General features: G+C 71.1%; 47 protein-coding genes. 28 read left to right on the plus strand and 19 right to left on the minus strand.

Features of this window, described 5'->3' with window-relative positions; translation table 11 throughout:
- Positions 1–142: 142 nt before the first annotated feature.
- Positions 143–826, minus strand: a complete 684-nt coding sequence (locus tag ACIO6U_RS30155) for a TrkA family potassium uptake protein (RefSeq protein WP_355338506.1) — start codon at positions 824–826, stop codon at positions 143–145.
- A complete protein-coding gene (locus ACIO6U_RS30160) occupies positions 826–1,491 on the minus strand; it encodes a TrkA family potassium uptake protein (protein ID WP_355338509.1) in 666 nt (221 codons plus the stop codon). Before ACIO6U_RS30160 ends, ACIO6U_RS30155 begins: the two co-directional genes overlap by 1 nt.
- 245 nt (positions 1,492–1,736) lie before the next feature.
- On the opposite strand from ACIO6U_RS30160, the gene ACIO6U_RS30165 reads away from it, so the two are divergent.
- Entirely contained in the window at positions 1,737–3,800 is a 2,064-nt protein-coding gene (locus tag ACIO6U_RS30165) for an APC family permease (RefSeq protein ID WP_355338512.1), read from the plus strand.
- Positions 3,801–3,968: 168 nt separating this feature from the next.
- A complete protein-coding gene (locus ACIO6U_RS30170) occupies positions 3,969–5,324 on the plus strand; it encodes a class I SAM-dependent RNA methyltransferase (protein ID WP_401723902.1) in 1,356 nt (451 codons plus the stop codon).
- 174 nt (positions 5,325–5,498) lie between these two features.
- On the opposite strand, the gene ACIO6U_RS30175 is transcribed toward ACIO6U_RS30170, so the two are convergent.
- The 5 genes from ACIO6U_RS30175 to ACIO6U_RS30195 form a co-directional block, all read right to left on the minus strand.
- Positions 5,499–6,215, minus strand: coding sequence for an FCD domain-containing protein (locus ACIO6U_RS30175; protein ID WP_391048870.1), 717 nt, complete (start codon positions 6,213–6,215; stop codon positions 5,499–5,501).
- Between the two features lie 148 nt (positions 6,216–6,363).
- The gene (locus ACIO6U_RS30180; RefSeq protein ID WP_401723905.1) at positions 6,364–9,132 is read right to left on the minus strand and encodes a fibronectin type III domain-containing protein; all 2,769 of its coding nucleotides are present in this window, start codon (positions 9,130–9,132) and stop codon (positions 6,364–6,366) included.
- Between the two features lie 52 nt (positions 9,133–9,184).
- A complete protein-coding gene (locus ACIO6U_RS30185; protein WP_355338524.1) occupies positions 9,185–10,111 on the minus strand; it encodes a carbohydrate ABC transporter permease in 927 nt (308 codons plus the stop codon).
- Positions 10,111–11,004: a sugar ABC transporter permease gene (locus ACIO6U_RS30190; protein ID WP_355338527.1), complete on the minus strand. Its 894-nt coding sequence runs from the start codon at positions 11,002–11,004 to the stop codon at positions 10,111–10,113. The genes ACIO6U_RS30185 and ACIO6U_RS30190 overlap by 1 nt, the downstream gene beginning before the upstream one ends.
- Before the next feature lie 164 nt (positions 11,005–11,168).
- Positions 11,169–12,473, minus strand: coding sequence for an extracellular solute-binding protein (locus tag ACIO6U_RS30195; protein WP_401723909.1), 1,305 nt, complete (start codon positions 12,471–12,473; stop codon positions 11,169–11,171).
- A gap of 183 nt (positions 12,474–12,656) precedes the next feature.
- Between ACIO6U_RS30195 and ACIO6U_RS30200 the strand changes: the two genes are divergently transcribed.
- The 4 genes from ACIO6U_RS30200 (at position 12,657) to ACIO6U_RS30215 (ending at position 16,279) form a co-directional block, all read left to right on the plus strand.
- Positions 12,657–13,397 carry a GntR family transcriptional regulator gene (locus tag ACIO6U_RS30200; protein ID WP_355338533.1) on the plus strand — a complete coding sequence of 247 codons (741 nt, stop codon included), beginning with the start codon at positions 12,657–12,659 and terminating at the stop codon, positions 13,395–13,397.
- 178 nt (positions 13,398–13,575) lie between these two features.
- Positions 13,576–14,310: an SDR family NAD(P)-dependent oxidoreductase gene (locus ACIO6U_RS30205; protein ID WP_401723912.1), complete on the plus strand. Its 735-nt coding sequence runs from the start codon at positions 13,576–13,578 to the stop codon at positions 14,308–14,310.
- 26 nt (positions 14,311–14,336) lie between these two features.
- Positions 14,337–15,188 carry a fumarylacetoacetate hydrolase family protein gene (locus ACIO6U_RS30210; protein ID WP_401723914.1) on the plus strand — a complete coding sequence of 284 codons (852 nt, stop codon included), beginning with the start codon at positions 14,337–14,339 and terminating at the stop codon, positions 15,186–15,188.
- On the plus strand, positions 15,185–16,279 hold the full coding sequence (locus tag ACIO6U_RS30215) for a mannonate dehydratase (RefSeq protein ID WP_401723917.1): 1,095 nt from the start codon (positions 15,185–15,187) through the stop codon (positions 16,277–16,279). The genes ACIO6U_RS30210 and ACIO6U_RS30215 overlap by 4 nt, the downstream gene beginning before the upstream one ends.
- Here ACIO6U_RS30215 and ACIO6U_RS30220 read toward each other — a convergent pair.
- Both ACIO6U_RS30220 and ACIO6U_RS30225 read right to left on the minus strand, forming a co-directional pair.
- A complete protein-coding gene (locus ACIO6U_RS30220; protein ID WP_401723920.1) occupies positions 16,264–17,082 on the minus strand; it encodes a DUF2785 domain-containing protein in 819 nt (272 codons plus the stop codon). The genes ACIO6U_RS30215 and ACIO6U_RS30220 overlap by 16 nt on opposite strands.
- A gap of 9 nt (positions 17,083–17,091) precedes the next feature.
- Positions 17,092–17,721 (minus strand): DUF1697 domain-containing protein, encoded by a 630-nt coding sequence (locus ACIO6U_RS30225; protein ID WP_391048857.1) that lies wholly within the window; start codon positions 17,719–17,721, stop codon positions 17,092–17,094.
- Between the two features lie 158 nt (positions 17,722–17,879).
- Here ACIO6U_RS30225 and ACIO6U_RS30230 point away from each other — a divergent pair, with 158 nt between their 5' ends.
- The 7 genes from ACIO6U_RS30230 (at position 17,880) to ACIO6U_RS30260 (ending at position 26,036) form a co-directional block, all read left to right on the plus strand.
- Positions 17,880–19,175, plus strand: coding sequence for an ATP-binding protein (locus ACIO6U_RS30230; protein ID WP_401723921.1), 1,296 nt, complete (start codon positions 17,880–17,882; stop codon positions 19,173–19,175).
- Positions 19,172–19,522 (plus strand): MazG-like family protein, encoded by a 351-nt coding sequence (locus tag ACIO6U_RS30235; protein ID WP_391048853.1) that lies wholly within the window; start codon positions 19,172–19,174, stop codon positions 19,520–19,522. Before ACIO6U_RS30230 ends, ACIO6U_RS30235 begins: the two co-directional genes overlap by 4 nt.
- Before the next feature lie 123 nt (positions 19,523–19,645).
- A complete protein-coding gene (locus tag ACIO6U_RS30240) occupies positions 19,646–20,050 on the plus strand; it encodes a DUF6099 family protein (RefSeq protein ID WP_391048850.1) in 405 nt (134 codons plus the stop codon).
- A 33-nt stretch (positions 20,051–20,083) separates the two neighbouring features.
- Positions 20,084–21,007 carry a TIGR03560 family F420-dependent LLM class oxidoreductase gene (locus ACIO6U_RS30245; protein ID WP_391048848.1) on the plus strand — a complete coding sequence of 308 codons (924 nt, stop codon included), beginning with the start codon at positions 20,084–20,086 and terminating at the stop codon, positions 21,005–21,007.
- A gap of 7 nt (positions 21,008–21,014) precedes the next feature.
- A complete protein-coding gene (gene mmuM, locus ACIO6U_RS30250) occupies positions 21,015–21,923 on the plus strand; it encodes a homocysteine S-methyltransferase (protein WP_401723924.1) in 909 nt (302 codons plus the stop codon).
- A 52-nt stretch (positions 21,924–21,975) separates the two neighbouring features.
- Entirely contained in the window at positions 21,976–23,496 is a 1,521-nt protein-coding gene (locus tag ACIO6U_RS30255; RefSeq protein ID WP_355338562.1) for a 3' terminal RNA ribose 2'-O-methyltransferase Hen1, read from the plus strand.
- Positions 23,493–26,036, plus strand: a complete 2,544-nt coding sequence (locus ACIO6U_RS30260; RefSeq protein ID WP_401723926.1) for a polynucleotide kinase-phosphatase — start codon at positions 23,493–23,495, stop codon at positions 26,034–26,036. Before ACIO6U_RS30255 ends, ACIO6U_RS30260 begins: the two co-directional genes overlap by 4 nt.
- 92 nt (positions 26,037–26,128) lie before the next feature.
- Here the strand turns inward: ACIO6U_RS30260 and ACIO6U_RS30265 are convergent, their stop codons facing one another.
- Positions 26,129–27,025: a hypothetical protein gene (locus ACIO6U_RS30265; RefSeq protein WP_391048839.1), complete on the minus strand. Its 897-nt coding sequence runs from the start codon at positions 27,023–27,025 to the stop codon at positions 26,129–26,131.
- Positions 27,022–28,059 carry an SPFH domain-containing protein gene (locus tag ACIO6U_RS30270; protein WP_401723929.1) on the minus strand — a complete coding sequence of 346 codons (1,038 nt, stop codon included), beginning with the start codon at positions 28,057–28,059 and terminating at the stop codon, positions 27,022–27,024. The genes ACIO6U_RS30265 and ACIO6U_RS30270 overlap by 4 nt, the downstream gene beginning before the upstream one ends.
- Positions 28,060–28,237: 178 nt before the next feature.
- On the opposite strand from ACIO6U_RS30270, the gene ACIO6U_RS30275 reads away from it, so the two are divergent.
- Complete coding sequence (locus ACIO6U_RS30275; protein WP_355338574.1) at positions 28,238–29,461, plus strand: arginine deiminase; 1,224 nt, start codon at positions 28,238–28,240, stop codon at positions 29,459–29,461.
- Between the two features lie 175 nt (positions 29,462–29,636).
- Complete coding sequence (gene argF / locus ACIO6U_RS30280; protein WP_401723932.1) at positions 29,637–30,635, plus strand: ornithine carbamoyltransferase; 999 nt, start codon at positions 29,637–29,639, stop codon at positions 30,633–30,635.
- A gap of 62 nt (positions 30,636–30,697) precedes the next feature.
- Here the strand turns inward: argF and ACIO6U_RS30285 are convergent, their stop codons facing one another.
- Entirely contained in the window at positions 30,698–31,147 is a 450-nt protein-coding gene (locus tag ACIO6U_RS30285; protein WP_355338580.1) for an ATP-binding protein, read from the minus strand.
- A 256-nt stretch (positions 31,148–31,403) separates the two neighbouring features.
- Between ACIO6U_RS30285 and ACIO6U_RS30290 the strand changes: the two genes are divergently transcribed.
- A complete protein-coding gene (locus ACIO6U_RS30290; RefSeq protein ID WP_401723936.1) occupies positions 31,404–32,231 on the plus strand; it encodes an enoyl-CoA hydratase family protein in 828 nt (275 codons plus the stop codon).
- Between the two features lie 2 nt (positions 32,232–32,233).
- Complete coding sequence (locus ACIO6U_RS30295; RefSeq protein WP_401723939.1) at positions 32,234–34,705, plus strand: FAD-dependent monooxygenase; 2,472 nt, start codon at positions 32,234–32,236, stop codon at positions 34,703–34,705.
- A gap of 15 nt (positions 34,706–34,720) precedes the next feature.
- On the opposite strand, the gene ACIO6U_RS30300 is transcribed toward ACIO6U_RS30295, so the two are convergent.
- Positions 34,721–35,587 (minus strand): PaaX family transcriptional regulator C-terminal domain-containing protein, encoded by an 867-nt coding sequence (locus tag ACIO6U_RS30300; protein ID WP_401723941.1) that lies wholly within the window; start codon positions 35,585–35,587, stop codon positions 34,721–34,723.
- Between the two features lie 19 nt (positions 35,588–35,606).
- Complete coding sequence (locus tag ACIO6U_RS30305) at positions 35,607–37,259, minus strand: AMP-binding protein (protein WP_401723944.1); 1,653 nt, start codon at positions 37,257–37,259, stop codon at positions 35,607–35,609.
- A gap of 249 nt (positions 37,260–37,508) precedes the next feature.
- Here ACIO6U_RS30305 and ACIO6U_RS30310 point away from each other — a divergent pair, with 249 nt between their 5' ends.
- Positions 37,509–38,642, plus strand: a complete 1,134-nt coding sequence (locus tag ACIO6U_RS30310; protein WP_401723946.1) for an acyl-CoA dehydrogenase family protein — start codon at positions 37,509–37,511, stop codon at positions 38,640–38,642.
- A complete protein-coding gene (locus ACIO6U_RS30315; RefSeq protein ID WP_391048820.1) occupies positions 38,639–39,037 on the plus strand; it encodes a Rid family hydrolase in 399 nt (132 codons plus the stop codon). The genes ACIO6U_RS30310 and ACIO6U_RS30315 overlap by 4 nt, the downstream gene beginning before the upstream one ends.
- A gap of 64 nt (positions 39,038–39,101) precedes the next feature.
- On the opposite strand, the gene ACIO6U_RS30320 is transcribed toward ACIO6U_RS30315, so the two are convergent.
- Together ACIO6U_RS30320 and ACIO6U_RS30325 are read right to left on the minus strand one after the other, a co-directional pair.
- Positions 39,102–40,244, minus strand: coding sequence for a mandelate racemase/muconate lactonizing enzyme family protein (locus ACIO6U_RS30320; protein ID WP_401723950.1), 1,143 nt, complete (start codon positions 40,242–40,244; stop codon positions 39,102–39,104).
- Between the two features lie 132 nt (positions 40,245–40,376).
- The gene (locus tag ACIO6U_RS30325; RefSeq protein WP_355338602.1) at positions 40,377–41,906 is read right to left on the minus strand and encodes a UDP-N-acetylglucosamine 1-carboxyvinyltransferase; all 1,530 of its coding nucleotides are present in this window, start codon (positions 41,904–41,906) and stop codon (positions 40,377–40,379) included.
- Between the two features lie 293 nt (positions 41,907–42,199).
- Here ACIO6U_RS30325 and ACIO6U_RS30330 point away from each other — a divergent pair, with 293 nt between their 5' ends.
- A complete protein-coding gene (locus ACIO6U_RS30330; RefSeq protein ID WP_401723953.1) occupies positions 42,200–42,718 on the plus strand; it encodes a hypothetical protein in 519 nt (172 codons plus the stop codon).
- A 15-nt stretch (positions 42,719–42,733) separates the two neighbouring features.
- Here the strand turns inward: ACIO6U_RS30330 and ACIO6U_RS30335 are convergent, their stop codons facing one another.
- From ACIO6U_RS30335 to ACIO6U_RS30345, 3 genes are all read right to left on the minus strand, one after another.
- On the minus strand, positions 42,734–43,963 hold the full coding sequence (locus tag ACIO6U_RS30335; protein WP_401723956.1) for a hypothetical protein: 1,230 nt from the start codon (positions 43,961–43,963) through the stop codon (positions 42,734–42,736).
- A gap of 92 nt (positions 43,964–44,055) precedes the next feature.
- Positions 44,056–44,913 (minus strand): class I SAM-dependent methyltransferase, encoded by an 858-nt coding sequence (locus ACIO6U_RS30340; protein ID WP_391048788.1) that lies wholly within the window; start codon positions 44,911–44,913, stop codon positions 44,056–44,058.
- 103 nt (positions 44,914–45,016) lie between these two features.
- Entirely contained in the window at positions 45,017–45,655 is a 639-nt protein-coding gene (locus ACIO6U_RS30345) for a hypothetical protein (RefSeq protein ID WP_401723959.1), read from the minus strand.
- A 371-nt stretch (positions 45,656–46,026) separates the two neighbouring features.
- On the opposite strand from ACIO6U_RS30345, the gene acnA reads away from it, so the two are divergent.
- From acnA to ACIO6U_RS30385, 8 genes are all read left to right on the plus strand, one after another.
- Positions 46,027–48,741, plus strand: a complete 2,715-nt coding sequence (gene acnA / locus ACIO6U_RS30350) for an aconitate hydratase AcnA (RefSeq protein WP_355338617.1) — start codon at positions 46,027–46,029, stop codon at positions 48,739–48,741.
- Between the two features lie 485 nt (positions 48,742–49,226).
- The gene (ngcE, locus tag ACIO6U_RS30355) at positions 49,227–50,624 is read left to right on the plus strand and encodes an N-acetylglucosamine/diacetylchitobiose ABC transporter substrate-binding protein (protein ID WP_355338620.1); all 1,398 of its coding nucleotides are present in this window, start codon (positions 49,227–49,229) and stop codon (positions 50,622–50,624) included.
- Between the two features lie 81 nt (positions 50,625–50,705).
- A complete protein-coding gene (locus tag ACIO6U_RS30360) occupies positions 50,706–51,638 on the plus strand; it encodes a sugar ABC transporter permease (RefSeq protein WP_355338623.1) in 933 nt (310 codons plus the stop codon).
- Between the two features lie 13 nt (positions 51,639–51,651).
- Positions 51,652–52,608, plus strand: coding sequence for a carbohydrate ABC transporter permease (locus tag ACIO6U_RS30365; protein WP_355338626.1), 957 nt, complete (start codon positions 51,652–51,654; stop codon positions 52,606–52,608).
- Positions 52,609–52,869: 261 nt separating this feature from the next.
- Entirely contained in the window at positions 52,870–54,084 is a 1,215-nt protein-coding gene (locus ACIO6U_RS30370) for an ROK family transcriptional regulator (protein ID WP_355338629.1), read from the plus strand.
- Between the two features lie 139 nt (positions 54,085–54,223).
- Positions 54,224–55,306 (plus strand): substrate-binding domain-containing protein, encoded by a 1,083-nt coding sequence (locus ACIO6U_RS30375; RefSeq protein ID WP_355338632.1) that lies wholly within the window; start codon positions 54,224–54,226, stop codon positions 55,304–55,306.
- Positions 55,307–55,536: 230 nt separating this feature from the next.
- Positions 55,537–56,325 carry an ATP-binding cassette domain-containing protein gene (locus tag ACIO6U_RS30380; protein ID WP_188282659.1) on the plus strand — a complete coding sequence of 263 codons (789 nt, stop codon included), beginning with the start codon at positions 55,537–55,539 and terminating at the stop codon, positions 56,323–56,325.
- A complete protein-coding gene (locus tag ACIO6U_RS30385) occupies positions 56,322–57,629 on the plus strand; it encodes an ABC transporter permease subunit (RefSeq protein ID WP_355338636.1) in 1,308 nt (435 codons plus the stop codon). The genes ACIO6U_RS30380 and ACIO6U_RS30385 overlap by 4 nt, the downstream gene beginning before the upstream one ends.
- Positions 57,630–57,671: the final 42 nt, after the last annotated feature.

The following is a 57,671-nucleotide window of genomic DNA, read 5'->3' on the forward strand; positions in this document are numbered from 1 at the left end:
GCGGGGCAGCGGGCCAGGCGGGTTAGGCCCGCCACGCCCGCCCGGCCCTTACCGGGGGGCCGTTCGGGCTGGGTAATGGGGGCGGCCCCGTACCTGGGTGTGGTCGGGGGCCGCCCCCTTTTCGCGGGTCGTCAAGGAGCGACTACTCCGTGGCGGTGCCGCCGTCGCCCTGGAGCGACAGCAGATCCTCCAACTGCTCCTCCCGGTGCGGCGCGGCCACGAACAGCAGCTCGTCACCGGCCTCCAACGCGTCGTCCTTGGACGGCGTCAGCACCCGGTTGCCGCGGATGATCGTGACCAGTGAGGTGTCCTGCGGCCACTCCACGTCGCCGACCCTGGTGCCGACCAGCGCGGCCTCCTCCGGCAGCGTCAGCTCCACCAGATTCGCGTCACCCTGGCTGAAGCGCAGCAGCCGTACGAGATCGCCGACGCTCACGGCCTCCTCGACCAGCGCCGACATCAGCCGCGGGGTGGAGACGGCGACGTCCACGCCCCACGACTCGTTGAACAGCCATTCGTTCTTGGGGTTGTTGACCCGGGCGACCACCCGGGGGACCCCGTACTCGGTCTTCGCCAGCAGCGAGACCACCAGATTGACCTTGTCGTCACCGGTGGCGGCGATGACCACGTTGCAGCGCTGGAGCGCGGCCTCGTCCAGCGAGGTGATCTCGCAGGCGTCGGCCAGCAGCCACTCCGCCTGCGGGACCCGCTCCACGGAGATGGAGGTGGGGTTCTTGTCGACGAGCAGCACCTCGTGCCCGTTCTCCAGCAGCTCGCCGGCGATGGACCGGCCGACGGCCCCCGCCCCGGCAATGGCGACCCTCATCAGCGCGCCTCCTCGGGACCCTTGGCGAATGCCGCCTCGACCTCGGCGACCCCGTCGGTCCGCATCATCACGTGCACCAGGTCGCCCTCCTGGAGGACGGTCTGGGACGTCGGCACCATCGCCTCGCCCAGCCTGGTGAGGAACGCCACACGGACGCCGGTCTCCTCCTGGAGCGTGCTGATCTTGTGCCCGATCCACGCGACCGACGTGTGCACCTCGGCGAGCTGTACGCCGCCGCTCGGGTCGCGCCACAGCGGCTCGGCACCGGACGGCAGCAGCCGTCGCATCATCTGGTCGGACGTCCACCGCACGGTGGCCACGGTGGGGATGCCCAGGCGCTGGTACACCTCGGCACGGCGCGGGTCGTAGATCCGGGCCGCCACGTTCTCGATGCCGAACATCTCACGGGCCACCCGGGCCGCGATGATGTTGGAGTTGTCGCCGCTGCTGACCGCCGCGAAGGCTCCCGCCTCCTCGATTCCGGCTTCGCGCAGCGTGTCCTGGTCGAACCCGACTCCGGTCACCCGGCGCCCGCCGAACCCGGAGCCCAGGCGGCGGAAGGCCGTCGGGTCCTGGTCGATCACCGCGACCGTATGACCTTGCTGTTCGAGGGAGTGCGCGAGAGTGGAGCCCACTCGCCCGCATCCCATAATCACGACGTGCACGACCGTCCTTCCGGCTGTCAAACGTTTGTGGCCGGGCCCTTGTGGAGCCCCGCGGAGCACTGTTGGTCAGCACAAGCGTCTCAGACCGCGGCCAAAGCTACACACGCGTGCGGCGGGCGAGAAGGTTGCGCCGACCGGACGCACAACTTCCCCACCGAAGCCGTACCCCGCCCGTCACCAAGTCCCCCACAGTCCTTAGGGCAGTGGGGGGAGCGCCCGTATTGACGATCCCTTAACATCGCGGGGTGTCCAAACTGACCGACCTGCCGAAACGGATCCTGATCGGCCGGGCGCTACGCAGCGACAAGCTGGGGGAAACGCTCCTCCCCAAGCGGCTCGCGCTACCCGTCTTCGCCTCCGACCCGTTGTCCTCCGTCGCGTACGCGCCGGGCGAGGTCCTGCTCGTCCTGTCCATCGCGGGGGCCTCGGCCTACCACTTCAGCCCGTGGATCGCCGTCGCGGTCGTCGTGCTCATGTTCACAGTGGTGGCCTCCTACCGGCAGAACGTCCACGCCTACCCCTCCGGCGGCGGCGACTACGAGGTCGCCACCACCAACCTGGGGCCCAAGGCCGGACTCACCGTCGCCAGCGCGCTGCTCGTCGACTACGTCCTGACCGTCGCCGTCTCCGTCGCCTCCGGAATCGAGAACCTCGGTTCCGCCGTCCCCTTCTTCGCCGACCACAAGGTGCTCGGCGCGGTCGGCATGATCTTCCTGCTGATGGTCATGAACCTTCGCGGGGTGCGCGAGTCCGGGAGCATCTTCGCCATCCCGACCTACGCGTTCGTCGTCGGCGTCTTCTGCATGATCGCCTGGGGCACCTTCAAGATCGCCACCGGACACGACATGCAGGCGCCCACCGCGCACTACACCATCCACGCCGAGACCTCGGGCATCGGCGGCTTCGCGCTGATCTTCCTGCTGCTGCGCGCCTTCTCCTCCGGCTGCGCCGCGCTCACCGGCGTCGAGGCGATCAGCAACGGCGTCCCGGCGTTCAAGAAGCCCAAGTCCAAGAACGCCGCGACCACGCTCGCCGCGATGGGCCTGCTGGCCGTCACCATGTTCTGCGGCATCATCGCGCTGGCCATGAACACCAAGGTGCACATGGCCTCCAACCCGGCGACCGACCTGCTGAACAACGGCGTCCCGGTCGGCTCCGGCTATACGCAGGACCCGGTGATCGCGCAGGTCGCCGAGGCGGTCTTCGGCCACAATTCGATCCCGTTCATCTTCCTGGCCGCCGTCACCGCGCTCGTGCTCTTCCTCGCGGCGAACACCGCGTACAACGGCTTCCCGGTCCTCGGCTCGATCCTCGCCCAGGACCGCTACCTGCCGCGCCAGCTCCACACCCGCGGCGACCGGCTCGCCTTCTCCAACGGCATCGTGCTGCTCGCGGGCTTCGCCGCCGTCCTCGTCTACATCTACGGCGCGGACTCCACCCGGCTGATCCAGCTCTACATCGTCGGCGTCTTCGTCTCCTTCACGCTCAGCCAGACCGGCATGGTCCGGCACTGGAACCGGCACCTGCGCACCGAGACCGACCCGGCCAAGCGCCGCCACATGCACCGCTCCCGCGCCATCAACACCTTCGGCGCCTTCCTCACCGGCCTGGTGCTCGTCATCGTGCTGCTGACGAAGTTCACCCACGGCGCCTGGGTCGCGGTGCTCGGCATGATCGCCTTCTACGCGCTGATGACCGCGATCCGCGGCCACTACACGCGGGTCGCGGACGAGATCGCCGCCGAGGACGAGCCGGGCGACGACTACGTGCGCCCGTCGCGCGTGCATTCCATCGTGCTGGTCTCCAAGCTGCACAAGCCCACCCTGCGGGCCCTGTCCTACGCCAAGCTGATGCGCTCCGACACCCTGGAGGCGCTCAGCATCAACGTCGACCCCGACGACACCAAGGCGCTCCAGACCGAATGGCAGCGCCGCGGCATCGACGTACCGCTGAAGGTCCTCGACTCGCCGTACCGCGAGATCACCCGGCCGATCATCGAGTACGTACGGGGCCTGCGCCGCAGCAGTCCGCGCGATGTGGTCAGCATCTACATCCCGGAGTACGTGGTCGGCCACTGGTACGAGCACGTGCTGCACAACCAGAGCGCGCTGCGGCTCAAGGGGCGGCTGCTGTTCACCCCCGGTGTGATGGTCACCTCGGTGCCCTGGCAACTGGAGTCCTCCGAGGTCGCCAAGGCCCGTGCCAGGCGCCGCGCGGACTGGAACGCGCCCGGTGCGATCCGCCGCGGTCCGGTCGGTCCGCCGCGCCGCGACAGGGAGCACACCGGCAACGGCGGACGCCAGAAGTGACGCCCGGCCCGCGGCCCCGGTCCCGGCCGGGACCGGGGCCGCGGGCCGGGACCGGGATTCCGGCCGGGCGCGGGCACGTAGACTGGAGGGCTTGTCCCCTCGGACACCCCGGCACGCGCGGGGCCCGTCCCCGCGCACCCCACCTTGAAGCTCAGGAGCACCGCCCCCATGCAGACCGAATCCGCACCGTCACTGGTCGGCCAGGAGTACGAGGTCGAGGTCGGCCAGGTGGCGCACGGCGGCCACTGCGTCGCGCGCACCGACGCCGGGCAGGTGCTCTTCGTCCGGCACGCGCTGCCCGGCGAGCGGGTCGTCGCGCGGGTCACGGAGGGCGAGGAGGGCGCGCGGTTCATCCGGGCCGACGCCGTGAAGGTGCTGACCGCGTCCAAGGACCGGGTCGAGCCGCCGTGCCCCTTCTCCGGGCCCGGCCGCTGCGGCGGGTGCGACTGGCAGCACGCGGCGCCGGGCGCGCAGCGCCGCCTCAAGGCGACGGTCGTCGCGGAACAGCTCGAACGGCTCGCCGGGCTCACCCCGGAGCAGGCCGGCTGGGACGGCACCGTGATGCCCGCCCCCGGCGACAAGGTCGCCAAGGGCGAGGTGCCCGCGTGGCGGACCCGCGTGCAGTACGCGGTGGACGCCGAGGGCCGCGCCGGACTGCGCAAGCACCGCTCCCACGAGGTCGAGGTGGTCGACCACTGCCTGATCGCCGCCCCCGGCGTCAGCGACCTCGGCGTCGAGGACCGTACGTGGCCGCAGATCGCCACCGTCGAGGCCATCGCCGCCACCGGTTCGAACGACCGTCAGGTGATCCTCACCCCGCGCCCCGGCGGGCGGCTGCCGATCGTCGAGCTGGACCAGCCGGTGTCGGTGCAGCGGATCGGCGAACGCGACCACGCCGTGCACCGCGTCCACGGCCGCCCCTTCGTCCGTGAGCGGGCCGCGGGCCGCACCTGGCGCGTCGGCGACGGCGGCTTCTGGCAGGTCCACCCGAAAGCCGCCGACCTGCTGGTGGAGGCCGTCATGCAGGGCCTGATGCCGCGCAAGGGCGACATGGCGCTCGACCTCTACTGCGGTGTCGGCCTCTTCGCGGGCGCGCTGGCCGAACGCGTCGGCGACCAGGGCGCCGTCCTCGGCATCGAGTCGGGCAAGCGCGCCGTCGAGGACGCCCGGCACAATCTCCAGGACTTCGACCGCGTCCGCATCGAGCACGGCAAGGTCGAGCAGGTCCTGCCCAAGACGCGGATCGACGAGGCCGACCTCATCGTCCTCGACCCGCCGCGCGCGGGCGCGGGCAAGCAGACCGTCCGCCGGCTCGCCGCCCTCGGCGCCCGCCGCATCGCCTACGTGGCCTGCGACCCCGCCGCCCTCGCCCGCGACCTCTCCTACTTCGCCGAAGCCGGCTACCGCCCCACCACCCTGCGGGCCTTCGACCTCTTCCCGGTCACCCACCACGTGGAGTGCGTCGCCATCCTCGTGCCGGAGAAGCCGGAGAAGCCGGAGAAGCCGGAGAAGAAGGACGCCTGACGCCGGAATGACGCGCGGGGCGTCCGGCTCGCCCTGGTCGCCACGGCCGCCGAACACGAGCGGCTGATGGACCGGCTGTCCGAAGCGCTCTGCCCCGACCCGGACCACGAGGGCCCCTGCCCGGTCCCCTGGACGATGCACAGCAGCAACGAGGACTCCCTCCCGCTCCGACAGTCAGTCCGTGAAGTAGTCGGGGTACTGCTCGCGCAGGGCGACGCCGTAGCGGCGGACGCGGCTCACGTGGTCGCTGAGCAGGCGACGGCCGCCGGTGACGTCGGCGGCTTCGAGGGCGTCGACGATGGCCGTGTGCTCGGCGACCAGGGCGCGGACGGTGTCGGGGTCGGGGAGGCTGAGGCGGCGCAGCCGGTCGAGCTGGAGCTTCATCGGCTGCATGACGGTCCAGACGCCGTGGTAGCCGCTGATCACGAAGATCTGCTCGTGCAGGGCCTCGTCGGCGTCGAAGAATCCGGCGAGGTCCTGTTCCGCCTCGCAGCGGACCTGTTCCGCCAGCAGGGCGCGGCATACGCCCAGGCGGCGGTCCGGCGCGGCGCACGCGACGGCGAAGGCGGAGATCTCCAGGCTTTCGCGGACGAACCGCGCTTCCTCGACGTCGCGCAGGCTGATCTTCGCCACGGTGGTGCCCACTTGGGGGATGACGGTCACCAGTCCGTTGTCCACCAGGCGGGCGATGGCCTCGCGCACCGGGGTCCTGCTCACCTGGAGCCTGGCCGACAGGTCGGTCTCGGACAGCGAGGCGCCGGGCGCGATGCGCAACGTCCTGATCGCCGAGACCAGCTCTTCGTAGACGCGGTCGGAGGTGCGGGCGCGACCGCGGACGACCGGACGCAGCGGGGAGCCGCCGCCGCGCGCTTCCGCTGGGGGGCTGTTCAACGATCGTTCCACCCTCGCAAGATTTTCGGGCCAAACTCCTCGTCAGGATATCGGGATTCGTCCGTCGGGCAGCGGGTCCCGCGCACACCGCGGCCGGCCGGGTCCCGCGACCCGGCCGGCCGTGTGTCTCATCGACGCGACGCGGCGGTCAGCGCTTCGCGCTCTGCGTGCCGGGCGTCACCGTCCACTGGTCGAAGTCGTACGCGACCGACTCGTCGCCGACGGTCGCGGTGAACGTCGAGCCGAGCTTGTCCTGCTGGAGCCACGGCGTGTCGAACAGCTTGAAGCTGTCGTAACCGATCGCCTGGCCGTTGACCAGGTGGGTCGCGCCGGGCGCCTGGGACGCCTTGTCGTAGGTGAGGTCGAGGTCGTCCCCGGTCAGGCTGTGGTAGACGACGCGCGGGGTGGCGTCGTTGACGTGGCTGGTGTCCAGGCCGGTCTGCGTGGTCAGCGCCGTCGCGAAGGCGTCGAGGCCGGCGTACGCGGAGGCGTCGGCCGTCTCCAGCACCCACGCGTTGGTGTCGGCCTGGCTGCGCAGGATGTCGTAGGTGTAGCCGAGCGTCGCGGTCGGGTGGATCTGCGTCGTCGTCTTCACCTTGTTCGACGGGTCGTTGGGCGTCTGGTGGTACCAGGTGCCGGGCTTCGCCAGCTTGAACGCGAAGTACATCGGCCCGGTGCTGACGACCGTCCAGCCGTCCACCTGCTCGCGCTCCACGATCGAACCGTTGTCGGGGAACATCGCGTTGATGTAGTTCGACGTCTGGTCACCCGACGACTTGTAGATGCCCAGCGCCGTCGGACCGTCCTGCATCACCCGGTGGTTGTCGGGCTGGTCGTACGACCCGATCTGCGCGGTGCCCTGGTCGAGCGAGATCCGGAACAGCGGATTCGCCGCGTTGGACTGCCAGCGCAGCACCATCGGCATGTCCTCGATCCAGTTGTCGACCCTGCGGTACTGCGTCTCGGTGGCCAGTCCCCAGGTGGGCCGCACATAGCTGGTGCGGTAGACGTCCATCGCGTTGCCGCTGGAGTTCTGCAGATTCGACTTGTACGCGCTGTACGACTTGTCGGTCATCTGACCGATCTTCACCGCGAGCGCCGGCGGCGTGTAGGACGTGCCGGACCAGGCCAGCATGCCCACGTACTCCAGGTCGGGCCGGTACGCCGACGGCGCGGTGTTGTCCGACTCGCCCACGCCCTGCTGCGCCCGGTGCTCCCCGAAGTACGTCCAGGCGAGCGTCGTGTGGTCCGCGGACCGCCAGGTCGGGTCGTTGGCGGAGGCCAGGTCGCCCTTGGCGCGGCTCTCCGACGAGATCAGGTAGCCGTTGTCCCAGTCGTTCGCCCACTCGAACCACATGACATCCATGGCCATCTTGACCTCGGAGCGCAACTGCTGGTCGTCGGACCACTGGTAGATCGCGTTCAGACCGACATACGTCATGATCGTGTACTCGGGGCTCTCGTACTCGGCCCAGCCGCGCCGCACCCCGGCCTTGACCATCTCCTCGATGTTGGCCTTGCTGCTCGCCTTGAGCGCCGCCCCGGAGCTGCCGTTGAGGTCGGCCACGTCCGGGAAGTACTGCCCGACCAGATAGCCGGTGACGTACGTGCTCATCCGCAGGTTCTCGGTCTGCGGGAGCTTCTGGTAGCCGTACTTGGCGAAGTACGCGCGCACGTCCTGGAGCATCGCGGGGCTGAACTGGTCACCCGCCATCAGGTACGTGTACATCTTCGCCATGATCTTGTACTGCTCGTAGTCGTAACCCTGGTAGAGCTTGTCCAGCTTGCCGAGGTTGGCCGCCACGTTCTGGTGGTCCACCAACTGCGCGGTGTACTGCGCCACGTTGATGGGGCCGTCCTCCTCCTTCATGGCCTTCGTCCGGTCCCACAGCCACTGCGTCCGGGTCTGCTGGGTGCCGGGGAACGGGGCGGGAGCCGCGGGTACGTACGTGGCGGTCGTGACGTGCACGGGGGCGCTCAGCGCGCTGACGTGGCCGAACGCGTCCTTCGCGCGCACCGCGAAGTCGTAACCCGTGCTCGGCATCAGGCCGGTGACGACCGCGGAGGTGCTGGAGCCGCTGACCGAGGAGGCCAGGTAGCCGTCGCGGTAGATGTCGTAGCCGCTGACCCCGGTGTCGTCGGTCGAGGCGTTCCACAGCAGCGGGACGCTGTCCGAGGAGGCCGTCCCGGCGTGCAGGGACGTCGGCGTGGTGGGCGGCGCGCTGTCGGACACCGCGCCGGCGTCGTACACACCGACGTTGTCGACGTCGATCGCCTCGTCGGTGCCGCCGGTGTCGACGCGTACCTGGAAGCCGAGTTCGACGGTCGTCACGAGCCGCTGGCCGCCGTTGGGCACCACGGTGAAGCGGTACTCGGGGATGTCGCTGTCGTCGACCGTCGCCAGGGCGCCCGACGTGCTCTTGTACGCGGCGGTGCCGGTCAGGCTCACGGCCGGTACGGCGAACCGCGGCACCAGGACGTTGTCGGCGTTGCCGAACTGGATCTCCGCGTAGATGTCCTTGGCGACGGGCTTGCTGCTGGCCGCGGCGCGCTTGAGGTCGAACTTCAGGACGAACTGCTCGGCCGGGCTGCCGACCGGCGCCCCGTAGACGGCGTTGACGCGGCTCACCAGCGAGCCGGTGGAGAACCGGTGGTAGAAGTAGCTGGCGAGGTTGGTCCCCTGGGAGGCGTCGCGCAGTTCGAGCGCGTTGTTCCCGCCGACGCTCACGATCTGCTGGCTGCCCCCGCCCGAGGCGGTGGACATGGTCAGCGGACTGGTGCCGCTGTCCATCGTGGTGTCCATGTCCGCCGCGAGCAGGTTGACCTGTGGGTCGTCGGCGGCGACGGCACCTTGGGACGGTGCCGCGAGGAGCACGATGACGCACGCGGACGCCACGGCTCCGTACAGGACTCTCATTGATCATCCTTTCGTTGGCACTGGCTGACTTGCCGACCGTTGAACCGACCGGCTACTTGACCGACCCCGCGACCAGGCCCTTGCTCCAGAAGGACTGCAAGGACACGAACATGGCGACGACGGGCACGACCGAGAGGAGCGCGCCCGTGACGACGGTCGCGTAGCCGATCGGATAGCCCTGCATCTCACGCCAGCCGACGAGCCCCACGGTCACGGGCTGGAGCGATCTGTCGGCGAGCATGAGTGAGGGGAGCAGGAAGTTCGTCCAGATCGCGACGAACTGGAACAGGAAGATCGTCACCATCGCGGGCGCCATGATCCGCATCCCCATCACGAAGATGCGGAACTCGCCCGCCCCGTCGATCCGTCCGGCCTCGATCAGCGCGTCCGGGATCGACGACGCGGCGTAGATCCGGCTCAGATACACGCCGAAGGGGCTGACGATGCTGGGGATGAACACCGACCAGAAGGTGTTGATCACGCCGGTGTGGCTGAAGAGCAGATACAGCGGGACGGCGAGTACGGGGGCGGGCAGCAGGACGGCGGCGAGCACCGTGCCGAAGACCGCCTCACGGCCGGGGAAGGGGAACTTCGCCAGCGCGTAGCCGCACATCGTGGCCAGCAGCGTGGAGACGACGCCGCCGCCGACCGCGTACAGCAGCGAGTTCAGCAACCAGCGGGAGTAGATGCCGCCTTGGGCCTCGAACAGCGTCTGGACGTTGTCCCAGAGGGCGAAGTGCGCGCCGAACCAGAAGCCGTTGCCGGAGAAGAGCTCCCCGCTGCCCTTGGTGGCGGAGACGATCAGCCACCACACCGGGAGCAGGAAGTAGAGGGCGAACAGGCCCATGACGGCCAGCACGAACATCCGCGAGGCCGGGTTCACGGTCGTCAGCGGGCTGCCCGAGGCGCGCTTGGGCCCCGGTCGCGGCTTCGGGGGAGCCGGCGTGGCGGGCGCGGGTGATTCCACGGTGGCGGTCATCAGTCGGTCCTCTTGGCCGACGCGCGGAAGACGGCGACGGAGAGCACACAGATCAGCGCACCGAGCACCACCGACTGCGTGGCCGCGTAGTTGAAGTTGTTGGAGGAGACCGACCGCAGCGTGGCCATGATCGGCGTGTAGGTGGAGGACAGGTTCGGCGCCACGGACTTCATGGTCGCGGGCTCGTTGTAGAGCTGGAACGTGCCGATGATCGAGAAGACCAGGGTCATCAGCAGGGCGGGACGGATCTGCGGGACCTTGATCAGCCACGCGGCCCGCCACCCCGTGCAGCCGTCCATCGCGGCGGCCTCCATGGTCTCCTCGGGGATCGCCTGGAGCGCCGCGTACAGCAGGATCGTGTTGTAGCCGGTCCACGCCCAGGTGAGGATGTTCGCGATCGAGAACGGGAGCGCGGCGTCGGTGACGAAGCTGGCGTGGACGCCGATCGAGTCGAGCGCGCGGGTGATCGGGCTCAGCGACGGCGCGTACAGGAACGACCAGACCAGTCCCGCGATCACACCGGGCAGCCCGTAGGGGACGAAGTAGGCGAGCCGGAAGAACCGGCCGCCCTTGATCGCCGCGGAGTCCAGGAGAAGGGCGAGTACGAGCGCGATGCCGAGCATCACCGGCACCTGGATCACGCCGATGAACGCCACCCGTCCCAGCGAGGCGAGGAAGTCCGCGTCGTGGAACACCTCGACGTAGTTGTCGAAGCCCGCGAAGACGGTCTTCGAGCCGCCGAGCCCGAGGCCGGAGCGCTTCACCGAGAACAGGCTCTGCTCCAGTGAGTACGCGGTGGGGATCAGGTAGACGACGACGAAGAGCAGGAGGAAGGGCAGGACGAACGGCGCGGCCCGGCGGAGCTCGCGTAGTCGGCGCCGTTGAGTCGTCACGGAGGACACGGTCACCTTCTCTCTGAAGGAACGTGGGTGCTGGGGGACTTGTCGGGGCGAGGGCGAGGGCGAGTCGGGGGCGGGGGCGAGGGCAGGGCAGGGGCGGGGCGGCGGCGGGGGCGGCGGATTCGCGGCCCCCGCGCGGCCCTTCTTCCTGGCCCCGGCTAATTGACCGAGAAGCCCTGGGACTTCAGCGCCTTGAGCGTGTCTTTCTGGGCGTTGCCGAGCGCGTTCTCGTACGTGGCCTTCTTCGTGTGCACCTTGCCGAGGCCGTCACCGAGCGTCGTGGCCGAGATCGACATGATCGGCCCCCACATCCAGCCGGAGTTGACCTTGGCCGACTCGGTGCGGAACAACTGGTAGACGGGCTGGCCGCCGTAGTAGCTCTGCGGGGCGTCCAGCGCGGGGTTGGTGAGCCCGGACTTGGACGCGGGCAGGATGGCCGCGGAGGCGATGAGGTTCGACACCGACTCCTTGTCCGTCGACATCCAGGTGGCGAATTCGGTCGCCTCCTTCGGGTGCGAGCAGTCCTTCATCACGGCCGTGGCCGATCCGCCGGAGTTCCCGACCGTGTCCGTACCGGCCCATCGGGGCATCGGCGCGACGGCCCACTTGCCCGCGGAGCCCGAGGCGTTGTCGCGGATCAGGGACGCCGACCAGACGGGACCGACCTCGGCCCAGACCGTGCCCTTGCTCCACGCGGAGTACAGCGCCGCGTCGAAGGCGGGGTACGAGGCGAGCAGCCCCTTGTCGTACAGGCCCTGCCAGTAGTCGCCGACCTTGCGGTTGGCGGCGCTGTCGAACGACACGGACCACGCGTCGTTCTTCACCCCGAACCAGGGGGCGCCGCCCTGCCACGCGAACCCGGCGTAGAGGTAGGGGTCGGTGGGCAGGTTCATGATCCGCGACGCCGGGTCCGCGGCCTTCACCGCGGCGGCGGCGGCCGTGAACTCGTCCCAGGTCTTGGGCAGTGCGATGTGCGCCTTCTTGAACAGGTCGGCCCGGTAGAACATCGCCATCGGCGCGGTGTCCACCGGTACGCCGTACGCCTTGCCGTCGACGCCGACGTTGCCCCACACCCAATCGGGGAACTCGCTCCTGCCGTCCTTGACGTACGTGCTGACGTCCTGGAGCACGCCCGCCGCGAGGAAGCTGGAGAACGTCTCGTACCCGACCTGGGCCAGACAGGGCGCCTTGCCCGCCTTGGCGGCGGTGAGCATCTTGTCGTAGCCGCCGGCGCCGCCGTTGGTGATGGCCTCGTACTTCACGTGGACGTCGGGGTGCGTCTTGTTCCAGAGCGCGACGGACTTCTCGTAGCCCGCGGCCCAGCCCCAGAAAGTGATGTCCGCCGGGCCGCCGGTGTCCGCCTTGGCGCTGCCGCTGCCGCTGCCGTTGCCGCCGCCGCATCCGGTCAGCGCGAGGCTGAGCGCGGCGAGGACCGCGGCGGTGGTGAGTCTTGCCCTGCGCATGATCATGGCGACCTCTCGGTTTGCTGCTGTACAGCGCGGTTCGTGTCTTCGTGCCGTGGTGATGGGGGGCGTTGGCGGGGGCGATGAGGGGGCGAGGGGGGAGCGGACACACCGCCGCGGACGACACCGGGTAGGCGACCGGGATACTTGCATACAAGAATACTGGCATGCAAGGATTCGGACGTGAATCCTCCCCGACCAGCACGCATCCAGGAGCAGGCACCCCCCGGCCCCGCCGGAGGGCTGTCGCCGATCACCCGGGACCGCACGCGGAACCGCGCCTCCGACCACGTCTACGACGAGTTGGTCTCCGCGATCCGCAGACTGCGGCTCGCCCCCGGCTCCTCCCTGTCGGAGACGGACATCGCGGAACGGCTGCACGTCAGCCGTACGCCCGTCCGGGAGGCCATCGCCCGGCTCGCCGACACCGGCCTCGTCCACGTCGTGCCGCAGGTCGGCACGCAGGTCGGGTTGATCCGGCTACGCGACGTCGAGGAAGCGCGCTTCGTCCGCGAGAGCCTGGAGGTCTCGGCCTTCGAGGCGGCCTGCGGCAATCCGGCACTGGACGTCGGCATCCTCCGCGACCTGCTCGAACAGCAGGAGCACGCTTACCGCACCGCCGACTACGACACGTTCTTCCAGGCCGACGAGGCCCTGCACAGTGCGATCTTCACCCTCAGCGGCCACCCCGGCGCCTGGCAGGTCGTCCAGCGGATGAAGCTGCAACTCGACAGAGTGCGCCGGCTCGCCCAACCCGACACTGCCACGATGCGTGACCTGATCGACGAACACCGGCTGATCGTCGACGCGTTGGAGTCCCGCGACATCGCGGGCGGGCGCGCCCTGATCAGCCGTCACGCCAGACGCGCGCTCGAACGCGTGCCAGGGCTGCGCGCGCAGTATCCGCACTACTTCACGGCATGACCGCGCGCGGCGGCGTACGACCGGGCGCGGGGCGTATGACCGCGCGCGGCAGCGTCGTACGACCGGGCGGGGCAGCGTCGTACGACCGCCCCATAACGTGCACGACCGTGCACGACCACGCACGACCGCGCATGACAGCCAGGTGCACCGAATCACCGCGACGAAAGGACAACCCCACGTGAACAGGTTCGCCGGACGGACGGTTCTCGTCACAGGCGCCGGTTCCGGCATCGGCCGCGAGATGACGCGCCAGTTCGTGGCGGAGGGGGCGACCGTCTACGCGGCGGACCTCGACCCCGCCGACGTGCCCGACGGCGGCATCCCGCTCACCGCCGACGTCACCGATCCCGACTCCTTCGCCGCGGCCGTCTCCCGGGCGGTGTCGGAGACCGGCGCGCTGCACGTGCTCTGCAACAACGCGGGCCTGGCCTCCAGCACCGACACCCTGGCGTGCAGCGTCGAGGAGTGGGACGCGACCTTCGCGGTCAACACCCGCGGGGTGTTCCTCGGCACCAAACTCGCCCTGCCGCACATGCTCGCCCAGGGCGACGGCGCCATCGTCAACACCGCCTCCGCCGCCGGACTCGTCGGACTGAAGGACCGCGCCGCGTACTGCGCCAGCAAAGGCGCCGTGATCGCCTACAGCCGCCAGGTCGCCGTGCAGTACGCGGGCACCGGCGTGCGCTGCAACTCCGTCTGCCCCGGCACCGTCGACTCCCCGTGGGTGGGCCGCCTGCTCGCCGCGGCCGACGACCCCGGGCAGGCCCGCGCCCAACTCGTCGCCCGGCAGCCGATGGGCCGCCTCGGCACCCCGGCCGAGGTCGCCGCCGCTGCCCTCTACCTCGCCTCCGACGCCGCCGCGTTCATCACCGGCACCGAGCTGGTCATCGACGGCGGGCTGCTCGCCGGCTGACCATCCCTACCACCGAACGGATCACCGTGAAGCTCATGCGTGTCGGCCCACCCGGGGCCGAACGGCCCGTCGCCCTGCTTCCCGACGGCCGCCACCTCGACCTGTCCGCGCTCACCGACGACATCGACGGCGCCTTCCTCGCGGGCGACGGCCCCGACCGGCTGCGCGACGCGATCGAGGCGGGCGGCCTGCCGGCCGTCGACGTCACCGGGCAGCGCGTCGGCCCGCCCGTCGCCCGCCCCGGCGTCGTGCTCTGCGTCGGCATGAACTACGCGGCGCACGCGGCGGAATCGGGCGCCGCACCGCCCCGGGCGCCGGTCGTGTTCTACAAGTCACCGCACTGCGTCGTGGGACCGGACGACGACGTCCTGCTGCCGCGCGGCTCCGCCAAGACGGACTGGGAGGTCGAGCTCGCGATCGTCATCGGACGCCGGGCCCGCTACCTCGACTCGCCCGCCGACGCCCTGGCCCACGTGGCGGGTTACACGATCTCCAACGACGTGTCCGAGCGGGCCCTGCAACTGGAGACCAGCGGCGGCCAGTGGTCGAAGGGCAAGAGCTGTGAGACGTTCAACCCGCTGGGTCCCTGGCTGGTCACCCCGGACGAGATCACGTCCCCCCAGGCCCTCGGCCTGCGCTCCTGGGTCAACGGCGAACCCCGCCAGGCGTCCGGCACCAAGGACATGATCTTCGACGTCGCCACGCTGATCCACGAGCTGAGCCAGTTCACCGTCCTCGAACCGGGCGACGTCATCAACACCGGCACGCCCGAAGGCGTCGCGCTGTCGGGCCGCTTCCCCTACCTCAAGGAGGGCGACACCATGGAGTTGGAGATCGACGGGCTGGGCCGTCAGCGGCAGCGGGTCGGCCGGGCATGACCATACGACTCTCGCTCGGACACATCGACACCTACGACGCGCGGGTGGCGACCTTCGCGCGCCAACTCGGCCTCACCGGCGTCCAGCTCCACACCCCCGACCTGCTGCCCGGCGAGGACGGCTTCTGGAGCGAGTCCGAACTGCGGGCCCTCAAGGACCGTTGCGAGGCCGACGGCCTTACGATCGACGGCCTGGAGAACGTACCGCTCGCGCACTTCTGGAAGATCCAGCGCGGACTGCCGGGCCGCGACGAGCAGATCGAGAACTACCTCAGAACCATCCGCAACCTCGCCGCCGTCGGCATCGACCTGCTCGGCTACAACTTCCTCGCCACGTACGTCTGGCGCACGGACATGGCGGCGGCGGGCCGCGGCGGCGCCAAGGTCAGCGCCTTCGACCTGGCGGACGTCTCCCGCGGCAACGCGCTCGCCGGATACCGGCTCACCCCCGACCACCCCGTCGACGAGCCGGCCACGGCCGACCGGATGTGGGCCAACCACCAGTACTTCCTCGACGCCGTCCTGCCCGTCGCCGAGGAGGTCGGCGTACGGCTGGCCCTGCACCCCGACGACCCGCCCGTCGACGTGCCGTTGGGCGGCATCGCCCGGATCTTCACCTCGCCCGCCGCCATCGGACGGGCCCGCGACCAGGCGGGCGGCAGCCCGTCCTGGGGCCTGAACCTCTGCCTGGGCACGGTGTCGGAGATGGCGGGCGAGGAGAGCGTCAACGAGGTCATCGACCTGCTGGGGCCGTCCATCTTCTACGTCCACTTCCGGGACGTCCGCGGCACCGTGCCCCGCTTCAGCGAGTGCTTCCTCGGCGAGGGCAACTTCAACCCGGCGCGGGTCATCCGCCGTCTTGAGGACTCCGGATTCGACGGGTTCCTCATCGACGACCACGTCCCGGCGATGATCGGCGACCTCGACACCTGGGGCGACATCTCCTCCGAGGCGTACTGCAGCCGCGGCCGGGCCCACGCGATCGGCTACCTGCAAGGCGTCCTCAACGGCCTCGGGCTCGACCAGCCGGAGGCCCGCCCGCGGGCCGGCCGCTCGGCGACGGTCGGCCGGCAGCCTCAGGCCAGCCAGTAGTACGGCAGGCGCAGGAGGTCGGCGACGCGTGCGGCGACCTCCCGCGCGTGCGGCGGGACGCCCTCGTCGGCGATGCCGCGTATCAGGTGCAGATGGAGCGACTGGAGGGTGGCGAAGGTGTTGAACGCCCAGACCGGGACCGCGCCGGGTCCGCCGCCCTCCAGGGCCTTGTGAACGACGGTCAGCCAGTCGGTGGCCTCCTCGACGGTCAGTCCGGGGGCCTGGAGGATACGGGTGAGCGCGCGGGCCAGCCGCGCGTCCTCCAACTGCGCGTAGCGGTAGTCGGTCTGCTCGACCGTCATCCTGCGGGCGCACAGCTCCAGCAGGCCGGCGCGGCGCTCCGGCAGGGCCTTCGCGAACGCGGCGGCGGCGTCGGCGCCGTGCGCCACGGCGTGCAGCCAGCCCAGCGCGTCGTCCCAGCCGCGGGTGTCGCGCTCGGCCGGATACCAGGCCGAGAACCGCGCGTACCAGCGCTCCGCCGCCTCTCGCGGCACGAGCCCGGGCACGGCGTCGCCCCGCGTCAGCACGGAGCAGATGATCAGCGGTGCGAAGGCCCTGGCCTGAACCTCCGGGTGGGTGAGACGGCCGGCCGCGTCGTCCCCGAGCGTTTCGAGGACGGCGTCGAGACGCCCGTCCCTGATCCAGCGGGCAGCGCCGGTATAGGCATGGTCGTCGCGTGTCCCGGGGTCCGGGGACGTCAGCATGACGGACAGCTCGGCGGCGAGCCGTGGCGCGGGGACGCCCTCGGGGAAGGGGAATCCGTCGGCCGCGACCGACGTCCAGTCGACACGATCGGCGTTCATGGCATCAGGCTATTCCTCGCTCATCGCCACCAGTTTGGTGACCGTGTTCCAGTTGCGGGTGGACGCCGTCAGGCCGAGGCGGCGGTCGGAGAACTGGGCGGCCAGCTTGGAATTGTGCACACCGCCGGGGAAGTGGCCGTAGATCTCGCTCCGTCCGGGACGGAATTCGTCCGGCGCGTACGCCGCCGCGTCGATCGCCGCCAGCTTGTCGAGGGGGACGGGCCCCGACAGGAACGTCACCATGAAGCGCGACGGATTCACCCCGTCCATCGGGAACGGGTTGGCGTCCACGACCCGCCGGAGGTCCGCGCCGGTACGGATCAGGCAGGCGACGGTCAGCCCCAACTCGTCGCTGATCCGCTGCTCCAAATCCGCTGCCAGCCGCCCCGGATCGGCCTGCGCGTGGGTGAAGACGGCGTTGCCGCTCTGGAGGTGGGTGCGGATGTCGGCGGCGCCGATGGAGGCCAGCAGGTCCCTGAGGGTCCGCATGGGCAGCTTGTTCTTGCCGCCGACGTTGATTCCGCGCAGCAGCGCGACGTAGCGGGTATCCGTGTCCGTATCCGGGGTCGTGCTCTTACTAGTGCGTGTGCTGGTCTTGGTCTTGGTGTTGGTTTCGGCGCCAGTGGCCTTGGTCGTCACGATCGCCACGCTAGCGGCCGGCACTGACAATCGGTCGATTCCGGGTGGTGCCGGGGCAAGCGCGGCGTCGCGCGAATCATGCGCGATGTCCCTCGTTCGGAGGACGGTACGGTCGCTGGAACGGTTCGGCAGGCCGGGGCCTGGTTACGTTCGCGCATATGACCAGCATCCATGACAGGCCCGTCGTCACCGAACTGCGGCTGTCGGCCTTCAAATCGCACCGGGGCGCGTCGTTCGGACTCGGGCCGCTCACCCTGCTGTGCGGGGGCAGCGGCACCGGCAAGTCGAGCGTGCTGGAGGCGCTGGCCGCGCTCGGTCGGCTGGCCTGCGGGGACGGGCTCGACGAGGTCTTCGAGTCCGTGGTGCGCGGTGGCGCGGCGGCGTGCGTACCGCAGGACGCGCAGCCCGACCCGCAGGGACGGCGCGGCTTCCGGATCGGCTGCACGGTCACCGGCCCGGTGGGTCCCGTGCGGCTCGACGTCGCCGTCCAGGCGGAGCCCACGCTGCGGATCGTCGGCGAGCGGCTGACCGGCGCGGGCGAGACGCTGCTGACGACGGCGCTGCGCGACCCGGAACGCCCCACGGTTCAGGCCGCCTGGCACACCGCGGGCCTGGTCGCCGTCACCCGCGCGCCGCTGCCCGACGACCGCCTCGCCACGGCCCTGTTGCCGCTGCGCGTCGCCGGACGCACCGACGGGCAGCGCCTGGTGCTGGCCGCCGCGGAACAGGTCGTCGTGGCGCTGCGCGGGGTCTTCCCGATCGCACCGCGCCCCGAGCTGATGCGCGGCCCCGTCCCGGTCGGCGACGGACGGCTGCGCGCCTCCTGCGACAATCTGTCCGCCGTCCTGGCCAGGACGGAAGGCGAGTGCGGCACCCGGCACGCGGCGCTGGTCAACGCGGTGCGCGCGGTGTGCAGTCCGCCGGTGGAGGGGATCACGGCGCTGGCTGCGGGCGCCGCCGCGAGCACGGGCGCAGGCGGGCGTACGTGCGCCGGTCCGCGTACCGGTGCCGGTACGGCGGAGGGCGCCCGCGCGGGCGGCGGGCCGGTGGCGGAAACGGCGCGTGCGGTGGACGCCGTGATCGCCGCGGTGGACCGAGGCCCGCTCGGCCTGGTCCCGGTGGACCGCCTCGGCGACGGCGAACTCCGCTTCCTCGCGCTGGCGTTGGTGCTGCTCACCGGCCCCGGAGTGCTGGACGTCGACACGAGTACGGAACTGCTGCCCGCCAGTCAGGTGCTGACCGTGCTGGGCGACGGCCTCGACCACGGCCTGGACCGTCGTCAACTGACCGAACTGCTGCGGCTGGCGGGCCCGGCCGCGGAACGCGGGCACATCCGGCTGCTGGGCACCGTCCAGGACGCGAGCTTCGCGGAGGGGATCGGCGGTGTCTCGGTCACCGCGCTCGGGGTCCCGAGGCCACGCCGCCGCGAGGATGCGGTAGACCAGTCGGGGTGACCGAAGAAACCGACGCACCCGATCTCGCGGCGCTCCAGCACCGCCTCGCCTCCTTCGCCGCGGCCCGGAACTGGCAGCCGTTCCACACGCCCAAGAACCTCGCCGCCGCGCTGAGCGTCGAGGCCGCGGAGCTGCTGGAGATCTTCCAGTGGCTCACCCCGGAACAGGCGGCGGAGGTGATGGCGGACGACGGGACCGCGCACCGGGTCCGCGACGAGGTCGCGGACGTGCTGGCGTATCTGCTGCAATTCTGCGAAGTGCTCGGCATCGACGTGCTGGCCGCGCTGGCGGCGAAGATCGACCGCAACGAGCTGCGGTTCCCGCGGGCCGATCCCTCGTCCGGGTGACGAGGTTTTCCACAGGCGCGCAGTTGTCCACAGATCTCCCAGAGGGGCCTTTCCGCACTCGCGAAACTCTGTCACTCTGAGTAACGGCGAAGGGATCGCCGCAGGACAGAGGGGGTGCGGGACATGGACGCAGCGCGACTGGTGGCCCAGGCGGAGCGCGTGATGAGCCGATCGCCGCAGCCGGACGACGTCATCGCGGAGGCATGGCAGGCGTTCGAGCTGACCGAGGCCGTGGGACGGCTGCTCACCGCCGATCACGAGCGGCCGGTGGTCCGCGCCGGGCCGGGGCCGGTGGTGGGCGCGTCAGGCGGCGACCCGCCGCGGGCCGCACGGCTGACCGGGGTGCGCGACCCGCACGGCACGCTGCGGGCCCTACGCACGCTGCTCGGCGAGATCGGCCTGTCGCTGGTCGCCATCACCTGCACGGCGGAGGACGAGGCGGCGTACTGGAACTGCATCGAGGCGCTGGACGCGGTGGACGAGGCCAAGGACCGCGTGCGCGCGCTGACCCGGGAGGTGGACCGTTGACGGAGATCGCCGTGATGGGGGCAGGATGGAGGAATGGATCTGCGAATCTTCACCGAGCCCCAGCAAGGTGCCGAGTACGACACCCTGCTCACCGTCGCGAAGGCGACCGAAGACCTGGAATTCGACGCCTTCTTCCGCTCCGACCATTACCTGAAGATGGGCGACGGGACCGGACTGCCGGGACCCACGGACGCGTGGATCACCCTGGCCGGACTCGCCCGCGAGACCAGCCGGATCAGGCTCGGCACCCTGATGACGGCCGGCACCTTCCGGCTCCCCGGTGTGCTGGCGATCCAGGTCGCCCAGGTGGACCGGATGTCGGGCGGACGGGTCGAGTTCGGCCTCGGCGCGGGCTGGTTCGAGGAGGAGCACACGGCGTACGGCATCCCCTTCCCGAAGGAGAAGTTCGCCCGCCTTGAGGAGCAACTGGCCATCGTCACCGGCCTGTGGGAGACCCCGGTCGGCAAGACCTTCGACTACGACGGGACGTTCTACCAGCTCAAGGACTCGCCCGCGCTGCCCAAGCCCGCGCAGGCGAAGGTCCCGGTGCTGATCGGCGGCATGGGCGCCAAGCGGACACCGGAACTGGCGGCGCGCTACGCGACCGAGTTCAACATCCCGTTCGCCTCGGTCGAGGACAGCGGGCTCCAGATCGGCCGGGTGCGCGCGGCGGCGGAGGCGGCCGGGCGCGGCCCCGACGACCTGGTGTACTCCAACGCCCTGGTGGCCTGTGTCGGCAAGGACGACGCCGAGGTGGCCCGCCGGGCCGCCGCGATCGGCCGGGAGGTGGACGAACTGAAGGCGAACGGGCTGGCGGGCACGCCCGCCGAGGTCGTCGACCGGATCGGGCAGTTCGCGGAACAGGGCTCCACCCGCTTCTACCTCCAGATTCTCGACCTGTCCGACCTCGACCACTTGGAGCTGATCTCGTCCCAGGTCAGGACCCAGGTGGGCTGAGGCCGCGATGCCCACCACCCCGCCCGCACCGCTCTTCCCGGCCGCCGCCGGGAGGGCACTGATCCTGGACGGCGGGCTGTCCAACCAACTCGCCGACCAGGGCTGCGACCTGTCGGACCCGCTCTGGTCCGCCCGGCTGCTCGCCGACGCCCCGGAGCAGATCGAGGCCGCGCACACCGCCTATGTGCGGGCGGGCGCCCGGGTGCTGATCACCTCCAGCTATCAGGCCACCTACGAGGGGTTCGCCCGGCGCGGCATCGGGCGGGCCGAGGCGTCCGCGCTGCTGACCCGCAGCGTGGAGCTGGCCCGGCGGGCGGGCGCGGGCCGGACCGACGTGCGGGTGGCGGCGTCGGTCGGGCCGTACGGGGCGATGCTCGCGGACGGCAGCGAGTACCGCGGGCGGTACGGGCTGAGCGTGCGGGAGCTGGAGCGCTTCCACCGGCCGCGGATCGAGACCCTGGCGGCGGCCGGTCCCGACGTCCTGGCCCTGGAGACGGTGCCGGACACCGACGAGGCCGAGGCCATGCTGCGGGCGGCCGAGGGGACCGGCGTGCCGGTCTGGCTCTCCTACACCGTCGACGGCGACCGTACCCGGGCCGGGCAGCCCCTGGCGGACGCCTTCGCGGTGGCCGCGGGCCGCGACGAGGTGATCGCGGTGGGCGTCAACTGCTGCGCGCCCGCCGACGCGGATCATGCGGTGGAGGCGGCGGCGACGGTCACCGGCAAGCCCGTCGTCGTCTACCCCAACAGCGGCGAGCACTGGGACGCCGGCCTCCGCCGCTGGGACGGCGCCGCCACCTTCTCCCCGGCCCGCGTGACCGCCTGGGAACGGTCGGGCGCCCGCCTGATCGGCGGCTGCTGCCGAGTGGGCCCGGCCCGGATCAGCGCCCTGTCGAAGGTGCTGGGCGGCGGCTAGGGCCGGGAAAATCCCCTGGTCGGGGGGCGGCCGGAAGAGAATACTCGGTGAGGTGTTCCTGACGATCTCCACCACCGGCACCGCGGCTGCCCCGGCTACTGACCTGGGGTTTCTGCTGCACAAGCACCCGGAGAAGGCGCAGACCTTCTCCACCTCCTACGGCAACGCGCACGTCTTCTATCCCGAGGCGTCGGTCGAGCGGACCACCGCCGCGCTGCTGTTGGAGATCGATCCGCCCGCGCTGGCGCGCCGGGGGAAGGGCAAGGGCAAAGGCCGGGGCGGCGCGCCCGACTCCGCGCTCGCGCAGTATGTGAACGACCGGCCCTACGCGGCCTCGTCGCTGCTCGCGGTGGCGCTGCGTACCGTCTTCTCCAGCGCGCTGCGCGGCGAGTGCCGCACGATGCCGGAGCGGGCGGCGGCGCCGCTGCCGCTGCGGATCGAGGTGCCGGTGCTGCCCGCCCGCGGCGGCCCCGCGCTGGTGGCCGGGCTGTTCGAGCCGCTGGGCTGGCGGGTGGAGGCCGAGCCGGTGGCGCTGGACACGCGGTTCCCCGAGTGGGGCGACTCGCGGTACGTACGGCTGGTGCTCGAAGGGGAGCTGCGGCTGGCGGACGCGCTGCGGCAGATCTATGTGCTGCTGCCGGTGCTCGACGACGCCAAGCACTACTGGGTGTCGGCGGACGAGGTGGACAAGCTGCTGCGGTTCGGCGAGGGGTGGCTGGAGGAGCACCCGGAGCAGAAGCTGATCACCAGCCGCTATCTGGCGCGGCGCTGGGCGCTGACCCGGCAGGCGATGGAGCGGCTTGAGCTGGCCCGGCTGGCGGACGCCGACGACATCGAGGTCGAGGCCATCGACAACGCGGTCGAGGACACCGTGGGCCCGGACGGCGAGGAGGCGCAGGAGCGGCCGACGCCGCTGGCCGTTCAGCGGCGCGAGGCGATCCTCGGGGCGCTGCGCGACGCCGGGGCCACGCGCGTGCTCGACCTGGGCTGCGGGCAGGGCCAGTTGGTGGGCGCGCTGCTGAAGGACGTGCGGTACACGGAGATCGTCGGCGTCGACGTATCGGTGCGGGCGCTCGGCAGCGCGGCGCGGCGGCTGCGCCTGGACCGGTTGAGCGAACGGCAGGCGGCGCGGGTCACGCTGTTCCAGGGCTCGTTGGCGTACACCGACGCGCGGCTCAAGGGTTACGACGCGGCCGTGCTCAGCGAGGTCGTCGAACACCTCGACCTGCCGCGGCTGCCCGCCCTGGAGTACGCGGTGTTCGGCTCCGCCCGGCCGCGGACCGTGGTCGTGACGACGCCGAACGTCGAGTACAACGTGCGGTGGGAGTCGCTGCCCGCGGGCCATGTCCGGCACGCCGACCACCGTTTCGAGTGGAGCCGCGAGGAGTTCCGCGGCTGGGCGACGACGGTCGCCGCCCGGCACGGCTACGACGTCGCCTTCACCCCCGTCGGCCCCGACGACCCCGAGGTCGGGCCGCCCACCCAGATGGCGGTCTTCACGATCGCCGCGCCCACGACCGACACCCGTCACACGACTGCGACCACGACCACCGGCAAGGAGGCGGCGGCATGACCGCACCGCGCACGCTGCCCGTCACCGACCTGTCCCTCGTCGTCCTGATCGGCGCCACCGGCTCCGGCAAGTCCACCTTCGCCGCACGGCACTTCAAGCCCACCGAGGTCATCTCCTCCGACTTCTGCCGCGGCCTGGTCAGCGACGACGAGAACGACCAGAGCGTCAGCGCCGACGCCTTCGACGTCCTGCACTACATCGCGGGCAAGCGGCTCGCGGCGGGCCGCCGCACCGTCGTGGACGCCACGAACGTGCAGGCCGAGAGCCGCAGGGAGTTGATCAAGCTGGCCCGCGAGTACGACGTGCTGCCGATCGCCGTCGTCCTCGACGTACCCGAGCAGGTCTGCGTCGCGCGCAACGCCGAGCGCCCCGACCGGGCCTCGCTGCCGCGCCACGTCGTGCAGCGGCACCAGCGCGAACTGCGCCGCTCGCTGCGGGGCCTGGAGCGCGAGGGCTTCCGCAAGGTGCACGTCCTGCGCGGCACCGAGGAGATCGACTCCGCCGAGATCGTCACCGAGCGCCGTTACAACGACCTGACGCACCTCACCGGGCCGTTCGACATCATCGGCGACATCCACGGGTGCAGTTCCGAACTGGAGACGCTGCTGGCCGAGTTGGGCTACGCCGACGGCACGCACCCCGAGGGGCGCACCGCCGTCTTCGTCGGCGACCTCGTCGACCGCGGCCCGGACAGCCCCGGTGTGCTGCGCCGCGTCATGGGCATGGTCGAGGCGGGCACCGCGCTGTGCGTGCCCGGCAACCACGAGAACAAGCTCGGCCGCTACCTCAAGGGCCGCCAGGTGCAGCAGACCCACGGACTGGCCGAGACCATCGAGCAGCTGGAGCGCGAGGACGCCCGCGACCCGGAGTTCCGCAAGCGGGTCGCGGCCTTCATCGACGGTCTGATCAGCCACTACGTGCTGGACGGCGGCAAGCTGGTGGTCTGCCACGCGGGTCTGCCCGAGAAGTACCACGGCCGCACCTCGGGCCGCGTCCGCTCGCACGCGCTGTACGGCGACACGACCGGCGAGACCGACGAGTTCGGCCTGCCCGTGCGCTACCCGTGGGCCGAGGACTACCGCGGGCGCGCCGCCGTGGTCTACGGCCACACCCCGGTCCCGAACACGTCCTGGATCAACAACACCATCTGCCTCGACACCGGGGCGGTCTTCGGCGGCAAGATGACCGCGCTGCGCTGGCCCGAGCGCGAGATCGTGGACGTACCGGCCGAGCGGGTCTGGTACGAGCCGGCCAAGCCGCTCGTGGTCGAGGCGCCCGGTGGCCATGACGGGCGCCCGCTCGACCTCGCCGACGTCACCGGGCGGCGGATCGTGGAGACCGGGCAGATGGGACGGCTCGCCGTCCGCGAGGAGAACGCGGCGGCGGCCCTTGAGGTGATGAGCCGCTTCGCCGTCGACCCGCGCCTGCTCGCCTACCTGCCGCCGACGATGTCGCCCTGCGCGACCTCGCGGCAGGAGGGCTGGCTGGAGCACCCGGCGGACGCCTTCGCCGACTACCGCGAGAGCGGTGTCGCCCAGGTCGTCTGCGAGGAGAAGCACATGGGCTCCCGCGCGGTCGTCCTGGTCTGCCGTGACGAGGCCGCCGCGCGGAAGCGCTTCGACGCGCCCGAGGGCACGACCGGCGCGGTGCACACCCGTACCGGGCGGCCGTTCTTCGACGACGGGGCCGTCACCGAGGAGGTGCTGGCCCGGCTGCGCGCGGCCGTCACGGCGGCCGGACTGTGGGACGAGCTGTCCACGGACTGGCTGCTGCTCGACGCCGAGCTGCTGCCCTGGTCGCTGAAGGCGTCCGGTCTGCTGCGCAAGCAGTACGCGGCCGTCGGCGCCGCGGGCGGCGCGGTCTTCCCCGCCGCCCTGAGCGCGCTCGAAGCCGCGGCGGCTCGCGGCACCGACGTCGCGGACCTGCTGGGCAGACAGCGCGAACGGGCGTCGGACGCGGCGGCGTTCACCGACGCCTACCGCCGGTACTGCTGGACCACCGACGGGCTGGACGGCGTACGGCTGGCGCCGTTCCAGCTCCTCGCCGTCCAGGGCCGCAGCCTCGCCGCGCTCCCGCACGACGAGCAGTTGGCGCTCATCGACCGGCTGGTCGAGGCCGATCCCACCGGGCTGCTCAGGACCACCGGGCGGCTGCTGGTCGACACCACGGACGAGGAGTCGGTCGCGGCCGGAGTGCGCTGGTGGCTCGAACTGACCGGCGCGGGCGGCGAAGGCATGGTCGTCAAGCCGCTCGCCGCGCTGGTCCGCACGGACAAGGGGCGGCTGGTGCAGCCGGGCATCAAGTGCCGCGGCCGGGAGTATCTGCGGATCATCTACGGTCCCGAGTACACCCGTCCGGAGCACCTGGAGCGGCTGCGGTCCCGTTTCCTCGGCCACAAGCGCTCGCTCGCCCTGCGCGAGTACGCGCTCGGCCTGGAGGCGCTGGACCGGCTGGCGGCCGGCGAACCGCTCTGGCGCGTCCACGAGGCGGTCTTCGCCGTACTGGCGTTGGAGTCGGAGCCGGTCGACCCCCGGCTGTGACGCCGTGAGTCGTGCCCGTCGAACGGTCGGGCCGCCCACACCCCTCCGGTGGGCGGTCCGACCGGGCTCGATCCCCGTGTGCCGCACCGTTCCTACCCCAGCAGCCGCAGCGCCGTCGCCGACCGGCCGAGGCGTACGGTCTGACCCCAGGTCAGCTCCAGCGCGTCGGACTCCATGCCGTCGCCGAAGGCGACCAGACGGTCGGACTCGACGGTCAGCCGGAGCCGGTCGGCCGCGGCCAGCACGCCCGCGACCTGCGAAGTGCCGGTCGCGGGGGAGGGCCAGGCCTCGCGGACGAACCACAGCAGCCGCGGCTCCGTGGGACCCGGCAGCGGAAGGCCGCTGCCGCGTTCCTGCCACAGCGACCGCAGCCAACCCGTGGCACCCGTGCCTGTACCCACCAGAACGCCCGATGACGCCTGGGCCTCCGCGGGCGCGGCGTCGTCGTCGGGACCGAGCCGGTAGCGGGCGGTCTGGTGTCCCGGCGGTCCGAGGTAGATCTCGTTGAGCGCCAGCAGCCGCTGTGTGTCGTCGGCGACGGCCTCCACCATGGTCAGTTCGTCGGCCCGGCCGCCGCGCGCGGCGGAGTCGAGCAGCTTGCCCGCGTCGCCCGCCCGGTGCCGGACGAGCACGCCCGGATTACGGCCGGGGTCGGTGTCGATCCCCACCACCGGCTGCCCCGACAGGTACTTGGCGGCGTTGGCGACCAGCCCGTCCTGGCCGATCACCACGACCACGTCCTCCGGCGCGAAGAGGAAGCGGTCCAGATCGGCCCGCTCCACCCGCGCCTGCCGCCACCGCAACGGCACCGCCGCGGCCACCTCGGCGAGCGCGGCCCGCCCGCGCTGATGGCGTTCGCGCACCTCCTGGATGCTCCGGCCGCGCGAGGAGAGGAAGAACGCCGCCTGGCCGTGGGTGCCGTGCCGGGCCAGCAACTCCTCGTACTCGCTGACCCGGTGCACCAGCACCGCGCGCGGGGCGAGGCTCACCGCCGCTCACCACCGGAGCCCGGGACCGCGCCGCCGCCGCTGGGGCGCCCGAGCCGTTCCACCAGGCCGGTGAGCATGTCGGGGGTGAGCGTGAGGCTGTCGATCCGCGGCAGATTCTCCGCGACCCGGTTGAGCGCCAGCGCGTGCAGCGTCGCCGGATCCACGTCGCCGTGCACCCGCAGCCACCCGGCCTGTGCCTCGGCGCGCGCCGTACCCGCCTCGCGCGCCGCCTCGGCCTTCGCGCGGGCGAGGCGGACGAGCCGGGCGGCCTCGGCCTCGGCGCGCACGGCGTCGGCCGCCGCGTTCTCCTCCGCCTCGCGGCGCGCGTTCGTGCCGTGCTGCTCGACCAACTGCTCCTCGCGCCGGGCCAGTTCGATCCGGCTGGCCAACTCGTTCTCGGCGATGGCCCGTTCGCGCTCGACGGCGACGGCCCGCCGCTCGTACGTGGCCCGGTCCGCCTCCTGCTGGATCTGCTCGCGCGCGGGCGTCCGCAGCGCGCGCTCCACCTCGGGCTCCGGCCGGATCGCCACCACGCGTACGGCGACGACCTCGATGCCGGTGGTGGCCAGTCGCGGCTCGGCGGCGAGCCCGTCGGCGATCCGCTGCCGTACCGCCGCCACGCCGTCGACCAGCGCGGACGCCAGCGCGGTACGGGCCAGGACGTCGAGCGCGTGCTGCTGGGCGGTCTCGGTGAGCAGGGTGGCGAGCTGTTCCAGCGGGGCGCCGCGCCAGATCCCGGTGTCGGGGTCGATGGAGAAGTCCAGGCGCTCGGCTGCGGTGGCCGGGGCGCTGATCCGGTACGTCACGGTCGACTGCACGCTGACGTCCTGGAAGTCGGAGGTCCTGGCATGGAAGGACATCGCCAACTCGCGGTCGTCGACCGGCACTTCGGACAGGGCCGCGGTCAGCGACCGGTACCAGAAGCTGAGGCCGGGCCCGTCGTGCACGAGCGCGCCGCGCGAGTGGTGGCAGATGTGCGCGGTGGGCGCCGAACGCAGATGGCGCCAGCCGAAGCGCCTGGTGATGTCGGCCATGGTGGACCCCTCCTTCTCGTCAGTGCGACGATATCGAGCGATCCGCTTATCGTCAAGAGGACGAGATGGGGAGTTCGGCGTAGCCGCCGGGGTGCGCTGGCGCGGGCTGACGGGGCGCGCGCGGCGCGTCCTGCCGCCGGGGCGCGTGAATCGCGGGCGCGGTGGTCAGGATGGAGGCATGGGATTCCACGTCGACTCCGAGACCGGGCGGCTGCGCCGCGTCATACTGCACCGCCCCGACCTCGAACTGAAGCGCCTGACCCCCAGCAACAAGGACGCGCTGCTCTTCGACGACGTCCTGTGGGTGCGCAGGGCCCGCGCCGAGCACGACGGCTTCGCGGACGTGCTGCGCGACCGGGGCGTCGAGGTCCACCTCTTCGGCGACCTGCTGCGCGAGTCGATGCTGGTGCCCGAGGCCAAGAAGCTGGTCCTGGACCGGGTCTTCGACGCCAAGGAGTACGGACCGCTGGCCACGCCCCATCTGCGGGAGGCGTTCGACCGGTTGGGCGTCGTGGAGCTGACCGAGGCGCTGATCGGCGGCATGACCAAGCGCGAATTCCTGGAGCGCTTCGCCGAACCCGTCTCCGTCCGCTTCCACGCCATGGACCTGGACGACTTCCTGCTCGCCCCGCTGCCCAACCACATCTTCACCCGCGACACCTCGGCCTGGGTCTACGACGGCGTCAGCATCAACGCCATGCGGTGGCCCGCCCGGCAGCGCGAGACGGTGCACTTCGAGGCGATCTACCGGCACCATCCGCTGTTCTCCGGCGGCGGCTTCCACGTCTGGTCCGAGGGGCAGGCCGACTACCCGTCCACCATCGAGGGCGGCGACGTCCTGGTCATCGGCAGCGGCGCCGTGCTGATCGGGATGAGCGAGCGCACAACCCCGCAGGCCGTGGAGATGCTGGCGCAGGGGCTGTTCGAGGCCGGCTCCGCGCAGACCATCGTGGCCCTGGACATGCCCAAGCGGCGGGCCTTCATGCACCTCGACACGGTGATGACGATGGTCGACGGCGACACGTTCACGCAGTACGCGGGGCTGGGGATGCTGCCCTCGTACACCATCGAGCCGGGCTCGGGCGCGGGCGACCTCAAGGTCACCGACCACTCGCCGGAGCACATGCACCGGGCCATCGCGGCGGCCCTCGGCCTGGACTCCATCGACGTGCTCACCGCGACGCAGGACGTGCACGCCGCCGAGCGCGAGCAGTGGGACGACGGCTGCAACGTCCTGGCCGTGGAGCCGGGCGTGGTCGTCGCCTACGAGCGCAACGCGACCACCAACACGTTTCTGCGCAAGCGCGGCGTCGAGGTGATCGAGATCCCGGGCAGCGAGCTGGGCCGGGGCCGGGGCGGCCCGCGCTGCATGAGCTGCCCGATCGAGCGGGACGCGGTCTGAACGCCCGACCGGAGCTGAAGGGCGGCCCGAACGCCTGGTCGGGGGCGGCGCGGGGTCTGACCGCCTGATCTCGGCGGGGCGCGTGTGCGGCGCGGGAGGGGTCTGTATAAGAATGCCGATCTACGTATAGACTTCCAGTCTTGTCCGTCCCGCACCCCGACCTAGGAGTCCCCGCATGGCCGTCGACCTCAAGGGCCGCCACTTCCTCAAGGAGCTGGACTTCACGCCCGAGGAGTTCCGCCACCTGGTGGAGCTGGCCGCGGAGCTGAAGGCGGCGAAGAAGGCGGGCACGGAGGAGCAGCGGCTGCGCGGCCGTAACATCGCGCTGGTCTTCGAGAAGACCTCCACCCGTACCCGGTGCTCCTTCGAGGTCGCCGCCGCCGACCAGGGCGCGTCCACCACCTACCTCGACCCGTCCGGCTCGCAGATCGGACACAAGGAGTCGGTCAAGGACACCGCCCGCGTGCTGGGCCGGATGTTCGACGGCATCGAGTACCGGGGCAGCGGCCAGGACGTCGTCGAGGAGCTGGCCGCCCACGCGGGCGTCCCCGTGTGGAACGGCCTCACCGACGACTGGCACCCCACCCAGATGCTCGCCGACGTCCTCACCATGACCGAGCACAGCGCGAAGCCGCTCACCGGCATCGCATACGCCTACCTCGGCGACGCCCGCTCCAACATGGGCAATTCGCTGCTGATCACGGGCGCGCTGCTGGGCATGGACGTACGTGTCGCCGCGCCCGCCACCCTGTGGCCGCGGGAGTCCGTGGTCGCCGAGGCCCGCCGCCTCGCCGAGGTCTCCGGCGCCCGCGTCACCCTGACCGAGGACGTCACCGAGGCCGTGCGCGGCGCCGACTTCGTCCACACCGACGTGTGGGTGTCGATGGGCGAGCCGAAGGAGGTCTGGGACGAGCGGATCGCGCTGCTCGCGCCGTACGCCGTCACCGCCGACGTCCTCGCCGCCACCGGCAACCCGGACGTGCGCTTCATGCACTGCCTGCCCGCATACCACGACCTGGGCACCGCGATCGGCCGCGAGATCCACCAGCGCACCGGGCTGACCTCGCTGGAGGTCACCGACGAGGTCTTCGAATCCGACCGGTCGGTCGTCTTCGACCAGGCGGAGAACCGTATGCACACCATCAAGGCGGTCCTGGTGGCGACGCTGGCCTGAGCCCGGTGCCGCCCCGGTCCTGAGGCCAGGCCAGGCCGCCCCACGCCCGGCCGCCCCGGCGGTCAGTGCAGGGTGAACCAGACGGCCTTGCCGGTGCCGGTCAGCCGGCAGCCGGAGTCGGCGCTCAGCGCGCGGATCAGGATCAGGCCGCGGCCGTGCTCGGCCAGCTCGTCGTGGCACGGGGGGTCGGGCTGGGCGGGGATCAGGAGATTGAGGCCGACGGGGAAGTCCAGGCCCTGGTCGTGGACCTCGACCTGGAAGCCGTGCGGAAGCAGCTCCACGAACAGCTCGATCGCGCCCGGCGGGGTGTGCTCCACGGCGTTGGCGACGACCTCGGCGGTGAGGAGCTCCGCGGTGTCGGTGTCGGGGCCGGTGTCCTGACCGAGTTCGACCAGGACGGTACGGACCATGGCGCGCGCCAGCGGGACGGCGGCGGGGGAGTGCGGCAGGTCGATCCGCCAGACCGTCGGCCGGTCGGGGAACTCGCCTGCGGTGCGGGTGGGGCTGGTCATCGCTACTCCGATCCGGACGGGGCGGGGGCTCGCTCACCCCGATGTCCTCCACCTTAGGAATCGGACAATACGGTCAGCAGAGGCGTCCGGAAGGAGGTCGTAGGGACCAAAGGCCCGCGAGCGGACGGACCTCCTGCCCGTACCCGGCGCGGGCACCGCTCTCGTTCCGCCCGTGTCCGCGCCCCGCCTCCTCCTTGTCTCGCCCTCCTGACGACAGTCACAAACAGGTGATAACGTCGGGACGAGGAGGCCGCGCATGAGTCCGTATCCCAGCTCCGCGAGCCCCACCGGCCACTGGCGCCATCTGCGCGTCGACCGGGCCGAGGGCGTCGTCACCGTCACCTTCGACCGGCCCGAGCGGCTCAACGCACTGACCTTCGGCGCCTACGCCGACCTGCGCGACCTGCTGGCCGAGCTGGCCAGGGAGGGCGGGACCCGCGCCCTGGTCCTCGGCGGCGCGGGCCGCGGTTTCTGCTCGGGCGGCGACGTGGACGAGATCATCGGCGCCACCCTGGCCATGGGCACCGGCGAGCTGCTGGAGTTCAACCGGATGACCGGACAGGTCGTCCGGGCGATCCGCGAGGCGCCCTTCCCGGTGATCGCCGCCGTGCACGGCGTCGCCGCGGGCGCGGGCGCGGTGCTCGCCCTCGCCGCCGACTTCCGGATCGTGGAGCCCTCCGCCCGCTTCGCCTTCCTGTTCACCCGCGTCGGCCTGTCGGGCGCCGACATGGGCGCCGCGTATCTGCTGCCCCGGCTCGTCGGGCTCGGCCACGCCACCCGGCTGCTGATGCTCGGCGACAGCGTCGACGCGGCGGAGGCGGAGCGGATCGGCCTGGTCAGCCAGCCGGCGCCGGAGGGCGGCGCCGACGAGGCCGCCGCCGCGCTCGCCCGCAGGCTGGCGGCGGGCCCGGCGCTGGCCCACCAGCAGACCAAGGCGCTGCTCACCGCCGAGTTGGACATGCCGCTGGGCGCCGCCGTCGAAATGGACGCCGCGGCCCAGGCGTTGCTCATGACCAGCAGCGACTACGCCGAATTCCACGCCGCCTTCACCGCGAAGCGCGAGCCGACGTGGGAAGGCCACTAGCGATGCCGGGCGGTCACCGGACCGCGGGCGCCCGCCGTCCCGAGCGCGTCGCCGTCATCGGCGGCGGCCCCGGCGGCCTCTACGCCGCCGCGCTCCTCAAGCGCCTCGACCCGGACCGCACGGTCACGGTGTGGGAACGCGGCGCGCCCGAGGACACCTTCGGCTTCGGCGTCGTCTTCTCCGACGAGACCGTGGGCGGCATCGAGAACGCCGACCCGGCCGTCTACGCCGCCATGCGCGAGGAGTTCATCCGCTGGGAAGCGATCGACATCCGGCACCGCGACCGCCTCACCCGCTCCGGCGGCCACGGTTTCGCGGCCCTCGACCGGCGCCGGCTGCTCGCGCTGCTGTACGAGCGCTGCCGCGACCTCGGCGTGGACGTCCGCGTCCGCACCCCGGCCCCCTCCGCCGACCGGCTCGCCCTCGACCACGACCTCGTGGTGGCCGCCGACGGCGCCCACAGCGCCACCCGCGCCGCGCACGCCGACGTCTTCCGCCCCCGCCTGACCACCCACGGCTGCCGCTACATCTGGCTCTCCGCCGACCTCCCGCTCGACGCCTTCCGCTTCGAGATCCTGGAGACCCCGCACGGTGTGATGCAGGCCCACGCCTACCCGTACCGGCCGGGCGCCAGCACCTTCGTCGTCGAGATGACCGAGGACGTCTGGCGGCGCGCGGGCTTCGACCGCGAGGCCGCCGAAGCCGCCGAAGGCGCCGAGGGCGCTGTCGGCGCGGAGGGCGCAGCGAACGGGTCCGATACGGAAGCCGCCACCGCCGCCACCATCGCCGCCTGCGAAAAGCTCTTCGCCCGCCTCCTGGACGGCCGCGCCCTGCACGCCAACCGCTCCCGCTGGCAGCCCTTCACCACCGTGGTCAACGAGCGCTGGCGGCACGGCCGTACGGTCCTGCTCGGCGACGCCGCCCACACCGCGCACTTCTCCATCGGCTCCGGCACCAAGCTCGCCATGGAGGACGCCCTGGCGCTCGCCGCTTCCCTGCGCGAACAGCCCGACACCGAAACGGCGTTGGCCGCCTACGAGAGCGAGCGGCGGCCGGTGGTGGAGAGCACGCAGCGGGCGGCGCTGGCCAGTCTGGAGTGGTTCGAACGGCTCGGCAGCTACGTGGACCAGCCGCCGACACAGTTCGCGTTCAATCTGCTGACCCGCAGCCGCCGCGTCACGCACGGCAATCTGCGGCTGCGCGACCGGGAGTTCACCGACCGCGTCGAGCGCGGCTTCGGGGCGCCGCCCGGCACACCGCCGATGTTCACCCCCTTCCGGCTGCGCGGCCTGACGCTGCGCAACCGCGTCGTCGTGTCACCGATGGACATGTACGTGGCGCGGGACGGCGTGCCCGGCGACTTCCACCTCGTCCACCTGGGCGCGCGGGCCCTCGGCGGGGCCGGTCTGGTGATGACCGAGATGGTCTGCGTCAGCCCGCGCGGCCGGATCACCCCCGGCTGCACCGGCCTGTGGAACGGCCAACAGGAAGCCGCCTGGCGGCGGATCACCGATTTCGTCCACCAGCAGGGCGGCGCGGGCGGGACCGGCGCGGGTGCGAGCGGCCCGGACGGAACCGGCCCGGACGGAACCGCCGCTGGTGGGACCGGCGCCGGCGGAACCGGCACCGCCATCGGCCTCCAGCTCGGCCACAGCGGCCGCAAAGGCTCCACCCGCCTCATGTGGGACGGCATCGACCAGCCGCTCCCCGACGGCAACTGGCCGCTGGTCGCCCCCTCGCCGCTGCCGTACCGCGAAGGCGTCAACCAGGTGCCGCACGCCCTGCGCGCGGACGAACTCGCGCAGATCCGCGACCAGTTCGCGGCGGCGGCCGAGCGCGGCGCCCGCGCCGGTTTCGACCTGCTCGAACTGCACTGCGCCCACGGCTACTTGCTCTCCTCCTTCCTGTCCCCCCTGACCAATCACCGCACCGACCGCTACGGCGGCGACCTCGCGGGGCGGCTCCGCTTCCCGCTCGAAGTCCTGGACGCGGTACGGGAGTCGTGGCCGTCCGACCGGCCGCTGACGGTACGGATCTCCGCCACCGACTGGGCACCGGGCGGCGCCACGGGAGACGACGCCGTCGCCGTCGCCCGCGCGCTGGCCGAGCACGGCGCCGACGCCGTGGACGTCTCCACCGGCCAGGTCGTCGCCGACGAGCGGCCCGCCTTCGGACGCTCCTACCAGACGCCGTACGCCGACCGGATCCGTAACGAGACGGGCCTGCCGGTGATCGCGGTCGGCGCCATCTCCTCCTGGGACGACGTCAATTCCCTGCTGCTCGCGGGCCGCGCCGACCTCTGCGCGCTGGCGCGCCCGCACCTGTACGACCCGCACTGGACACTGCACGCCGCCGCCGACCAGTCCTACGAGGGCCCCGGCGCACCCTGGCCCACCCCGTACCTCGCGGGCCGCCGCCCGCCGCCCACCGGCCGTACGGACGCGCCGAAACCCCGGCTGGCGCTGGACTCCTGAGCGCAAGGGGCCTGGCTACTGGTCCGCCACGAAGCGCGCCCCCTGGTCGCGCAGTAGCACATGCAGGGCCGTGAACACCGCCGCCGAGCGGATGCCCGGCCAGTCCGCGGGCAGCAGCGCCGGGGGCAGGCCGGGGTCGGCGTACGGCAGGCGGCGCCAGGTGTCGAGCGCGCGCAGATAGTCCCCGAAGGCCCGCTCGGGCGAGGGCTCACCGGCCCCAACCTCGGACTCAACCTCGGCCTCGGACTCAGCCCCGGCCCCGGACTCGGCCGACCACCTCCCCAGCACCGGCTCGTGCGCCGCCAGGAAGGTGTGGTGCAGCGCGGCCAGCGCGTCCAGATCCCACCAGCGCCGTACCGCCTCCTCGGTCGCGGTGAAACCGAGGTGCGCGCCGCGGAACAGGTCGACGTACGGGGCCAGTTCGAGCCGCCGCAGCACGTGCCGGGTCTCCTCGTGCAGCGCGCCGGGCGCCACCCACACACCGGGCGCGGCCGTACCGAAGCCGAGACCGGCCAGCCGGGACCGCAGCAGATGCCGCTTGTGCCGCTCGGACTCCGGCACCGAGAAGACGGCGAGCAGCCAGTCCTCCGGGTCGGGATCGGGCGCGGCGCCGACCCCGTAGATCCGCCCGTCGCCGTCCGCGAGCAGCAGCCGCGCGTCGTCGGACAGCGCGTACGCGGCGGCCCCGCCGACCCGGTCGGGCACGAGGAGGCCGCGCCGCTTGAGCCGGGAGACCGCGGACCGGACCGACGGCGGGTCCACGCCCACCGCCCCCATCAGCCGGATGAGCGCGGCCACCGGCACCCGGCCCGCCAACTCCGCGCGCCCGTAGGCGCCGTAGAAGGTGAGGATCAGGGAACTCGGTGTGTGCTGCTCGGTCACATGATCACCCTAGGGCGTCTCAGTCCAGGTCGCGCAGCCGGAAGCGCTGGAGCTTGCCGGTGGGCGTACGGGGGAGCGCGGGCACGAAACGGATCTCGCGCGGCGCCTTGTACGGCACGATCACACTCTTGGCGAAGTCCCGCAGCGCGCCCGCCGCCCGGTCCCCGCCGTCCACGCCCTCGTGCAGGACGACGAACGCCCGGACGATCTGCCCGCGCTCCTCGTCCGGCACCCCGATCACCGCCGCCTCCCGCACGTCCGGGTGCCGCAGCAGCGCCTCCTCGACCTCGGGCCCCGCGATGTTGTACCCGGCCGAGATGATCATGTCATCGGCGCGCGCCACATAGCGGAAGTAGCCGTCGGCGTCCCGGACGTAGGTGTCGCCGGTCAGATTCCAGCCGTCGCGCACGTACTCCGTCTGGCGTTCGTCGGCCAGATACCGGCAGCCGGTCGGTCCGCGCACGGCCAGCAGCCCCGGCTCGCCGTCCGGCACCGGCCGCAGGCGCTCGTCCACGATCCGCGCGGTGTAGCCGGGCACCGGCAGCCCGGTCGCGCCGGGCCGGGCCGCGTCGTCGGCGGCGGAGATGAAGATGTGCAGCAGCTCCGTCGCCCCGATCCCGTTGATCAGCCGCAGTCCGGTCCGCTCGTGCCAGTCCATCCAGGTCGCGGCGGGCAGATTCTCTCCCGCGGACACGCAGCGGCGCAGCGACGAGACGTCGTACGACGGCAGGTCGCCGAGCATGGCGCGGTACGCGGTCGGCGCGGTGAACAGCACGCTGACCCGGTGCTTCTCGACCGCTGCCAGCAGCTCCTCCGGTCCGGCCCGCTCCAGCAGCAGCGAGGACGCGCCCGCGCGCAGCGGGAAGACCACCAGGCCGCCGAGTCCGAAGGTGAAGCCCAGCGGCGGGCTGCCGGTGAAGACGTCCTCGGGCACCGGGCGCAGCACCCGCGCGGAGAAGGTGTCCGCTATGGCCAGCACATCGCGGTGGAAGTGCATGCAGCCCTTGGGGTGCCCGGTCGTGCCCGAGGTGAAGGCGATCAGCGCCACGTCGTCCGCCGAGGTCGGCACCGCCTCGTACGTCTCGGCGCGCCCCTCGGCCAGCCGCAGCAGATCGTCGTCGCCGGTACCGCCGTACGGGGTGATGCGCAGCCCCGGCACGCGCGCCGCCGTCAGCTCCTCCAGAAACGCGGCGTCGCACAGCGCGTGCGAGACGCGGGCGATCCGGCCCACCTCCGCCAGCTCGTGCGCGCGCTGCGCGGCCAGGACGGTGACGGCCACCGCGCCCGCCTCCAGCACGGCGAGCCAGCAGGCGACCAGCCAGGGGGTGGTCGGGCCGCGCAGCAGCACGCGGTTGCCGGGGACGACGCCCAGCTCGTCGGTGAGGACGTGCGCGATCCTGGCGGTCGTCGCGCGCAGCTCGGCGTACGTCCACTCCGAGCCGTCGGGCAGCCGGAGGCAGGGGGCGTCGGGGCGTCCGGTGGCGAGGAGTTCGGCGGCGCAGTTGAGCCGATCGGGGTAGCGGAGACCGCCGTCGGCTCCGGGGCCTTCACCGAGGGCGTCGCGGTCGTCGCCGTCGTCGCCGTCGAGGCAGTCGAGGCGCGGCCACTGGTCGGACGGCGGAAGGTGATCGCGCGCGAAGGTGTCCACATGGGCTGACGGCAGCAGGTCCATGGCGACAGTGCCCCTCGACGAGTAAGCATCCAGCGGACGATTTCAGCGTAACGTGTTGATGACGGCAGTCAACAGGACGCGATAAAGCTGGGAGGCGGGGCGATGGAGGACGGGGTTTCCCGCGGTGCGGATTCCGACGGTCCGGCGGCCGGGGGCGGCGCCGGTGGAGGCGGTGGCACCGGTGGCGGTGGCATCGGTGGCGGTGGCATCGGTAGGGGCGGCGGCGCCGGTGGCGCCGGTGGCACCCGTGTGGCGTTCACCCTCGACCCGGCACGGGCGGCCTGGGCGGACCGGATCAGGGCGCTCGCGGCGGAACGCCTGAAACCGCTGGCCGAGGCCGGTGAGCCGGGCCGCGTCAACCGGCCGCTGCTGGCCGAACTCGGCGCGCTCGGACTCCTGGCCCGCGTGCTGCCGGGAGTCGGCGCCCCGGTCTCCGCCCTCGATCTCTGTGTACTGCGGGAATCGCTGGCGCGCGAGTGCACCGAGGCCGAGACCGCCCTCGCCCTCCAGGGCCTGGGCGCCCACCCGCTGCTCACCGCGCCCGCCGTCGCCGAGCGCTGGCTGCCCGAGGTGACCTCGGGCCGGGCCGTCGCCGCCTTCGCGCTCACCGAACCGGGCGCGGGCTCCGACGCGGCGGCGCTGTCCCTGGCCGCCGAGCCGGACGGCGCGGGCCGCTGGCGGCTGACCGGCGAGAAGTGCTGGATCTCCAACGCGCCCGAGGCCGACATCCTCACCGTCTTCGCCCGGACGGCCCCCGGGCCGGGCCCCGGCGGCAGCGGCGCGCGCGGTGTCACCGCCTTCGCCGTCCCCGCCGACCGCCCCGGCCTGACCGGCGAACACCTCGACATGCTCTCGCCGCACCCCATCGGACGGCTGGTCTTCGACGGCGTCCCGGTCGGCGCCGACGACCTCCTCGGCGTGCCCGACCACGGCTTCCGTACCGCCATGGCCACCCTCGACCTCTTCCGGCCCAGCGTCGGCGCCTTCGCGGTCGGCATGGCGCAGGCCGCACTCGACGCGGCCGTCGCGCACGCGGGTGAACGCACCGCGTTCGGCGGCCCGTTGAAGGACCTCCAGGCCGTCGCGCACCCGCTCGCCGAGATGGCCACCCGCACCGAGGCCGCCCGGCTGCTGGTCCACGCGGCGGCCACCGCGTACGACACCGGCGCCGCCGACCTGACCGCCCGCGCGGCGATGGCCAAGCTCTACGCCACCGAGACCGCGCAGTACGTGGTCGACGCCGCCCTCCAGATCCACGGCGCCCGCGCACTGCGCCGCGGCCACCTGCTCGAACACCTCTACCGCGAGGTGCGCGCCCCGCGGATCTACGAGGGTGCCACCGAGGTCCAACGGACCATCATCGCCAGGGAGTTGTACCGATGAGCCTGCGCCGTATCAACCCCGCCGAACTCTCGCCGCCCACCGGCTTCTCGCACGCCGTCACCGCCACCGGCCGCAGCCTGGTGATGCTCGCGGGCCAGACCGCGCTGGACTCCTCCGGCGCGGTCGTCGGCGACGGCCTGCCCGCCCAGTTCGAGCGCGCCCTCGCCAATCTGCTGACCGCCCTGCGCGCGGCGGGCGGCACCCCGGCCGATCTCGCCCGGCTCACCGTGCACACCACCGACGTCACCGCGTATCGCGCGTGCGCCGCCGAACTGGGCCGGATCTGGCGGGAATCGGCGGGCCGGGACTATCCGGCGATGGCGGTGATCGGGGTGGTCGGACTCTGGGACGAACAGGCCCTGGTGGAACTGGACGGCATCGCGGTGCTGCCGTAACGCCCTTCCTCGCGTAACCCCCTTCCTCGCCTAACCCCCTTCCTGGGCTGCGGACTTGGCGGCACTACGCGTCCACGCCGGTCCGATAGCTCTCGCGCGTCCACGCGCGGGCCCGGTCGGTGAGGGTGAAGCCGAGGCCGGGGCGGTCGGACAGGTGCATACGGCCGTCCCGGATCTCCAGCCGCTCGTTGAACAGCGGTTCGAGCCACTCGAAGTGCTCGACCCACGGCTCGTGCGGGTAGGCGGCGGCCAGGTGGAGATGGATCTCCATGGCGAAGTGCGGGGCGAGTTGCAGCCGGTGGTGGTCGGCCAGCGCGGCCAGCTTGAGGAACTGCGTGATCCCGCCGACGCGCGGCGCGTCCGGCTGGATGATGTCGCAGGCCCGCGCGTCGATCAGCGCCACGTGCTCCGCGACACTGGCCAGCATCTCCCCGGTGGCGATCGGCGTGTCCAGCGCGGCGGCCAGCGCGGCGTGCCCCTCCGCGTCGTACGCGTCCAGCGGCTCCTCGATCCAGGTGAGCCCGAACGACTCCAGCGCCCGCCCCAGCCGCGCCGCCGTCGGCCGGTCCCACTGCTGGTTGGCGTCCACCATCAGCGGTACGCCGTCGCCGAGATGGGCCCGTACCGCTGCGAGCCGCTTGAGGTCCTCGGCGCTGTCCGGCTGCCCCACCTTGATCTTGACGCCGCCGATCCCGCGCTCCAGCGAGGCCGTCGCGTTCTCCATCACCTGCTCGACGGGCGTGTGCAGAAAGCCGCCGGAGGTGTTGTAGCACCGCACCGAATCCCGGTGCGCGCCCAGCAGTTTGGCCAGCGGCAGGCCCGCCCGCTTCGCCTTCAGATCCCACAGCGCGATGTCGAACGCGGCGATCGCCTGCGTGGCCAGGCCACTTCGGCCCACCGAGGCGCCCGCCCACACCAGCTTCTCCCACAGCCGCCCGATGTCGTTGGGGTCCTCGCCCACCAACTCCCCGGCCACCTCCCGCGCGTGCGCGAACTGCCCCGGACCGCCGGCCCGCTTGGAGTAACCGAACCCGATCCCCTCGTGCCCGTCCTCCGTCCCGATCTCCGCGAAGAGCAGCGCGACCTCCGTCATCGCCTTCTGCACCCCCGTCAGCACCTTGGCGTCGCTCACCGGCACCGCCAGCGGCAGATAGACGGACGACAATCTGACCGACCGGATCCGGTCACCGGCGGGCGGTATCGACACCACGGAAATCCTCCCGATCGCATATCTAAACGCCAAGCGCATCCCTGAACGCGCCCAGCATACGACCAGCCGCCGCACCCCGCACCGACCCGCTCAACAGCAGGTCAGTCGGGGTGCGGTGGCATCCGTGTGTCAGATGTCGCGGAAGATCTCGATCTGGGCGCCGATGGAGTTGAGACGCTCGGCGAGGTCTTCGTAGCCGCGGTTGATGACGTAGACGTTGCGGAGGACGGAGGTGCCTTCGGCGGCCATCATGGCGAGCAGGACGACGACGGCGGGGCGCAGGGCCGGGGGGCACATCATCTCGGCGGCGCGCCAGCGGGTGGGGCCCTCGACCAGGACGCGGTGCGGGTCGAGGAGCTTGACGGCCGCGCCGAGGCGGGTCAGTTCGGTGAGGTAGATGGCGCGGTTGTCGTAGACCCAGTCGTGGATGAGGGTCGAGCCCTGGGCGGTGGCGGCGATGGCCGCGAAGAAGGGGACGTTGTCGATGTTGAGCCCGGGGAACGGCATCGGGTGGATCTTGTCGATGGGGGAGCGCAGCTTGGACGGGCGGACGGTGAGGTCCACCAGCCGGGTGCGGCCGTTGTCGGCGCGGTACTCGGGAGTCAGCTCGTGGTCGAGCCCCATCTCCTCCAGCACGGCCAGCTCGATCTCCATGAACTCGATCGGCACCCGCCGGATCGTCAGCTCCGACTCGGTGACGACGGCCGCGGCCAGCAGGCTCATCGCCTCGACCGGGTCCTCGGACGGCGCGTAGTCCACGTCGCGGTCGATCGAGGAGACGCCGTGCACGGTGAGCGTCGTCGTACCGATGCCGTCGACGCGGACGCCCAGTTCCTCCAGGAAGAAGCAGAGGTCCTGGACCATGTAGTTGGAGCTGGCGTTGCGGATGACGGTGACGCCGTCGTGCCGGGCGGCGGCCAGCAGCGCGTTCTCGGTCACCGTGTCGCCGCGCTCGGTCAGCACGATCGGCCGGGTCGGGGTGACGCTCCGGTCGACCTCCGCGTGGTACGTGCCGTCCGTCGCGGTGATGTCCAGGCCGAAGTGGCGCAGCGCGTTCATGTGCGGCTGGACCGTACGGGTGCCGAGGTCGCAGCCGCCCGCGTACGGGATGCGGAAGCGGTCGGTGCGGTGCAGCAGCGGCCCGAGGAACATGATCACACTGCGGGTGCGCCGCGCGGCCTCGGTGTCCATCGAGTCCAGGTCGAGGCTGGCGGGCGGCACGATCTCCAGGTCGTTGCCGTCGTTGATCCAGCGGGCGCGGACGCCGATGCTGCCCAGCACCTCCAGGATCCGGTAGACCTCCTCGATCCTGGCCACCCGGCGCAGCGTGGTGCGCCCGGCGTTCAGCAGGGTCGCGCACAGCAGGGCCACGCAGGCGTTCTTGCTCGTCTTGACGTCTATGGCGCCGGACAGGCGACGCCCGCCGACCACCCGCAGATGCATGGGGCCCGCGTAGCCGAGGGAGACGATCTCGCTGTCCAGCGCTTCGCCGATGCGGGCGATCATCTCAAGACTGATGTTCTGGTTGCCGCGCTCGATACGGTTGACTGCGCTCTGGCTGGTCCCGAGAGCCTCGGCGAGCTGGGACTGTGTCCAGCCTCTGTGTTGCCTGGCGTCCCGGATGAGCCTGCCGATACGTACGAGGTAGTCGTCGGTCATATCGCCGAGGCTATCTCACATATGAGATGCGGCAACCGCAGATCGGCCGTCCGTGACGGACCCCACTCCCGCCGCGTGCCATCCGGCGTACGCCAGCGCGTGCCGCCCGTGCCCGCACCCGCGACCGCCATCACCGTACTCGCGGGTCACGGCCGCGCAACCCGGAGCGCCGCCCGGCCCACCATCCGACCGCGGAACCCGGTCCCGCAACCCGACCGCGCGGCCCCGGCCCCCGCGGCCCGATGCGCACGCCCCGGCCACGCGCCGCCGCGGCGTACGGCACACTTCCGATCATGCTCACGCGCATACGTTCCCCACGGCCCACGCGGCCCCGGCCCGCGCACCGCGCGGCCGGTGCGGGACTGGCCGTCGCCGTACTCGCCCTGGCCGGAGCGCTCGCCGGGTGCGGCGGCGGCGCGGGCCCCTCGCGGGACCAGCCGAAGCTGCCCTTCGGGTGGTCGCCGAGCGGACCCTCCCGGACACCCCCGACCCGGGCGGAGACGACGGGCGCCACGGCCACGCGGGGTACGGGATCGCCCTCGGCCGGCTCGACGTTCGCGCTCACGGCGCCGCCGACGCGCGCCGGCGCGACCGCGGTGACGCCTGGCGTGAGCGGAAACGCGCGCACATGCCCGACCCCCGGACACCCGTATCGCGTGTGCGGCCACTACACGCTGGTCCGGCCGACGATCGACCCGTCCGCGCCGTGCGTCGACAGCGATCAGGGGGTCCACGGCGGCACGACGTATGTGTGCGTCTACGGCTCCTGGGTGGAGCTGCCGAAGGTCCCGACACCGGCCACGCCGACGTAGCGCGGCCGGTGCCCGCTACCGCCCGTGCGGTACGAAGATCCGCTCGTCGTCGGCCGCGGCCCGCGGCGCCGGAATCCGGCGGCGCGCCACCCACCGCGGCGTACGCGGCAGGACCGCGGCCAGCAGGCAGCACACCGCCATGCCGAGCAGCCCGGTGACGACGCCGAGCTTGGTGGCCAGGGAGACCTGCGGCAGGACGAACACGGCGATGTCGAGGCCGAAGGACGCGGCGCTCACCACCGTCAGCGCCGCCGCGACACGGTTCAGCCGGGCGTCCAGCGCCTCCGCGCGCTGCGAGGACGCGGCCAGCAGGGAGTTGCTGACGTAACCGAGGAGCTTGTCGGCGCGCTCCTGGGTGTCGTCGAGCCCGATCACCTGGCGCGCGGAGAGATAACTGGCCCGGTGCGCCTGCGTCGACTCGATCCGGTAGCCGTCGAGATGGTGGAAGTCGGCCCACAGGCCGTCGAGGAACCGCCGGAAGGCGTGCACATCGGTGGTCTCGGGGTGGCCGTGCGCCAGGTCGGCCAGCACCCACCGCCCGGCGACGAGCGCGCCCACCAGCAGCGACTGCTGCGCCACCGCGATGTCCGTGGGCTCGGTCATGGTCAGCAGATCGTGCAGCGGCGTCGCCGGATCGCGGTCCCAGGCGTAGGTGTACGGCAGCAGGATCCGGCAGTCGGGGCCCGATATCAGCGCGGGCACCCGTGCGTCGGCCGCCCACGGCGGGTCCCGCGTCACGAAGTGGCAGTTGTAGCGCGCCGATTGACGGTCGATCGGCGAACCCGCCCCGGTCAGCGCGAGATCGGGCCGCAGTGCGATCTCCTGGACTAGACCACTGGCGACGGCCGCGGCCAGCACCGCCGTCAGGATCGGCGCGTCCGCCTCGCGCAGCGCCTGGTTGACGGTCGCGTCGAGCGCGTCGAGGTCGTGCAGCGCCATCGGCCGCAGATCGGCCTCGTGCCGCAGCGCGTAGACCACCAGCACCGTGCCCGCGGTCAGGATGCGCGCGTGGCAGGCCACGATCTCCGTGCCCGGCAGGCTGATCGCCGGTCCGACCATGCCGGTCAGGTCCATCTCGATGGTGGTGTCCGGGTTGTACGCCAGCGACCGCAGGCCCCCGACCACCGGCCGTAACTCGCCGTGGCCCGGCACCGCGACCAGCTCCAACGAGCTGACGGGGGAGCGGTGGTGCAGCGGATACGCCCGGCTCTGGAGATGCAGCACCTCGCTCGCGCCGAAGCTCATGCCGCCGCTCGCGCCGCTTCTCGCGCCGCTTCTCGCGCCGCTTCTCGCGCCGCTTCTCGTGCCGCCGCTCGTGCCGCTTCTCGCGCCGCCGCTCATGCCGCCGCGCCCGCGCGGCCGGTGCCGGAGCCGGGGGTCCAGGAGACCGCCACGTACTCCGGGATCAGGTCGGACTCGCTCACCGACACCCCGCCCAGATAACGGCGTTGCAGATCCTCGGGGCCCCGGTCCTCGATCGCCGTGCCCAGCAGCGACTCCAGCTCGTCGTGCGTGAGATGGCTCGCGTCCGCGGGCACCGACCTGCGCAGGAACCAGTCGCGCTGCTCGGCCAGGACACGGCAGCCCGCCGCCGCCGCGGGCCAGTAGCTGACCGCGGTCACCGCCGTCGTACCGAAACCGGCGCCCAGCGTCACCACCGACCGTGCCGCGTCCCCCGGCAGATAGAAGACGACGCCCTCCGCGACGTACGCGACCGGCCGACCGGCCGCCAACTCGCGTGCGGCGGAGGTCACTTCGGCGCGGCCCTGCGCGCTGTTCAGATCGGCCGCGAGATGCCGCACCTCGCGCTCCGGCGCGACACCGGACGCCGTCAGCTCCGCCGCCCGCCGCCGCTTGGCCGCCGCCATCTCCGGCAGGTCCACCTCCAGCGCCGCGGGGAACGGCAGCAGCCAGGGATACGAGGAGAAACCGGCCCCGCACACCACGAGCACCGTGTCCGGGTCGGCGCGCAGCGCCCGCGCGAGGGTGTCGGCGATGTAGCGTCCGCGCAGCGACACCACCAGGTCGTCGTGCGGGTACACCTCGTCGGCGAACTCCCGCCACAACTCCCTCACCGCGGGCCGGTCACCGTCCGGAATCCACGCGCCCGCCAGAGGATCCTCGGCGAGGTCGGGCTTGCGCGCCCGCGACTCGTTGACCAGATACGCGGTCAGTTCGACCCCACCGTGCTGCATGACCCGTCGACCCCCGAGTGTGTGACGTTGCGTCACCCACCTTGGTATCACGTCCCGTTGCCGTTGTGGATCTCCCCGTCGGCCGCACGAAGGGTCCCGCGGGTCAGGTCCGCAGTCGCGCCAACTCCGCTTCCCTGGCGTCGATGTACGGTCCGAGGTCGGTCACGGTCGCCAACCGGACCTGTCCGATGGGCACGTGGTGCCCGACGACGGTGACCATGACGGATTCCGCGTCCGCGTCCGCATCCGCATCCGCATCCGCATCCGCATCCGCATCCGCGTCGGCGTCCGTACCGGCATCCGCCACCGCCTCGATCCGCGCCGCCCACCACGTCCCTTCCGTCAGCACATCGGCCGCCCGCGGCGCACCGTCCACGACGACCTCCGCCCGCGACATACGGCCCGCCCCGGCCTCCCGCGCCGAAGGGTCCTCGTCCGCCCGCGGGTACCCGTCCCGCTCCAGCCGCAGCGACTCGGCCAGGCTCACCGGCTCGGCGTCACGCACCGCGCTGGTCACCCAGACCGCCGCCTCGTCCTGCCCCAGCCGTCCGTGCCGCACGCTGATCCGCTGCCATACGTCGTCTCTTCTGTGGCCCTCGGCGAACCACGCCGGTTCCGGCGCGGGACCGGTCACCGCGCACACCTGGAAAGGCGGCGCCCCGCGCAGCGCGGCCATCCGCCGCGCCGCCTCGGCCAGGACCGCCGCGACCCTCGCGCCCTCGTTCTCCGTCGCATACCGCATGAGGGCATTGTCCCGGCACCCGTCAAGCGGGCACACCCCCGCGCGAGGCCCGCGCCCCGTCCCGCGTCCGACCCGCGGCACGGCACACCCGTCGGTCACGCCGTCGGTCACGCCCGTCCGACCCGGCGCGCGCCACGCCGCCGTCCCCGGGCGGGCCGGGCATGACCCAGCGGCGGTCATGTACTAGAGTTATCTCGACATCGAGATATCTGCTGAGGCGTACGACGACCGCACCGCACGAGGTAAGGGTTACCTAACCAGAGCCCACCTTAGCGGACCGGCCGGCGGGCATGTCACCGACATGCGGCCGGGCCGGGGGACCGCGGTGGTACGCGCGCAATGACGCAAGACGACGCATGAAGGAGACTGTCGTGTCGGCGAACAGCTTCGACGCCCGCAGCACGCTGCGCGTGGGCGACGAGTCGTACGAGATCTTCCGGCTGGACAAGGTGGCGGGCGCGGCCCGGCTGCCGTACAGCCTGAAGGTGCTGCTGGAGAACCTGCTGCGTACCGAGGACGGCGCGAACATCACCGCCGACCACATCCGGGCGCTGGGCGGCTGGGACTCCCAGGCCCAGCCGAGCCAGGAGATCCAGTTCACGCCGGCCCGCGTGATCATGCAGGACTTCACGGGTGTGCCCTGCGTCGTGGACCTGGCCACCATGCGCGAGGCCGTCAAGGAGCTCGGCGGCGACGCCGCCCGGATCAACCCGCTCGCCCCGGCCGAGCTGGTCATCGACCACTCGGTGATCGCCGACCGCTTCGGCACCGCCGACTCCTTCGCGCAGAACGTGGAGCTGGAGTACGGCCGCAACAAGGAGCGCTACCAGTTCCTGCGCTGGGGCCAGACCGCGTTCGACGAGTTCAAGGTCGTCCCGCCCGGCACCGGCATCGTTCACCAGGTGAACATCGAGCACCTGGCCCGTACCGTCATGGTCCGCGGCGGCCAGGCGTACCCGGACACCCTGGTCGGCACCGACTCGCACACCACCATGGTCAACGGCCTCGGCGTGCTCGGCTGGGGCGTCGGCGGCATCGAGGCCGAGGCCGCGATGCTGGGCCAGCCGGTGTCCATGCTGATCCCGCGGGTCGTCGGCTTCAAGCTGACCGGCGAGCTGCCCACCGGCACCACCGCCACCGACCTGGTGCTGACCATCACCGAGATGCTGCGCAAGCACGGCGTGGTCGGCAAGTTCGTGGAGTTCTACGGCGAGGGCGTCGGCGCCACGTCGCTGGCCAACCGCGCCACCATCGGCAACATGTCGCCGGAGTTCGGCTCCACCGCGGCGATCTTCCCGATCGACGAGGAGACGCTGAAGTACCTGCGGCTGACCGGCCGGGACGCGCAGCAGGTCGCGCTGGTCGAGGCGTACGCCAAGGAGCAGGGCCTGTGGCTGGACCCGGCCGCCGAGCCGGACTTCTCCGAGAAGCTGGAGCTGGACCTCGCCACCGTCGTCCCGTCGATCGCCGGGCCCAAGCGCCCGCAGGACCGTATCGTCCTGGCGAACGCCTCCCAGCAGTTCGCCCGCGACGTGCGCAACTACGTGACCGACGACGAGGAGGCGGGCAAGGAGTCCTTCCCGGCCTCCGACTCCCCGGCCACCCACAACGGCGTGCCGACCAAGCCGACCGTGGTGACCGCCCCCGACGGCAGCACGTACGAGATCGACCACGGCGCCGTCACCGTCGCCGCGATCACCTCGTGCACCAACACCTCGAACCCGTACGTGATGGTCGCCGCCGCCCTGGTCGCCAAGAAGGCGGTCGAGCGCGGTCTGACCCGCAAGCCGTGGGTGAAGACGACGCTGGCGCCCGGCTCCAAGGTCGTCACGGACTACTTCGACAAGGCGGGCCTGACCCCGTACCTGGACAAGCTCGGCTTCAACCTGGTCGGTTACGGCTGCACCACCTGCATCGGCAACTCGGGCCCGCTGCCCGAGGAGGTCTCCAAGGCGGTCAACGAGGCGGACCTCGCGGTCGCCGCGGTGCTCTCGGGCAACCGCAACTTCGAGGGCCGGATCAACCCGGACGTCAAGATGAACTACCTGGCGTCGCCGCCGCTGGTCGTCGCGTACGCCATCGCGGGCTCGATGAAGGTGAACATCACCGAGGACGTCCTCGGCACCGACACCGACGGCAAGCCGGTCCGCCTCCAGGACATCTGGCCGACCGAGGCCGAGGTCAACGACGTGGTCGCGTCCGCGATCGGCCAGGACATGTTCAACGAGTCCTACCGCGACGTCTTCGCGGGCGACGCGCAGTGGCAGGCGCTGTCGATCCCGACCGGCGACACCTTCGAGTGGGACCCGCAGTCCACCTACGTCCGCAAGCCCCCGTACTTCGAGGGCATGACGATGGAGACCACCCCGGTCACCGACATCGAGGGCGCCCGCGTCCTGGCCAAGCTCGGCGACTCGGTCACCACCGACCACATCTCCCCGGCCGGCGCGATCAAGGCCGACACCCCGGCGGGCAAGTACCTCACCGGACACGGCGTCGACCGCCGCGACTTCAACAGCTACGGCTCGCGCCGCGGCAACCACGAGGTCATGATCCGCGGCACCTTCGCCAACATCCGGCTGCGCAACCAGATCGCGCCGGGCACCGAGGGCGGCTACACCCGCGACTTCACCCAGGCGGACGGCCCGGTCGCCTTCATCTACGACGCCTCGCGCAACTACATCGAGCAGGGCGTGCCGCTGGTCGTCCTGGCGGGCAAGGAGTACGGCTCCGGCTCGTCCCGCGACTGGGCGGCCAAGGGCACCGCGCTGCTCGGCGTCAAGGCGGTCGTCGCGGAGTCCTACGAGCGCATCCACCGCTCCAACCTGATCGGCATGGGCGTGCTGCCGCTCCAGTACCCCGAGGGCGCCTCCGCGGCCTCCCTGGGGCTCACGGGCGAGGAGACGTTCGCCATCTCCGGCGTGACCGAGCTGAACGACGGCACGACCCCGCGCACGGTGAAGGTCACCACCGACACCGGCGTGGAGTTCGACGCCGTTGTCCGGATCGACACCCCCGGAGAGGCCGACTACTACCGCAACGGCGGCATCATGCAGTACGTATTGCGGTCGCTGATCCGCAAGTAACGATCAAGTGACGTTCCGCTACGGCGGATACGCAGAAGAAACCGCAGGCGGGCCGCGCTCCTCTCAGGGGAGTGCGGCCCGTCCGCTTATGTCCGTACATGCAGACCGGCTCGGCCCGGTTCGGTCTTCACTACTTGAACGCACTTCCGTGACAGTCGTGTTGACTAGTGAATACAAGATCCGGCGCGCTCGGGATCGGTGAGACATCCCACGTTTCGCGGAGGTCTCAACTCGGGAAAGCTTGCCGCCCAAACCATCATTCGATCTTGCCCTGCCGACTGCAAGTGGACTATACCTGTCGGCGTCCAAGGAACCCGCTCACAGCGGGGCGGGGCGGGGGGGAACGTCGGGCAGAAACACCCGGCGGCCTACGGTGACGTACCCCTCCTCGATGGATGCACGGCATCACTCAAGCTTCAACTGTTCGCGGTCGTCGGCGGATTCCGCTGCACCGCATGAGTCCTGATGAGAGCGAGGACTTGAGCATGGGATCCGAAATGAACCGCCGGGATCTGGTCAAGCGTTCCGCGGCGCTTGGCCTCGTAGCCATTCCGTCGGCCGGTCTGCTGAGCGCCTGCGCGTCCAGCGGCGGTGACAGCAGTAGCGACAAGCCCACCAAGAGCGCGACTGCGGCCTCGAAGGACAACCCCTTCGGCGTGAACGACTCCACGGCCCTCGACATCGTCATCTTCGACGGTGGTTACGGCCACGACTACGCCACCGCGCTCGGCAAGCTGTACGAGTCCAAGCACCCGGGCTCCAAGTCCAGCGTCCTGCCCACGCAGGACATCGCCGGCAAGCTCCAGCCGCGCTTCAACGCCGGCAGCCCGCCGGACGTCATCGACGACTCGGGCGCCCAGCAGATCAAGCTGGACGTCCTGCAGAAGAGCGGTCAGCTCGCGGACCTCACCCCGCTGCTCGACGCGCCCTACATCGACGACCCGAGCAAGAAGATCCGCGACGTGCTCCAGCCCGGCACGATCGAGACCGGCACGCTCGACGGCAAGATGTACTCGCTGAGCTACATCTACACCGTGTTCGGCCTGTGGTACTCCGGCAAGCTGTTCAAGGACAAGGGCTGGACCGAGCCCAAGACGTGGGCCGACTTCATCTCCCTTTCCGCGGAGATCAAGAAGGAGAAGATCGCGCCCTTCTGTCACCAGGGCAAGTACCCGTACTACATCAACGTCGCGATCATGGACCTCATCGCCAAGAACGGCGGCCTGGAGCTCCAGAAGCGCATCGACACGATGGACCCGACGGCCTGGGACGACCCGGCCGTCAAGGCGGGCATCGAGGCGGTCTACGAGATCGTGGACAAGAACTACCTGCTGCCCGGCACCAACGGTCTGACCCACATCGAGTCGCAGACCGCGTGGAACCAGTACAAGGCCGCCTTCATCCCGTGCGGCTCCTGGCTGGAGAACGAGCAGATGAAGGCCACCCCGAGCGACTTCGACATGAAGTTCATGCCGATGCCGTCGCTCACGGGCGACAAGCTGCCCTTCGAGGCGATCCGGGCGGGCGCGGGCGAGCCGTTCATCGTCCCGGAGAAGGCCAAGAACAAGGCCGGCGGCCTGGAGTTCCTGCGCATGATGCTGACGAAGGAGGGCTCCGGCAAGTTCGCCGCCGCCGCCAACTCCCTCACCGTCCTCAAGGACGGCGTCGGCTCCGACGTCCAGCTCCGTCCGGGTACCGCGTCGACCGTGACCGCGCTGAGCGCTGCCGGTGCGAACACGTTCAACTACAACTACCCGAACACCAACAGCGAGTTCGATGTCGCCCTGCAGAACCTGAGCGGTGAGCTGATGGCCAAGCGCCTCACCCCCGCCCAGTGGATCTCGAAGGCCAAGGCGCTCGCGGCCAAGGCCAAGAAGGCCTGACCCAGCGACGTCGTGCGGTGCGGGGGCCGGAATCCGTCCGGCCCCCGCACCGGCATAGCCCCTCGATCAGGAGCAGGATCCATGCAGCATCGCAAATACCCCTTCATTGTGGGCTTCCTCATCGTCCCGATCGTCCTGTATGTGACGTTCGTGATCTGGCCGTATCTTCAGACGATCGGCTACTCGCTCACGGACTGGAAGGGCGAGTCCCAGACCTTCAACTTCGTGGGCCTGGACAACTACACGACCCTGTTCCACGACTCCGTCTTCAGAACCGCGTTGTGGCACAACATCCTGCTGCTGATCTTCCTGCCGGTGATCACCATCCTGCTGGCGCTGTTCTTCGCCTTCATGGTGAACGTGGGCGGTCGCAGCACGGCGGGCGGTGTCCAGGGCGTCCGCGGCGCCGGGATCTACAAGGTCGTCTACTTCTTCCCGCAGGTCCTGTCGGTCGCGATCCTGATCGTGCTGTTCGGCGCGGTCTACCGCAGTGACTCGGCCGGTCTGCTCAACGGCGTCCTGGTGAAGCTGCACCTGGAGGACGCCAACAACCCCATCGAGTGGCTGAACGACCCCAACCTCGTGCTCTGGTGCCTGCTGGCGATCCAGGTCTGGGCAGGCGTCGGCTTCTACCTCGTGCTGTTCTCCGCGGCGATGCAGTCCATCCCCAAGGACATCTACGAGGCCGCGCTGCTCGACGGCGCGGGCCGCTCGCAGACCTTCTTCAAGGTCACCCTCCCGCTGCTGTGGGACAGCGTGCAGACCTCGTGGGTGTACATCTCGATCTTCGCGATGGACTTCTTCGCCCTGGTCTCCGGACTGACCCCCGGAACCGGCTACGGCGGTGGTCCCGACCACCACAGCGAGGTCATGGCGACCTACCTGATGCGCAACTTCCTGTCCTTCGGCAAGAGCGGTTACGCCTGCGCACAGGGCGTGATCATCATGCTGGTGACCTTGATCGTTTCCGCTGTCACGCTGCGGGTCTCCCGCCGTGACCGCATCGAGTTCTGAGCGGGGAAGCACCATGACCTCACCCATCACCGAGGCGCAGTCCGGCGGACTGCTGGGCCAGGTACCCGCTCAGGGCGGGCCCGGCAAGAAGCGCAAGGGCAAGGGAGCGGAGGAGGCCGGCTACGACGGAGCCGGCGGCCGGGTGCTCAACGTCTTCTCGCACGGCTTCCTTGCGGTCTGGGCGATCATGATCATCCTGCCACTGGCATGGATCATCCTCAGCTCGTTCAAGAACAACAGCGAGATCGGCTCCAGCGCGTGGTCCTGGCCCTCGCACTTCACCTTCGGCGCCTTCAGCCGCGCCTGGGACAAGGGCATCGGCGACTTCTTCCTGAACACCGTGATCGTGATGGTGTTCTCGGTGCCGCTGACCATGCTCTTCGGCTCGATGGTCGCCTACGTGCTGGCCCGGTACGAGTTCCCCGGCAACAGGTTCATCTACTTCCTGTTCGTCGGCGGCGCGATGTTCCCGTACTTCCTCGCGCTGGTCCCGCTGTTCTTCATGGTGAAGAACCTCGGCATGCTGAACACGTACCAGGGTCTGATCCTGGTGTACGTCGCCTACTCGCTGCCGTTCACGACCTTCTTCATGCACTCGTTCTTCAAGACGCTGCCAACGGCCATCCATGAGGCGGCGGTGCTCGACGGCGCCTCGCACACCCGGACGTTCTTCCAGGTGATGGTGCCGATGGCCAAGCCCGGTCTGCTGAGCGTCGGCATCTTCAACGTGCTCGGGCAGTGGAATCAGTACATCCTGCCGGTCACGCTGATGCAGCCGCAGACCAGCACCGACAAGGACCACTCCATGCTGGCCCAGGGCCTGGTGAACCTCGCGCTGTCGCAGGGGTACTCGGGCGACTACCCGGCGCTGTTCGCCGGCATGGTGATCGCGATGCTGCCGGTGCTGGTGGTGTACCTGTCCTTCCAGCGCCAGGTCCAGGCCGGACTCACCGCGGGCACCCTGAAGTAGCCCACGGCGGCGCCCCCGAGCGCCGTTGAGCAGGCCGTACGCCGCGAGGAGCGGCTCCGCGAGGGCGCGGAGCCGCTCCTCGGCGTTGGCGACCGATTCGCATAACGGTGTGGCTCTCCCCCTTGACGGGACATCACCCCAAACACTCAACTTAGAGTTCACATGTTGTAGACGACGGGGTCTCACCGATGTGGCAGGTACGACATCGGTCCGGGTCCCCGTCCGTGCGGGCAGCCGGGACGCTCCGGCTGCCGGGCAGGAGTGGATGTCGTGGTCGAGACTCCGGGATCGCAGTCGTCGCTGCACCGGGCCAACCTGGAACGCGTCGTGCGTGCCGTACGGCTGGCCGGGTCACTCACCCAGGCGGAGATCGCGCGCAGCACCGGCCTGTCGGCCGCGACGGTCTCCAACATCGTCCGCGAACTGCGGGACAACGGCACGGTGCAGGTGACGTCGACCTCCTCGGGTGGTCGGCGGGCCCGCAGCGTGGCGCTGTCCGGTGACGCCGGCATCGTCGTAGGAGTCGATTTCGGCCATTCGCATCTCCGGGTCGCGGTCGGCAATCTGGCCCATCAGGTGCTGGCCGAGCAGTCCGAGCCGATCGACGTGGACGCCTCCGCCTCCCAGGGCTTCGACCGCGCCGAGCAACTCGTCGCGCGGCTGGTGGAGTCCACCGGGATCAACCCCGACAAGGTGCTCGGGGTGGGTCTGGGCGTGCCGGGGCCGATCGACGTGGAGTCCGGGACGCTCGGCTCGACCGCGATCCTGCCCGGCTGGAGCGGTATCAACCCCCGCCAGGAGCTGACCGACCGGCTCGGTGTGCCGGTCCAGGTGGACAACGACGCGAATCTGGGCGCACTGGGCGAGTTGGTCTGGGGCGGCGGCCGGGGCGTGAAGGACCTGGCGTACATCAAGGTCGCCAGCGGCGTCGGCGCGGGCCTGGTGATCGACGGCAGGATCTACCGCGGACCGGGGGGCACGGCGGGTGAAATCGGCCACATCACCCTCGACGAGTCGGGTCCGGTGTGCCGGTGCGGCAACCGCGGCTGCCTGGAGACCTTCACCGCCGCGCGCTATGTGCTCGAACTCCTGCGCGGCAGCCACGGAGATGGCCTAACGGTCCCGAAGATGGTGCAGCTCGCACGCGAGGGCGACCCCGGCTGCCGTCGCGTGATCGGGGACGTGGGCCGCCACATAGGCATGGGCGTGGCCAGTCTGTGCAACCTCTTGAACCCCAGCAGGGTCGTGCTGGGCGGGGACTTGGCCGAGGCGGGGGAGCTGGTGCTCGGCCCGATAAGGGAGTCCGTGTCGCGGTACGCGATCCCCAGTGCCGCCCAACGGCTGTCCGTGGTGCCCGGGTCGCTGGGTGCCCGTGCGGAGGTTTTGGGGGCACTTGCCCTGGTGCTGAGTGAGATGGGTGATTCTACACTGTTGGATGGTAATACTCCGGTTGATACACCCGCCTTTTCGGCATAACTGAGCGTTCACACAGCTAACGAAACGGGTCGTTGCCATCTCGTTAAGTGTTTACTTCTTGACGGCATGGCGTCAGCCGGAGTTGACTCACGAGCACCTCGGCCGCGGTGTTGCGGCCCTGTCAGGGAGGCAACCTCACATGAACGCAATGACGCGTCGAATCGCCGTCGGGACGGTCGCTGTTTCGATCGCGCTCACGATGGCCGCTTGTGGCAAGGCGGGCGACAAGTCGTCCGACAGCAGCAAGGACAAGACCATCGGCCTGCTGCTCCCGGAGAACGCGACCACCCGGTACGAGAAGTTCGACCGGCCCCTGATCGAGGCGAAGGTCAAGGAGCTGTGCTCCGACTGCAAGGTCGACTACGCCAACGCCGCCGGTGACCCCGCCAAGCAGGCGCAGCAGGTCAGCAGCATGATCGCCAAGGGCGTCAAGGTTCTCATCCTGGACGCGCAGGACTCGGTCGGCATCCAGTCCTCGGTCCAGGCCGCGGTCGACAAGGGCATCAAGGTCGTCGCGTACGACCGCCTCGCGCAGGGCCCGGTCTCGGCCTACGTCTCCTACGACAACGAGAAGATCGGCGAGCTCCAGGGCCAGGCGCTGCTCAACGCCATGGGCGCCGACGCCAAGCCGACCTCGAAGATCGTCATGATCGACGGCGACCCGGCCGACCCGAACGCCGCCTCCTTCAAGGCCGGCGCCCACAAGATCCTCGACGGCAAGGTGAACATCGCCTACGAGCAGTCGGGTCTGTGGAAGGACACCGTCGCCAACCAGAAGGTCACCGCGGCGATCACCCAGCTCGGCAAGGCCAACATCAAGGGCGTCTACTCGGCCAACGACGGCATGGCCGGCGGTATCGCCACCGCCCTCAAGGGCGCCGGCATCAACCCGCCGCTGACCGGCCAGGACGCCGAACTGCCCGGCATCCAGCGGATCCTCGCGGGCACCCAGGCCGCGACGATCTACAAGGCGTACCAGCCGGAGGCCGACGCCACCGCCCAGATCGCGGTCGCGCTGCTCGAGGGCAAGGACTTCAAGGACGTCGCCGACACCACCGCCAAGAGCGGCTCGGGCCAGACGGTCCCCGCCCACCTCATCGGCGCCGTCGCGGTGACCAAGGAGAACATCAAGGACACGGTCATCAAGGACAAGCTGTACACCGTGGCCCAGATCTGCACCGCCGAGTTCGCCCAGGCGTGCAAGGACGCGGGCATCCAGTAGTACCCAGGGCCTCGGCCCGCCCCCGAAAGACCTGTCCGGTGCCCCGCCCCAACCATTCCACCCCGCTGCCGGGGCGGGGCACCGGACGGAAACGCTTCCGGGGTAGAGCGTTCGGGGAAGGGGTATGAGCCCGTTCCCCGTTGACTGATGTCATCCCAGTGCTTTATTGCACGTCCCCCGCGGCTGTCCCCCCAGTACGCGGCATCCCCGCCGGTCAGGCGGCGAAGGAGATGGTTCACGTGTCCGCTACGCCCGTGCTGGCGTTGCGCGGAGTCTCCAAGCGATTCGGTGCGGTTCAGGCCCTCACCGATGTCGAGTTGGAGGTCCACGCCGGAGAGGTTGTCGCCCTGGTGGGCGACAACGGAGCCGGTAAGTCCACACTGGTCAAGACGATCGCCGGTGTGCACCCCATCGACGAAGGCGTCATCGAATGGGAGGGCAAGGCGGTCAGCATCAACCGGCCGCAGGACGCCCAGAGCCTCGGCATCGCCACCACGTACCAGGACCTCGCGCTCTGCGACAACCTCGACGTGGTCGGCAACCTCTATCTCGGACGGGAGATCCTCCGGGTCGGAGTGCTCGACGAGGTCACGATGGAAAGGCGTGCGCGCGAGCTGCTCAACACGCTGTCCATCCGGATCCCCAGCGTGCGGATCCCGATCGCCAGCCTCTCGGGCGGTCAGCGGCAGGTCGTGGCCATCGCCCGCGCCCTGATCGGCGAGCCCAAGGTCGTCATCCTCGACGAGCCCACCGCCGCCCTCGGCGTCGAGCAGACCGCCCAGGTCCTCGACCTGGTCGAGCGGCTGCGCGAGCGCGGCCTCGGCGTGATTCTGATCAGCCACAACATGGCTGACGTGACGGCGGTCGCGGACACCGTCCACGTGCTGCGCCTGGGCAGGAACAACGGGTCCTTCCCGGTCAAGGGCACCACGAACGAGCAGATCATCGCGGCCATCACCGGAGCCACGGACAACGCCGTGACCCGCCGTCAGTCGCGCAATGTGGAGGCGGCGAAGTGAGCGACAAGACCACCCTGTCGAAGGCCGACGAGGAGCCGCCGGCCGCTCCGGTCGACGAAATGGCCCCGGCCGCGGTCGAGGTCATCGACCCCCGGCTGCTGGTCCGCCAAGAGGGCTTCAAGGGCTACATCACCGAGTTCAAGCGCAAGCTCAAGGGCGGTGAACTGGGCTCGCTGCCCGTCATCGTCGGCCTGATCATCATCTGGACCGTGTTCCAGCTGAAGGACAGCCTGTTCCTCAGCTCGACCAACATGGTCAACATCAGCTACTTCCTGGCCGCCACCGGCATGATCGCGGTCGGCCTGGTCTTCGTGCTGCTGCTCGGTGAGATCGACCTGTCGGTCGCCTCGGTCAGCGGTCTGTCGGCCGCGATCTTCGCGATCTTCTCCACCACACACGGCATGAACATGTGGCTGGCGATGATCCTCACGGTCCTCACCGGCATCGGCATCGGCGCGATCCACGGCTTCTTCTTCGCCAAGATCGGCGTCCCCGCCTTCGTGGTCACCCTCGCGGGCAACCTCGGCTGGAACGGCCTGATGCTGTGGCTGCTCGGCTCCACCGGCTCGCTGTCCATCCAGGACAAGGGCCCGATGCACATCCTGGGCCAGCGCTCCTTCTTCATGGACCAGGACATCGCCGGCGCCTACATCCTGGCGACCGTCGGTGTCGTCGCGCTGCTCGCCGGTTCGCTGATCGAGCAGACCCGCCGCCGCAAGGCGGGCGTCCCGTTCCGCCCCACCAGCGAGATCGCGCTGCGCACCGTCGCCCTGGCCGTCGTGGCCTACGTGGCCGCGTACGTGCTCAACAAGTCCGCCGGTGTGCCGAACGCCCTGGTGATCTTCCTGGTCGCCCTGGTGATCTGCGACTTCGTCCTGCGCCGCACGCCCTTCGGCCGCAAGGTCTTCGCGGTCGGCGGCAGCATCGAGGCCGCCCGCCGCGCCGGTATCAACGTGGCGCTGATCCGGATCGCGGTCTTCGCGATCTCCGGCGGCTTCGCCGCCATCGGCGGTCTCTTCCTGGCCGCCCAGACCTACACCGCGACGCTCGCCGCCGGTACCGGCAACCTGCTGATGCTGGCGATCGCCGCCGCGGTCATCGGCGGCACCAGCCTCTTCGGCGGTCGCGGCAACGTCTGGTCGGCGCTGCTCGGCATGCTGGTCATCCAGTCCATCCAGACCGGACTCGACCTGCTCAACATGAACACCTCGATCCAGTACATGATCACCGGCGCCGTTCTGCTCGCCGCCGTGGTCATCGACTCGGTCTCGCGCCGTACGCAGAAGACCTCCGGCCGCGCGTAGCGGCACCGCGTACGACGGCGGCGCGCGTAACGGCTCGTAACA

This window comes from Streptomyces sp. NPDC087422 (assembly GCF_044744145.1).
Taxonomy (GTDB): domain Bacteria; phylum Actinomycetota; class Actinomycetes; order Streptomycetales; family Streptomycetaceae; genus Actinacidiphila.

What these genes read in the sequence shown, in the direction of transcription:
- ACIO6U_RS30155 (WP_355338506.1), bottom strand. Translation starts at nt 826, where the DNA reads ATGAGGGTCGCCATTGCCGGGGCGGGGGCCGTCGGCCGGTCCATCGCC.
- ACIO6U_RS30170 (WP_401723902.1), top strand. Translation starts at nt 3,969, where the DNA reads ATGCAGACCGAATCCGCACCGTCACTGGTCGGCCAGGAGTACGAGGTC.
- ACIO6U_RS30180 (WP_401723905.1), bottom strand. Translation starts at nt 9,132, where the DNA reads ATGAGAGTCCTGTACGGAGCCGTGGCGTCCGCGTGCGTCATCGTGCTC.
- ACIO6U_RS30185 (WP_355338524.1), bottom strand. Translation starts at nt 10,111, where the DNA reads ATGACCGCCACCGTGGAATCACCCGCGCCCGCCACGCCGGCTCCCCCG.
- ACIO6U_RS30195 (WP_401723909.1), bottom strand. Translation starts at nt 12,473, where the DNA reads ATGCGCAGGGCAAGACTCACCACCGCCGCGGTCCTCGCCGCGCTCAGC.
- ACIO6U_RS30215 (WP_401723917.1), top strand. Translation starts at nt 15,185, where the DNA reads ATGACCATACGACTCTCGCTCGGACACATCGACACCTACGACGCGCGG.
- ACIO6U_RS30220 (WP_401723920.1), bottom strand. Translation starts at nt 17,082, where the DNA reads ATGAACGCCGATCGTGTCGACTGGACGTCGGTCGCGGCCGACGGATTC.
- ACIO6U_RS30230 (WP_401723921.1), top strand. Translation starts at nt 17,880, where the DNA reads ATGACCAGCATCCATGACAGGCCCGTCGTCACCGAACTGCGGCTGTCG.
- ACIO6U_RS30240 (WP_391048850.1), top strand. Translation starts at nt 19,646, where the DNA reads ATGGACGCAGCGCGACTGGTGGCCCAGGCGGAGCGCGTGATGAGCCGA.
- ACIO6U_RS30245 (WP_391048848.1), top strand. Translation starts at nt 20,084, where the DNA reads ATGGATCTGCGAATCTTCACCGAGCCCCAGCAAGGTGCCGAGTACGAC.
- mmuM (WP_401723924.1), top strand. Translation starts at nt 21,015, where the DNA reads ATGCCCACCACCCCGCCCGCACCGCTCTTCCCGGCCGCCGCCGGGAGG.
- ACIO6U_RS30260 (WP_401723926.1), top strand. Translation starts at nt 23,493, where the DNA reads ATGACCGCACCGCGCACGCTGCCCGTCACCGACCTGTCCCTCGTCGTC.
- ACIO6U_RS30270 (WP_401723929.1), bottom strand. Translation starts at nt 28,059, where the DNA reads ATGGCCGACATCACCAGGCGCTTCGGCTGGCGCCATCTGCGTTCGGCG.
- ACIO6U_RS30275 (WP_355338574.1), top strand. Translation starts at nt 28,238, where the DNA reads ATGGGATTCCACGTCGACTCCGAGACCGGGCGGCTGCGCCGCGTCATA.
- argF (WP_401723932.1), top strand. Translation starts at nt 29,637, where the DNA reads ATGGCCGTCGACCTCAAGGGCCGCCACTTCCTCAAGGAGCTGGACTTC.
- ACIO6U_RS30285 (WP_355338580.1), bottom strand. Translation starts at nt 31,147, where the DNA reads ATGACCAGCCCCACCCGCACCGCAGGCGAGTTCCCCGACCGGCCGACG.
- ACIO6U_RS30290 (WP_401723936.1), top strand. Translation starts at nt 31,404, where the DNA reads ATGAGTCCGTATCCCAGCTCCGCGAGCCCCACCGGCCACTGGCGCCAT.
- ACIO6U_RS30295 (WP_401723939.1), top strand. Translation starts at nt 32,234, where the DNA reads ATGCCGGGCGGTCACCGGACCGCGGGCGCCCGCCGTCCCGAGCGCGTC.
- ACIO6U_RS30305 (WP_401723944.1), bottom strand. Translation starts at nt 37,259, where the DNA reads ATGGACCTGCTGCCGTCAGCCCATGTGGACACCTTCGCGCGCGATCAC.
- ACIO6U_RS30315 (WP_391048820.1), top strand. Translation starts at nt 38,639, where the DNA reads ATGAGCCTGCGCCGTATCAACCCCGCCGAACTCTCGCCGCCCACCGGC.
- ACIO6U_RS30325 (WP_355338602.1), bottom strand. Translation starts at nt 41,906, where the DNA reads ATGACCGACGACTACCTCGTACGTATCGGCAGGCTCATCCGGGACGCC.
- ACIO6U_RS30330 (WP_401723953.1), top strand. Translation starts at nt 42,200, where the DNA reads ATGCTCACGCGCATACGTTCCCCACGGCCCACGCGGCCCCGGCCCGCG.
- ACIO6U_RS30335 (WP_401723956.1), bottom strand. Translation starts at nt 43,963, where the DNA reads ATGAGCTTCGGCGCGAGCGAGGTGCTGCATCTCCAGAGCCGGGCGTAT.
- ACIO6U_RS30340 (WP_391048788.1), bottom strand. Translation starts at nt 44,913, where the DNA reads ATGCAGCACGGTGGGGTCGAACTGACCGCGTATCTGGTCAACGAGTCG.
- ACIO6U_RS30345 (WP_401723959.1), bottom strand. Translation starts at nt 45,655, where the DNA reads ATGCGGTATGCGACGGAGAACGAGGGCGCGAGGGTCGCGGCGGTCCTG.
- ngcE (WP_355338620.1), top strand. Translation starts at nt 49,227, where the DNA reads ATGGGATCCGAAATGAACCGCCGGGATCTGGTCAAGCGTTCCGCGGCG.
- ACIO6U_RS30360 (WP_355338623.1), top strand. Translation starts at nt 50,706, where the DNA reads ATGCAGCATCGCAAATACCCCTTCATTGTGGGCTTCCTCATCGTCCCG.
- ACIO6U_RS30365 (WP_355338626.1), top strand. Translation starts at nt 51,652, where the DNA reads ATGACCTCACCCATCACCGAGGCGCAGTCCGGCGGACTGCTGGGCCAG.
- ACIO6U_RS30375 (WP_355338632.1), top strand. Translation starts at nt 54,224, where the DNA reads ATGAACGCAATGACGCGTCGAATCGCCGTCGGGACGGTCGCTGTTTCG.
- ACIO6U_RS30380 (WP_188282659.1), top strand. Translation starts at nt 55,537, where the DNA reads ATGGTTCACGTGTCCGCTACGCCCGTGCTGGCGTTGCGCGGAGTCTCC.